Source organism: uncultured Dysgonomonas sp. (genome assembly GCF_900079725.1).
Classification (GTDB): Bacteria; Bacteroidota; Bacteroidia; order Bacteroidales; family Dysgonomonadaceae; genus Dysgonomonas.
Window position 1 is genome coordinate 4,869,441 of record NZ_LT599032.1, and the last position, 57,671, is coordinate 4,927,111.

Below are 57,671 nucleotides of genomic sequence, written 5' to 3' on the forward strand. Positions count from 1 at the left end.
GATAAACACCGGGCAAATGTGCGGGGCAAGGCGCTCGACTTATGCAAATGGAATGGTGGCGAGCTGAACTGGAATTTCGGTACAGGAGAAAATCCGAATTACCAAAGAACCCAAGAGAACTGCCGTATGTCTGTTCTTCATAATTATTTACCTGTCGTAAGTACAAATTGGAATCACGAAGGGCTTTTATTTGAAGAAGAAGCCTTTGTTACCTCATCGGAAAATAGCACGTTATCTCCTTTCAATTCGGGAAGAGACGAGTTTAGCCCTACAGTTCTGATGGTAAAATTGCGTATTTCCAATCCTTCCTTGAACTCGAAACAATCACATATATGGTTGCAGGGAAATGGAGCATTGACAGAAATCTCTTCCGAGAATGGCTTTATTTATGATAAAATCGATGGGGAAAAATACCTGCGCAGTTATACCCAAAATACTGTAGGCGAAAGATTAAAAACATCCCTGTTCAGTGATAAGAATGTGCACGGAATTCATTACGATTTTGAATTGGGAGCAGGTATATCTGAGACTTTCTATTTTTATTTTCCTTTTATCGGAAATCTTACTTCTGCTGATATGGCACTCTTTACAACGCTGGATTATAGCAAAGAAAGAGCCCGTGTCGTTGATTACTGGCGCGATTTGGTTGCGGAGAATACCGTATTTAATGTACCGGAGGAGGTTTTCAATCGGATGTCTAAATCGGTTATCCCGCATATTCGTATGAGTGTGATAAAAGACCCCGAAAGTGGATTGTATGTGGTTCCGGCTGCCTCATTTAATTATCCTGTGTACGCCAATGAATCTATTTTTCAGACAGTCCTTCTCGACCGTCTGGGCGATAGCGAAACAGTCAGGCATTATTTGGAAACGTTTTTGCAGTTACAAGGAAGCAGTAAATTACCGGGTGCTTATACGGGTAATCAGGAAGCGGTATTCCATGGAGTAAAAATTTCCGAAACGAATGACTATACAGCTTTGGGATATAATATGAATCATGGCACAGTTTTGTGGGGGCTAGCCCATTATTATACACATTCGAAAGATAAGGCGTGGCTAGAAAAAGCAGCGCCACAACTGATGAAAGCTGCCGACTGGATTATAGAACAGCGAAAGCAAACTCAAATAGATAATGGCAATGGAAATCCGGTATTGCATTATGGATTATTGCCGGCCGGAATGTTGGAAGATTGTTACGAATGGCGTTATTGGTATGCCACCAATGCTTATTCTTACTTAGGATTGAAGTCTCTGGCAGAGGCTTTTAGTGAAGCTGGTTTGCCACAGGCAGAACATTATCTCAAAGAAGCTGAATCATATTGTGACGATATCCGCAAAAGTTTGCAATGGGCTATGGAGCTAAGCCCTGTGGTACGGCTGCGTAATAATATCTGTGTTCCTTATGTTCCAGTACACCCTTATCAGCGTTTTCGTTATTTCGGAGCAAAAAAATCGAAATATTATGACAGGTATCAAAAAGGTATTTATCCTACATTACGGTTGTCATCTACGCGGGAAGTGTTGTATGGTCCTGTAACACTGTTGAAGACAGGGATTATAGATGCGAAATCAACTATGGCAGATTGGATTCTGAATGACTGGGAAGATAATCTGACTCTCTCTACTTCTATGAATCTGAATACACATGGCTGGGTAGATGACGAGTATTGGTTTAGCCGGGGAGGAATGGTTTTCCAGGCATGTCTGCAAAACCCGATAAGCGCCTATCTTGACCGTCATGAGACGAAAGCGGCGATTCGTAGCCTCTATAATAATTTTACGTCCTTATTCTATCCTGATGTAGTCGCTTTTTCGGAAGAATATCGTATGTGGAAACATGGAAGCGGTCCGTTTTATAAAACGCCGGATGAAGCCCGTTTTGTTAGTCAGGTTATCGATTTACTGATTGAAGAGAAAGATGATGAAATCTGGCTGGGAAACGGTATTCCACAACAATGGCTGGAAGCGGGTAAAAGAGTCGAGCTAAACAAGGTTCATACCCGATATGGCGAAGTTAGCTATTCATTGTCTTATAGTAAAGACTCCCACAGCATCGAAGCAGAGATTTTAAAGCCTGATAATAATACACGTATTTTACTTTTCGTTCGTGCACCGTTCGAAAAAGCGATTCAATCCGTAATTGTAAATAATCAGGTTTGGACGGAATGGGATGCAGACAAGCAAATGATAGTATTGCCTCAAGGGGAGAAATCAATTCAGCTTATTGTAAATTATAAGATAGGTCTTCCTTCTGTACCATTGAGAACTGATACTTGGAAAGGAATAACAGAATGAAGAACTAAAAAACTATTTGATGGTATATTATTTTATATAAATAATTATCTTTGCCGTTAATAGAGTAAAACCACTTAGTTCATTTAATATCCACTCATTTCCATGTGATGGAAATCAAAATCGGAGACAATCAATGAGTTCAAATCAGGAAAATGCTTCCCGATGGCTGGGTAAGAAGATTGCCGAAGCAAAAAGTGCGTATATTTCAGCCTCGATGCTTACTGTTTTAAGCGCGGGATGTTTTGTTGTTTTTTGCTGGTACTTATCAGAATTTGCAGCGTCGTGGCTCAATGACGGACTGCTTTTGCCCAACGCATTGTTATATGCATCCCTATTCCTCTTGGGTAGATATATTTTTGCCCATTTTGCATCCCTATTCAATTACAAAGCAGGAAATATAATTGTTTCTAAAATTAAAAAGAGGCTATATCCTATATTGTTAAATAACAATAAGTTTGATTCTATATCGAGTACACTGTTCGTTACTCGGATAAGCGACGATCTAAAACCCTTTTATGCTTTTTTTATCCCATATCTGATGGCTTCGCTCATAGTGAGCGGAATGCTTTTGGTTATTTGTTTCTGGATGGAAAAGTGGGTTGGTATTGCACTCTTGGTTTCGTTAGTAATCATTCCTATGCAGATGATTATCATAGGTGTAGGAGCAGAAGCTCTTCACAAAAAACACATCAATCTTTTCCTCAAATATTCAGCAGTCTTTTATAATCGCCTTCAGACTATTGCCGAAATCGTTAATTTGGATAACTTCAAACCGCAATACCTGTTTCTATCGAAAAAGAGTAAGGAGTTAAATAAAGCGACTACCAACGTGATGCGTGTTGCCATCCTTTCGTCGGCTGTGCTGGAGCTTTTTGTTACGATCTGTATTGCTGTTATTGCTATTTATTTAGGAATGAGCTTGCTCGGGATTATGGCAGGCCCCAATTACGGGAAAGGTTATGATTTTCGTACTGCATTGTTCCTGCTTACTCTGTCGCCCTATTTTTTCTTCTATTTGAGAAAATTTGTGAGTGCCTATCACGACCGGAACAAAGCCTTGGCCTCGGCAAAGCTACTGTTACCGATTCTGAATGAGGATATTGATGCATCATTAACAGAAACCAATGACGTGTTTAATATTCTTGATATAGAGCGTCTTAGCTTTGCTTATCCCGATTCTCCGGTAAAAGTTCTTCATGATATCAATTTGAAATTACCTGCAAAAGGGCTGATATTGGTAAAAGGTATTTCAGGGTCTGGTAAATCTACTCTGTTGAAGATTTGTTCCGGAAGCCTGTCCTCTCAGGATGGGCTGGTTTCAGTAAACGGGAAAGACAATAGGTGGTCACAGCAATGGTTGAAAGCAAATTCGTCATATATGAACCAATTTCCTTTTATTTTCGACGGAACACTTCGATACAATGTTTTTCTCGAGAAAGAGGCTGATAAATATAGCCAATACCCAGAGTTCTTAGATAAAATTTTGACTAAAAAGGAAGAGGGTTGGCAAACCGTATTGAGCCACAACGGGAAACAACTTTCGGGTGGTGAAAAACAATTAGTTACGCTTGCCCGGATGATGTTGCACCCGAAGCCGATAGCCATTCTGGATGAACCTACGGCTAACCTGGACACTGGTACTGTTGAAATCATTCTTCCGCAAATAATGAAATTGGCAGAAAATAGACTGGTTATAATCGCATCACACGAAAAGATGTTTGAGGCTGTTGCCAATACAATTATAAACTTAAATTGGGGGGAACAGATGAGCCATGAATAAATTTATCATAAAATATATATTACAGCCTCTGGCAGGCAGATGGTTGAGAGGTTTTCTTCTGTTATTGCTTTGGACAGTGGCGTTTATAGCTCTTCCTGCTATTTCGGGCTGGTTTTTGGCGATATGTAGTGTTGTATTTATTACAGCAAGTACTACATTCTCTTATCTGGTGCCGTCTGCTATTATACGTTTAATGGCTCTTCTACGCACAGTGCTGAGGTATTTCGAGCGATTGGAAAACCATAAAACCACACTAGATGCCCAGCAAAGCCTACAGTTGAAAATATTCCAGTCTGTAGCTAAATTTCCCTATTTCAAAAAGCAATTCAATAATAACTCGGCTTTACTCGAAAACAGTACCCATGGTGTCGATCAAATATTGAACCATATTCTTTTGTGGATATTACCATTCTTTGCACTAATTCTTTCGTTGAGTATCTATTTCTTTTTCCTTATTGTATTCTCACAGGTAATAGCCTTGGAATTTTTGATTTCATCTGCCATTCTTTTGTTTATTATACCCCAATTAATTTTCCGAAAAAACAGAAAACTTTATGGAGAATTGAAGGTGCATCGGGAGGAGAATAATCAGGCTCTTATACAAAGTTTCAGAGGGCGTATAGAAATTTCGAAATATAGTCTGGAAGGGAAAGCTATAGGGCAATATGAACAAAGATTGCTGCGGCTCGAACAATTGGAAGACCAACTGCAGACTAATTCATTTTGGCTACAGTTGATAGCCGGTCTTGGGTTTAGCTATATTGCCACATTTTTGCTCTGGAGTTCACGCGATTATGGTATAGATGCTCCAATGGCAATTGGAATTTTCTTCGGTATTATGGCACAGGCCGAATTGGCAGAAATGCTTTTCTCCGGAAAATCGGAAAAAAGTTCGGTCGCACATCAGATTAAAGATGTTAACTCGATTATTACGCAAGGGGAACAGCCTGTTGCAACAGTGGAAGTTAATTCCGTACTCGAAAATTTAAGTTTAGAGAACCTAAGTGCAAAAATACCTGAAACATCGGTACATACAACAGAAGTATCACTGGAGATAAAAAGAGGGGAGTGGATTGCTCTTTTTGGAGAAACGGGAAAAGGAAAAACGACTTTGTTGAATAGCCTCTTCTATCCTGAATACCGCCGCAGTGGCTTGTTGAGATGGAATCGCTATGGAGAATTATCTCATTTACCTGTACCGGAATGTATTTACGTTACCCAGAAAGCTTATTTATTAACTGGAACCTTGCGCGAAAATTTTGAAGGATATTCTGACGAAGCTATCGAGCAAGTGCTGGATACGGTAGATTTGGCAAGCTGGCGTTTGTCGCTTCCTGATGGTCTGGGGAGCTGGTTAGGAGAAAATGGTGAAACGTTAAGTGGTGGGCAACGGAAAAAGTTGCTGCTGGCACAGGCTCTGCTGAAAACACCTCAGCTGTTGGTTGTAGATGAACCTACGGCTGGTATAAGTTCTGAAAACGCAATTGCCATCTTTCGAAATATCAAAGACCAATATCCTGATATTACTATTTTGATGGCTACCCATCTGCTGGATTTTGAATGTGTGGTAGATAAAATTGTAAGGATTTGATAGAATATTGTAAAAATAGAAAAGAACCTAAAACAAAGATAGCTTCGTTTTAGGTTCTTCATCAATATCTTTTACTATTTTATAGTTACAATATATATGATTCCTTTTTGAGTCTCAAAGGTATTTAAATAATATTTTCCGTCAAAAGTTTGTTTTGCTATATTCCCATTAATCTCTACGGGTACAGATGTTCTGAGCGTACATTTTTTATCCATGTTTGATTTTATGACAGCCTTTTCCAGCACATTATTTTTCCATTTGATATCTATCTCAAAATTGCCTCTGGCTTTAATTCCCTTTATCTCCCCCTCGGTCCATGCATCAGGCAGCGCAGGCAACAGATGAATTTCGTTCAGATGGCTTTGCAGTAACATTTCAATAAATCCGGCAGTAGCACCGAAGTTTCCATCGATTTGAAATGGAGGGTGGGCATCGAAGAAGTTCGGGTAAGTCCCCCCGGTGTTACTACCACCTTCTTCCACATATTTCATAATTTCGCGGATCATTTTATAAGCATGATTACCATCCAGTAATCTGGCTGCAAAATTTATTTTCCATCCTTTACTCCATCCGGTGCCCTCATCACCCCTTATCTCGAATGTCCGCTGGCAGGCATCCGCCAAATCGGGAGTGATAAGCGGGGAAATCTGACGTCCCGGATGCAAACCGAACAAATGAGAAATATGGCGATGATGAGGATCCTGGTCTTTATAATCCTTACTCCACTCCTGTAATTGTCCCTGCGAACCTATCTTATAAGGCAATAGCTTATCCCGTTTTTTGATGAGCAGTTCTCTGAACTTTTTATCAAAGTTCAAATCCACAGAAGCCTCTATCAGATTGGTAAACAAATCGCGGATAATCGCTATATCCATCGTAGCCCCTTCAGTAACCGAATAATGCTTCCCATCAGCAGCAATAAAAGCCGCCTCGGGAGAAGTCGAAGGAGAGGTAATCAGATATCCGTCTTTCTCAATGAGCCAGTCCAGACAGAATAAGGCCGCCTCTTTCATTACCGGATATGCCTTGCTTCTGAGAAAATCTTTATCCCCCGTAAACCGATAATGTTCCCAAAGATGCAGACACAGCCAGTTTCCACCCATATACCAATTCGCCCAATTAGGATCCCCATCCCCCCTGTCTCCCACCGCATTACTCAGTCCCCATATATCCGTATTATGGTGGGCAACCCAACCTTTCGCCCTATAATACTCCAGAGCAGTAACTTTACCTGTTTTAGAAATATTCTGTATAAATTGCAGTAAAGGCATATGCATTTCCGAAAGATTTGCAATTTCGGCCGGCCAGTAATTCATTTGAGTATTTATGTTGATCGTATAATTAGAACTCCAAGGCGGGCGGAACTCCTTGTTCCATAGCCCCTGCAAATTAGCCGCGGATCCACCCGGGCGAGACGCCGATATCAGCAGATAACGTCCGTATTGAAAAAACAAAGCTTCCAGTTCAGGATCATAATTACCATACGAATAAAGTTTGAGTCTCATATCCGAAGGAAGCTTACGATTAACATCCCCTGTTACGGACGTATTCGGCAAACAGAACGATACCCGGTTGAAATATTTCTGATAATCATTAATATGATCAGTTTTCATGTCGTCATACCCTTTATCCAGTACATGTGCGATATACGATTCGGATATGCGCTTCTCATCCTTACCTTCCCTATCCGGACATTTGTCAAACCCATTGAAGCTAGTGGCCGCCGAGAGGATAATAGTAACCGAAGTCGCATCCTTTATCATCATCCCCTTATCATCAGCAATAATTTGCCCGTCTTGCGACCTGGCTTGCACCACACTCTGGAACCTCATGCCATTGCAACCCGCAGTATCGGTTTGCTCTATCGGATTCCTACCCGGTTTATTATAATAATTGGGATCTACGCGGGCCGGAGCCTTTCCCCTGAGAACGATCCGGTTCTTTCCGTCAGAGGATAGTGTACTCGCCAATTGGCTATTGAGCGATACCTCCAAATTGATTGCTCCGGGTTTACTTGCAGTAATATGTACAATCAATACACTATCAGGAGCCGAAGTAAATACCTCACGGATATATTTTACCCCATTTACATCGAACTCAGTAGTTGCTATCGCCTTTACCATATCCAATGTACGCCGGTAATTCTTTATCCGCCTGTTCTCCTGATAAGTCTGTTTTATATGAAGATCCCCTAAAGGTAAGAAGCTTTCCCCGTAATATCCCTGCATCTTTTTACAGAGTTCGTTTGCCAGTTTATAATCACCTTTAGCCAGAGCCTCTCTGATGGGCTGTAAGTGTTTATATGCTTCAGGGTTTACACTTTTCTTTTGCGGGCCGCCGGACCATAATGTACCCTCATTTAGTTGAATAAGCTCATTGTCAACACCCCCGAAGATCATAGCTCCGATAAAGCCATTCCCTACCGGGAGGGCTTCAGTCCATTTGTCGGCAGGCTTGTCATACCATAGCTGAAGCTTATCCTGGGCATATGCACCTACACTAATAAATAAAGAAAGAATAACAAAACAGAATCTACTTTTCATTTAATATTATATTGTAATTATTAAAAACGATCGGTTACTTATTGTATAACTAGAAGACTTATCGGCAATAGAAATATTCTTTTATGGCGAAGTTTATAATTAATTTTCCATCTCTAAGTAAAATTAATCCTTTTCCGGCATCAGACAATGCGTAAGTAGCGAAACTTAATGTTTTTCTTTCCTTTTTTTGCGATCTACAAATCTTTATATAACTTGCCATCGTTTTTTTGTTAGGTTAACCGGATAAATTAAAAGTATCGCCTCGTATTTATTTGGATAATGATCTTACTGCTTATAAGGTTTGTTCGCTGGCTAAACAAAATTGTATTTCACCGAAAAGTATATCTCATTTCAGTCTCTTGATTTGAAATAGCTTCTGTAGAGAAGATTTATTTAATAAAAAAAGTCCCTATGTTTGATATTATAAAAGAAACAACACCATTACAAAGCGAAGATCTCTTTGCTCTTTTCAGATATGGACAGGCTAAATTTGATTATCCGTTACATATTCATTCCGAGTTTGAGATCAATATGGTTTGTAATACCAGTGGCAAAAGAGTTATTGGTGATTCGATAGAACCTTTTGGAGAACTTGATGTAATTTTGGTCGGGCCTAATTTACCTCATCTATGGAAGGCTCCCACTACAGAAGCCACTACTGTTATAACCATCTATTTTCACGACCTGATCGTAAATTCCTTTTTATTAAACAAAAAAATGTTTACCCCTATCAAGGAAATGTTGATGCGGTCGAATCGAGGGTTAGATTTCTCTTATGAGACAAAAGCACGGATCAAGGACCGCTTATTCCTTCTGAGCCAATCTCATGGGTTTAATACGGGTCTCGATTTCTTTTCTATTCTTTACGAATTGGCAACTTCCCCCGGACAACGTACCTTGGCAAGTCCATCTTATGATGTTAACAGCATTAAAGTTGAATCTAAAAGTCGCCGTATTTCTGATATTTGTAAATATATAGAAGACAACTATAAGGAAAACATCTCTATGAAAGATATTGCAAAGAGAATAAATATGTCCGAATCAGCTTTTAGCCACTTCTTTAAAAAGCGTACCAGTAGAAGTTTCGTAGAATATGTGAACGAAGTTCGTATAGGGAAAGCCACTAAAATGCTGATGGAGACAACACACAGCGTGTCCGAAATAAGTTATCTGTGCGGATTTAATAATCTATCGAATTTCAATAAGATGTTTAAAAAAATAACACAGCAAACTCCAACGGAATATCGTATTTCGCTACATCAGATGATAAAACGGAATTTTTAGAAAGATTTAAGTTTGCTCAACTGAAAATAGTCCAAATAGCTACTACCATTAATAATAAGATGGCAGACCAAAACAGGTAGCTCTTATAATAGCATTTTTTCAGATCGTTAATATCTTTCATAAAAGACGACATTGTAAATACCAAGCCATCGGTCTTTTCCTTTGGTGCTGCGGATGAGAAACGGCTGACTAGATATATTATAGATGAGCTTACAATAAAAACAAGCGGTACTACCAATAAAAAATGTATATCACCTACAATAGAAGTCTTGAAAAATAATAAGAGGATAGCAATAATACTTCCCGCTATAAGTCCTGAAAAAGCTCCGTTGGCATTAATCCGCTTATTAAATATACCTAAGAGAAAAACCGCGACTATTGGCGGCGAAAGGTAAGAGAGCATTTCCTGATAATACTTCAATAATGATCCGAATTTACCTATCTGTGGGGCCCATATGGTGGCGATAATAATTACAACTAAAGATGTGATTTTCCCAACAATAACCAGTTTTTTCGAATCTGCTGTTTTATTAAAATGATTGTAAAAATCCATCGTGAAAAGTGTTGATGTAGCATTAAGAATAGATCCTATAGCCGACAATAATGCAGCCAACATTGCAACTAATATAACGGCAAAGAATCCTGTTGGTAGCAATTTGACAATCATTGTCGGATAAACTAAATCCGGATTAGTCAAATCCGGAAATATATATTTAGCCATTATACCTGACATTGTTATTACGAACATAATAATCATTGTTAACAAACCGGTAAGCATAAGGCCCTTTCTCCCTTCATCTACACTTTTTGCACTCAACACCCTCTGTACCATAGATTGATTATTGGCCCAATAGTATATTCCCAATATAGGCATTCCTACAATCAATCCGAGCCAAGGTGTAGATAGGTCGTCTAACGGACGTATGAGGTTTAACATCTGATCTTTAGAGTTATATAATTCTGCCAGATATTCATTTCCTTGCTGAAAACAAAAAATAGCAAGTATCAATGCTCCTATAATCAATATAACCGCCTGGATCAGCTCTGTTTTTATAACAGAAGATAAGCCTCCGGGAATAGTATATGATGCCGCAATAGCAGCAAAAACAATAATAATCAGCTGCATGTCGGCAGACGGATATATTAGTTTTATAATAAGTGCTCCGGCGTATAAGGCTCCGGCAGCATCAAGAAAAATATTACCGAGAATACATATTGCCGAAAAATAAAAACGGGATCTTTTGTCAAAACGTTTTTCAAGAAATTCGGGGATAGTATATATCTTAGACTTAATATATAGAGGCAACAGGAAAACTGCAAAAAGAATCATAACAATCACTCCTACCAAGTTGTAGTTATACACTGATATACCCGTGTGGTATGCATCTCCCGATTGTCCGATCAGTGTTGTACTTGATATACTTGCAGTAAATAAAGAAAAACCGACTATCCACCAAGGTGTGGAGCGGGCGGCTAAAAAGTATGACTGGGAATCGGAGTTTTTTCCATTTCTTAATCCCCACCAGATAAAAAAAGCGATCGATAAAAATATTATGATAATATCAATTAAGGCAAAGGATAGCATATTGTATCAGATTTATTCAGAGACAAAGCTAAATATTTTTTTTATATCAAATTTCCTTTCGTTCGAAATTATAAGATGATACATTTAAGTATCAATGCTATGTTTATCTTGTATAAATTGTAAGATTACTACCTCGGTATTTGGCGTAGTTTATTTATATACAGATTGTTATTTCGGATATCTGACCTTCAGTATCTTATTTATTAGTCTTTGCTATCTGAATAAAAGTTATAGAGTGATTCAAAAAAACATTAGCAATTCATATTAAATCATCATGTTTGAGTGTGATATTTAATCTTTTGTTTATCAGTGTTTTATTGACTGTTTTCAATAAAATGACTCAAATGATACTAATATATGAGCAAAAAAGCATCAGTTATTAACATATTTGATGTATACTTTTACGACATGAACAAATAACATTAATAATGAAAAGAATAAAATGTCTATATTTTTTACTTATTGTAACCAACATGTATATAAATGCCAGTATTAGTGGAACTGATATCTTTACTAAAGATAAAGAATATCAAAATACAGAGAATAGAATAAAAGAAATTCTTATAAGAATGACTTTAGACGAGAAAATAGGGCAGATGACCCAAATTAACCTTGATGTTATAGGGAAAGGCAAGGATATATACACAAGCTTTCTACCATACGAATTTGATGAAGATATGTTTGAATCCGTAATGGGAAAATACAAAGTTGGCTCTATTCTAAATACAGCTTCGGTAACAGCAATGTCATTAGATGACTGGGAAAGAATTATCGCCCGCTTGCAGAAAAAAGCAATTAAGGAGACCGGAATCCCCATTATATACGGCATTGATGCCATACATGGAGCTACTTATACAATAGGTGCAACACTTCTCCCTCAAGCTATAACTATGGGTGCGACATTTAACCGTCAGCTTGTATATGAGAGTGCTAAAATATGTGCTTATGAAACTAAAGCAAGCAATATCCCGTGGAATTTTTCCCCTATACTTGATTTAGGGCGCGACCCCAGATGGCCCCGCCAATGGGAAACTTATGGTGAAGATTCTTATCTGATATCTGAAATGGGTAAAGAGATGACGCGAGGTTATCAGGGAGAAGGCTCTGATATAGGAAAGGATCATGTCGCAGCATGTCTGAAGCATTACTTAGGATACAGTGTTCCGGCTTCGGGAAAAGACAGGACGCCTGCAATTATATCGGAGCATGAACTAAGAGAAAAGCATTTTTATCCATTTGCCCAATCTATAAAAGAAGGAGCTTTATCCGTTATGCTTAATTCGGCTACAATCAATGGCGTGCCTGTTCACGCAAATAAGACATTCGTTACACAATGGCTTAAAGAAGAACTAAACTGGGATGGAGTTGTAGTTACTGACTGGGCGGATATCGATAATATTTGGCTTAGGGACAAAGTCGCCGAAACCAGAAAAGATGCTATCAGAATGTCTATCAATGCAGGAGTGGATATGGCAATGGTACCCAATGACTGTTCCTATTGTGATTTGCTCCGGGAATTAGTAAATGAAGGTTTGGTCTCTGAAGAACGGATTGATGATGCTGTTGCGCGCATATTAAGATTAAAATTCCGTTTGGATCTTTTCGAAAAACCGTATTGGTCTCATACAGAATATCCTGATTTTAGCAGTACAAAATTCAAACAGACATCTTATGATGCAGCTTCGGAAGGTATCACTTTGTTGAAAAATAAAAATAATATTTTACCATTACACAGGGATACCAAAATACTAGTATGTGGTCCTAATGCCAATTCTATGCGTACCCTTAACGGTGGATGGTCTTATTCGTGGCAGGGGAATAAGGTCGACTCGCTTATGCCTGATGGTACAACCATACTGAAAGGGATATGTGATAGGTTTGGAGAAAAAAATATAAAATATGTACCCGGAGTTACATATAGTATGAACGGAAAATATTGGGAAGAAAATGAACCAGACATCGAAGCAGCAGTAAAGGCCGCATCAGATATAGATTATATAATATTATGTTTGGGTGAAAATTCTTATTGTGAAACACCGGGAAATCTGGACGACCTTTATCTTTCCGAAAATCAACAACAACTGGTCAAAGCATTGTCTAAAACAGGAAAACCGATTATCCTTATCCTCAACGAAGGCCGGCCTCGTATTATATCAAAAATAGAACCTTTGGCCGAAGCGGTTATACAAACATTCCTACCCGGCTCGGAGGGAGGCAAGGCTTTAGCTGATATTCTTATAGGAGAAGTTAATCCGAGTGGAAAACTTCCGTATACTTATCCTAAATATCCGAATGCTCTTACAACATATGATCATAAACCGGCCGAAAGTATGGATAAAATGCAAGGAGTATATGATTATGATGCCATTGTCTCGGTACAATGGGCCTTTGGTTATGGATTGAGCTATACAACATACGAATATTCCAATCTGAGAATAGATAAAACTTCTTTCGGTGCAGATGATGTAATCCGTATAAACATAGATGTCAAGAATACAGGACAAATGGGAGGTAAAGAGTCTGTTTTGCTGTTTGTCAATGATATGGTGGCAAGTATCACTCCGGATGTAAGACGTTTAAGAAAGTTCGATAAGGTATCGCTTAATCCGGGGGAAATAAAAACTGTTTCTTTTTCCTTATTAGCCAAAGAATTAGCTTTTGTTAATCTGAGTGGAAAATATATGATAGAGGCCGGAGACTTTAATGTACAGATCGGCTCTTTAGCAAAAACTATTAAATGCACAGAAAATCATGAATATAAATAATAATTGATAGAACCTTAAAAATGCTATGATGAAAAAAAAATTAAGTTATTTTAATCGCTACTGCTTAATTTTGTTATTGCTACTATCATCAGCAATACATGCCCAAAATAATGCAGTAAGAGGTGTCGTAAAAACAACATCGGGAGAAACTCTTATCGGAGTTTCGGTTGTCATAAAAGGCACAGGAACAGGATCTATAACTGATGAAAACGGAAATTTTTCCATCCAGGCTTCACGTCGGGATACATTGGCGGTCACATATGTTGGTTACATACCCCAAAGTATACCTGTAAAAAGTGAGTATATGGAAATCGTACTTGAAGAAAACACAATAGTACTGGATAATATTGTGGTAATAGGTTACGGTAGTGTAAAGAAGAGTGATCTTACAGGTTCTGTTGCCACTGTAAAAATGGATGATCTGAAAGATATTCCGGCCAATTCTATTGAGAACTTGTTGCAAGGCCGTTCTGCCGGATTACAGGTCATTAATACTTCCCAGGATCCGGGGGCCGGAGCAACGGTACGTATACGTGGAGGAAGTTCGTTACGCGGGTCTAATTCACCACTGCTTGTAGTAGATGGGTTCCCTTTGGGAGATGCAGGTAATCTCAAACAGATAAATACAGCCGATATTACATCGATCGAGGTATTAAAGGATGCTTCAGCATCTTCCATTTATGGTTCCCGGGGAGCCAACGGTGTTATTATAGTAACCACCAAAAAAGCAAAAAAAGGTGTTACAACGGTAAATGTTAAGCAACAAGTTGTAATATCTCAGTTTGCCTCTGAATTTATACAATGGACTAATCCTGCCTTAATGGCACAGCTGGATAATGAGGCAAAGATAAATGGAGGAATAGCTCCTTTATATATCGGAGCCGTCAATTCTACTGGAATTTATTATCCATCAGTAAAGGAAATTGAAGATGGTACATGGCCTTTTTATACAGATTGGACGAAAGAAGTTTTTCGTAATACACCCATGCAGTCCATAACCTCAGCATCCGTTAATAGTTCAAGTGAAAAAACATCCTATAATCTTAGTGCAAGTTATCTCGATCAGGATGGTGTATTTATCAAAGATGATTATGGAAAGGGAACAGCCAGCCTGAATCTAAAACATGAATTTAGTAAAAGTTTTAGTATCAGTACGATAAATAATATGTCGAAAGACTGGAGGAATAATAATACCGGACTGTCCTACTGGCGTAATCCTTTGTGGCCGGTATATAATGATGATGGGAGCTATTTTCTTGCAGGCAATGCGGATTACGATCATCCGATAGCCTGGACAAATCATAAAAAGAACAAATCGGAGGGAACAGATTTTATTTCGTCATGGATATTCGACTGGCAAATATATAAAGACCTGAACATAAAGTCACATATAAATTATAAATATGGAGAATCTTTATCAGACAGATTCGATCCCGATAAATATACCGAGAACGGGACAAACAATAAAGGTGCTGCATATATTGATAACTGGAAGGGTAATAATTATACAGTCGAAACTTATCTTACCTATGACAAAGAGTTCCTAAAAAAACATAAGTTGAATGCAATGCTTGGACACTCTTATGAATATACCATTGCCCGCACTTCAAACCTGGAATCATATGATTTCAAAAACGGCGCACTGGCTAATGAGAATATGGGAGCCGGAAACCCCGAATTAAACAGGCATCGTAACGGGCAAACCAAGACGAAACTACTTTCGTATATGGGACGTCTCAACTATACATATAACGATCGGTATCTGCTGACACTGACTATGCGCGCCGATGGTTCGTCCAAGTTCAGTGAAAATCATAAATGGGCTTATTTCCCATCAGGAGCAATAAGCTGGAAAATGCATCACGAGGATTTTATTAAGAATCTGAACATATTTGATGAACTTAAGTGGAGATTTAGCTATGGTATTTCAGGCAATCAGGGTATTTCTCCATATCAGACCCTAAGTCGTTATGGGATCGAGAACTTCTATAACGAAGGTACATGGAATACAGCCATAGGGCCGGGGTATGTAATTGGTTATACCGGAGTAGGTGGACGATATAAAGCTTGGGGAGGAATTCCTAATAAAGATTTGAAATGGGAAACCACTTCTCAATATAATATCGGGGTAGATATGGCATTTCTCAATCATAGGTTAAGGGTAACTGCCGATTATTATGATAAGCGGACAAAAGATTTGCTGCGTGAACGATATTTACCGTTGAGTTCAGGATATGACAGAATGTGGGTAAACGATGGAGAAATCGGAAATAAAGGGATAGAAGTAACTATAGATGCCGATATTATAGATACAAAAGACTGGGGATTTTCGGGTACATTTATTTTCTCAAAAAATAAAAATAAAGTTATTAGCCTAGGAAATGCTGTCAGTGCAGGTCTCAGCACAGACTATCTTACCGGAATACAGTATGAATATTATGGAAACGGAGTTGATCCTTTCCGAGAGACATCACCTAACATCTTGGCGGTAGGTCTGCCTGTGAATGTGTTTTATGGTTATAAAGTAAACGGCATATTGCAATCAGATAAAGAAGGTGCGGCAGCAGGGTTAATCGGAGCAGAGGCCAAAGCCGGAGAATATCATTATCTGGATCTGAGTCAGGACGGAGTCTTTGACACAAATGACAGGACAATTATAGGCGACCCTAATCCCGATTTTATGGCTAGTTTGAATCTAAGGTTCAGGTATAAACAATTCGATGCAAGTGTATTTTTCAATGGAGTATTTGGGAACGATGTATTGTGGAGCGGAATGTATAATTCGGCAAAATATGTACCATTGAGATGGACGCCGGATAATCCAACAAACACATACCCGAGTGCCCGTCAGGGAAGACTTTATTATGCATCAGACTGGTTTGTAAAAGATGGGTCGTTCCTGAGAATACAAAATCTGAATCTGGGATACAATTTTAGTTCATCAAAGATTAAATGGCTGAAAAATGTACGGTTATACCTCAATGCAGAAAACTTATACACATTCACCAAGTTTGAAGGATATGATCCTGAAGTAGGCTTAGATGGCCGTTATTCCGGTGGATATCCCAAACTGAGAAAATATACTATCGGTCTTGACATTACATTCTAAAAAGAACCATCATGAAAACAAAAATATTATCATTAATTATAGTCTGTTTTGGATTTATCGGCTGTGACCTGACAGAGGAACCATATGGATTTTATTCAGAAGATAATTTCTATAAAACAGCCGATGATGCACAAACTGCATTATTCTATGCTTATAACGCCTTTACATACAACGAATATGTGCGGGCTATATTCTATATCAATGAACTAGCGACCGAGACTTGCGATGTAAAAGGAGAAGAAGGATTTGGCTCACAGGAGATAAATCGCTGGGATTATTCTTTATTTAAAGAAAATGAGCAGCTGGAACTCTATTTTAAGTATTGCTATCTAGCTATTAACCGCGCCAATGCAGTTATCGAAAATGTACAGGAGAGCCCTATAAACGAGGATGTTAAAAAGCGGATTATGGGGGAGGCATACTTCCTCAGGGCCTGGAACTACTATAATCTGGCTCAGACATTTGGCCTTGTGCCACTTCAGAAAGAGATGATAAAAACAGCAGAGCAAACGACTCCGTTTATGGCAAACAGCATGGATGAATTGTATAATTTCATAATAGAAGATTGCAAAATAGCTGAAGAAAAATTGAATATTAACAGATCGGTGGGATGTGCAGATAAAATTGCAGCTCAGTCATTACTGGCAAAAGCCTATCTTTCGATAGCTTCATCGAAAGAAAGTAATGTTCCGTATTATAAAGGCATGGCAAGAGATGTCGCACAAATGTATGATAGTGCGTCATATTGGGCACATAAAGTATTGTATGATCAGACTGAATATAGACTCGATCCTGATCTTTTGAACATCTACAATACCCGGAATCCGGACGGATTGGAGCATATATTTATTATGTCTATGGACAAATCGGGTATAGAAGAGGGTAATTTTTCTTCCATTGATAAGATGTTCATACCTTATAAAAACGGGACAAGCCTCTGGTTTAAAAACCCTGACGGAACTTTTACCAAATCTACAAATATGGGTTGGGGGGTATTTACTACAACAAATCATTTTGCCAATACTTATGCTAATAACGATTTGCGAAAGACAGTGTTGATGAGCAAGCTTTATTATATAAAAGAGGACGGATCGGCCTGGGAAGATAATGACACATATATTACCCGGAAATTTATAGATCCTGATTTTGTAGGAGTGAAGTCAAGCACGCGTCCTTTTCTTATTCGCTTCTCTGATATAGCATTGGCTTATGCAGAAGCTCAAGGGCCTACATCCGAGGGCTATACATGGCTAAATAAGATACGGTCGAGAGCCGGTCTGGATGACGCGCCCGAGTCGATGAATGTTAAGGCTTTCCGAGATTATGTAGTTGATGAGAGAGCGTTTGAATTGGCGTTTGAAGGAAAACGTCTTCACGATCTACGCAGGAAAGCCATTGTTACGGCAAAAGATCCGAGAGCAGCGGCATCAGGTATAACCGAAGACCAGGCTGCGTTTTATCCGATACCTCAAAAAGAAATTGATTTGAATCCCAATATACCTAAAAACTAATAGTCATGAAGCTACTTAAAATATTGATATTTATATTTATACCATTCTTGCTCTTTTCATGTAAAGAGGATATAATGAAAGATATAGAAGACGGCAGTTGGAATAATGAACGCAGCATTGTCAGTATAAGTTTCGAACATCAGGTTGGAACTGCAACTATAAAACGTGACAAGAATAATGATGGAATCGTTTCCTTTATGTTCAATGAGAGTGCAGGCAATAAATCGTCTGTAAAGATTAAAGATATCGAACTTTCTTATGGAGCAACAGCAGATACTCACCCCGGAGATATTCTGAATTTTGATAATGCAACAAATAGTGCTCAAATAACTGTTACTGCCGAATCGGGGCAAAAACGTACATGGGAAATAACTTATATTCCATTTTCTGATGAACTAATAGGAACATGGAAAATAACAACATTGTCTGTTTATGGTGGTGCATGGCCTGAATATGGCGGAGCAGGATACTATAATGATATTGCCGAAAGAAGTTGGAACTGGGAATATGGCGGAAGCGGCCCTGTAGCCGAATACGATAATACACTGACTTTTACATTAGAGGGTATTACTGAGGCAGGTGACACTTACGGGAAACTGATAAATGATGCAGGGGCAGATGGAAAATATGCTAATTTCATATTTATCGATGATCCCGACGGAGCAAGAACTCCTATCGACATCAATTACAATTACCGAAAGATTCCGAAAGGTGAAAGCACATGGAAACGCAATTCGCAGCAGGGAACAATAACTTTTACCGCTGCAGATAACAGTACTGCAACAGGACGTTTTGTCGGATCGGGTCAAGAAGTACTTGATGATTATGGAAACTCTATGACGGTAACAGATAAAGCCTTTACTTTCGAATATCAACCTACATACATATGGATAGACATATACAAAGACAGGGAGAGACTAGTTGAAAACCTTAAAAGATTCTGGATACAGGTAAAAAAGATTGATTAATTAAAATGAAAGACATAATGAAAAAGAAAATCAACAATATACTAATCATGCTTCTTTTGTCAGTACTAGTGAGTGCATGTGAAGATATAGATGTAAAAACAACAACAAATATCAATAACGATATTGTTATAACCACCAACCAGTCTAAGGCTTCTCCTTTCGTTGGCATAGGGCCACAGTGGGGAGGATATGACAATGTCCAGAAATGGATCGGGGCAGAAACATTGAATAATGATGACTGGAACAAATTATTTAAGCGTGTGGAATTTCTTCGTCCGGGGCTCATCCGTATTATGGCTTCTCAGGGATGGAATTACATGGTGGATGGAGCCTATGATCCTCAAAAGAGTGCAGGTATTCTTTTCAAAATATTGGATTTCTGCCAAAACCAAAAGATAAGTGTTATGTTTGGAGAATGGGGCGAACGAGCATTGGATGGACAACAAGTTGACACTGGCTGGCTCGACAATGCCACAGATTTTTTAGATTACCTGATTAATACAAAAGGATATACCTGTATAAAATATTACAATATGTGTAACGAGCCGGCAGGAGATTGGTCTTCTATCGGCGGGAATTATGATCTGTGGCAAAGAACCTATGTGGAAATATTGGCACGTTTGGAAACAAAGGGGTTAAATTCTAAAGTCACTGTTATTGCTCCTGATGTTGCCATTTGGAACGATACAAGTCTTTCCGATTGGATTACGCGTCCAATTCAGTATTTTGGAGACAAGATAGGCGCCTTCGATATACATTCTTATCCTACCGATGACCAGGTGAAAGGCGGAAACTATAAAAAAGTAATTGCCGCTTACCGGGATCTTGTTCCGGATAATAAAGACATGATAATGGGGGAACTTGGCTTCAAGTACAACGCCAATTCCGATTTGGGTAAGGAAAATCTGGAAAGAATCGCCAATGACAAATTTGCAGGAGATGATTCTCAGATGATGGTCTATGATGCCTTTTATGGAGTAGATGTTGCAGATGCCATTATTCAGAATATGGATGCCGGATACAATGGAGTCATTTTATGGAATATGGATGATGCGATGTATGACGATGGCACAGATAAGCTAAAGCGCTGGGGCTTTTGGAATATACTGGGTGAGGAAAAATTTGAAAGTGTGAAAGATGAGGAGATTCGTCCGTGGTTTTATCCGATATCTTTAATGTGCCGCTATTTTCCACAAGGAGCAACAATCTTTAAAGCCCAATTGCCCAATAAAAAGGGAATACAGGCAATTGCAGCTATGAAGGATGGGAAATATACGATAGCTATAGCTAATTCTCATGCAGTAAGTTATGATTTGAACCTCAAGATGGATGCCGGTCTAACTCTATCAAACGCTAATTGCTATAGTTATGTGGCTGGAGATGGAGCCGAATTTGAAGGAAAGACAGATACAGATGGTTTTGCTGTACCATATACTAAAGAAACAATCGACTTCAGTAAAGGAAAAACATTTCCGCTGACAATGAAAGGATATTCTTTTGTTCTGATTACAAATATGGATTAAAATAACTTATGCGGAACTTTTAAGCAGGGGAGGGGAGGCTAATAGTTCTCCTCCCCTAATATCACAATACTATAATTTAAAAAAATCTATTTACTATGAATATATACAAATCCTTAAGTCTCCTTATACTTATATTTATGCTATTCTCATGTAAAGATGATATAATTGATAAAGGAAATTCAGATAAAAATATTATAAACATAACATTTGAGAACCAGATAGGAAATCCAATTTTTTCAGATAACAGCAATGTTATTAAGATAATGTTTAATCAGTTTACAGAAGGTAAATCGAAAATAAAATTAAAAAATCTGGAACTCGCTGCTGGAGTATTTGCTAACATATCTGTAGGAGATGAGATCAGTATTGGTGATGAATCCAATAGCACATCGTTAGAGGTTACTTCTGAATCGGGAATAAAGCAAACCTGGATTGTCAATTTTGTGCCTTTTTCGGAGGAACTTGTCGGTACATGGCGTATAACAACACTTTCGGTATATGGCGGAGCATGGCCCGAATATAACAGCTCGGCTGCTTATAGTAGTATGACAGACAGAAGTTGGAACTGGAAGACTGACGGTACAGGCCCTGTTGCCGAATATGATAACACGTTGACATTTACACTGGAAGGTATAAGCGAATCGGGTGATCCATACGGAAAAGTAATAAACAGTGCCGGTGCAGATGGTAAATTTGCTGACTTCATCTTTATGGACAATCCTAATGAAGCTGCCTCTCCTATCGATGTTAACTACCATTACAGGAAAATCCCACGCGGAGAAAGTAGTTGGAAGCGGAATATAGCAAATGGGACAATAACTTTTACCGCTGCAGATCAAAGTACAACTATAGGGTTCTTTGTTGGCCCGGGAACAGAGATTCTTGATCAGAATTCCAGTATTACCATTTCAGACCGGGCTTTTACATTCGATTTACAACCGACATATATATGGCTCGATATTTATAAAGACAGAGAACGCTTTGTCGAAAATGCAAAAAAATATTGGATACAAGTAACAAAAACAACTGGTTCTGTTGACTTAGAAGATGATATTGTAGTTACAACAGCCAGATCTAAAGCATCACCATTTGTTGGTATTGGCCCACAATGGGGAGGTTATGATAATGTTGAAAAATGGACTGGATCACCATCGTTAAGTAATGATGATTGGAATAAACTATTCCAACGTGTTCAGTTCTTGCGTCCTGGTCTTGTGCGTATTATGACTTCACAGGGGTGGAACTATATGGTAGATGGGGTGTATAATCCACAAAAGAGTGCCGGAATACTTTTCAAAATATTGGATTTCTGTGAAGCTCAGGGTATAAGTGTCATGTATGGTGAATGGGGCGAAGCTGCTCTTCCGGGACAGCAGGTGGATACGGCATGGCTCAACAGGGCTACAGATTTTCTGGGCTATCTCATCAATACCAAAGGGTATACTTGCCTCAAGTATTATAATATGTGTAACGAACCTGCTGGCAGTTGGTCATCTATAGGGAACGATTATGGACTGTGGCAAAGAACGTATCAAACGATGTTTTCTTTCCTCGAAGCCAAAGGATTGAGTTCGAAAATAGACATTATAGCACCGGATGTAGCTGTATGGAACGATACTAGCTTGAGTTACTGGCTTACTTGGGCAATGGATCATTTCGGCAGCAAAATAGATGCTTATGATATACATACTTATCCGACCGATGAGCAAGTAAAAGGAGGAAGCTATAAGAATGTAATTGCTGCATATCGTAATTTAGTGCCTGAAAATCAGCATATGATTATGGGCGAACTCGGGTACAAATACGACCCTAATACTTATCTGGGACAACAGAATCTGCAGCGGATTGCCAACGATCCTCATGCAAGTGATGATTCTAATATGATGATATATGACGCATTTTACGGGGCGGATATGGCTGATGCTGTTATTCAGAATATGGATGCCGGATATAATGGAATAATATTGTGGAATATGGATGATGCCATGTATGATAATGGAGATAACAAACTTAAACGCTGGGGATTCTGGAATATTCTTGGAGATGAAAGGTTCGGAGGTTTGGCAGACGAAGCCATAAGGCCTTGGTTTTACCCAATGTCTTTACTTTGCCGTTACTTTCCGCAAGGATCGACTATATATAAAACCCAAGTGCCCGATAAACAGGGTTTGCATGCTATAGGTGGTATGAAAAACGGAAAGTATACAATCGCAATAGCCAATTCCCATACCGAAACATATTCTGTAAATCTCAAAATGGATGCAGGTATAATATTAACCAATGCAAAATGGTATAAGTATGAAGCAGGGAGCGGCTCACAATTTACAGGACCAACAGACAATAATGGTTTTGCTGTAGCATATAATCAGCAAACGACGGATTTCAGCAATAACAGGTCTGTCCAATTAACCATACCTGCAAAATCGTTTTTACTGATTACGGACTTCGAATATTAGTAGGATTAATATATTCTTCTTCAGAATAAGAATAAAAGTTTTGTAAGTTTTATTATTTTTCACTTAATGATAAAAAATGAATAATATCAATAATGTATTTAGAAAAACCCTGACCGCTCTACTTATAATTTGTTTGTTATCCTGTTCGGATGATAATGTAAGTGCAGAAACCGGGAAGAATGAAGATTTTGTGAGCAAATCGATTGTAGAAGTTTATAATAATCTGCAATCCAGTATGGTGCTCCAACAAAACAGTAAATTTATAATATCAGGAAAGGGTACCCCTTATCAGCCCATCAGAATAAATTGCAGTTGGGAAGGGACAACCCAATATTACACTTTTAAGGTATCGGCAAATGGTTCCTGGTCGCAGCAAATAGCTATACCCTCAGGGAATTTTGATAAGCAGACGATCATTGTAGAAGGAAAAGAAAAAGTTATTTTTTCAGATATATTGATTGGTGAAGTATGGCTTTGTTCGGGGCAGTCTAACATGTGGTATCCACTGAAAGACATTGAGAATGGGCCTAATGAAGTAAAAGATGCAGCTAATTATCCGAACATTCGTTTTCTGAATATGGCACAAGTGCAATCAAATCAGCCTGTAGATAACTATACGGCCCGATGGCAGGTTTGTTCGCCGTCATCTGCAGAATGGTTTAGTGGCGTAGGCTATTTCTTCGGAAAGAAATTGTTGCAAGAATTAAAAGTACCTATAGGTCTCATTAATGCCAGTTGGGGAGACACAACAGCTGAAGTATGGGCCGAGAGGAATGCTGTATTAAGTAATCCGCTGGTAAAAGAAGATGCCCTTAAAAACGATGAAAGGCCGAGAGCAGATCCAAATTCACCATATAAAATAGGTTCGGCATATAATGCGATGATATATCCTGTCAGGTCTATCCCGGTAGCAGGAGTTATATGGTACCAGGGCGAAGCTAATATGGACTATCTGGATTACTATCCTCATTTATTATCTGTTTTGGCGAATAGCTGGCGACAGTTATGGAATGTTACGGCAGACAATATGCCTTTTTATATATCTCAGATCTGCCCATATAAAAGAGAATTTGACTATATCACTAATTATGCAAATCCGGCGACACGGTTTGCTCAACAAAAAGCTTCTACCTCAATACCAAATAGTGGCGTTATCTGCAACGATGATATTGCAGACCTAAACGATATTCATCCTAAGAACAAACAAGATGTAGGGCTACGGTTTGCTTTTCTGGCTTTAGCAGATAAATATAAAAAGGCAGAGTTTGCAAATAAGAAAAGCCCTGTTTTTAATAAATATACTATTCAAGACGGAAAGATTTTAGTTGAGTTTAAATATGCAGATGAAGGTTTAAAAACAAGGGACGGAGCAGAGCCTGCAATGTTTGAAATCGCTGGGGCAGACAGGGTATTTTATCCTGCAAGTGCTGTTTTGAACGGAAACAAAGTGGAGTTGGTATCTCCTATGGTTGCAAGTCCTGTAGCAGCACGTTTAGGGTGGAGTTATACAAAGACAACAAATCTGATAAGTAAATTTGGACTACCAGTCAGTGTTTTTAAAACTTACGACTGGAAAGATGAGGCGGAAGAAGTCTTTAATTGATAATAGGTGAAACAGGTATGAACTGCCGGGGAAGAGGGCAGAATAAGTTGATATACCCTTTTCCCTGAGCAGTTTTTATTCTTAAAATATGTATGTTATTCAGTCTGGTATTTGAAATAACCAATTAAAAGCAGAAATTGATGAAGATAAAAAGGGAAATGAAAGTAATAATTTTGATTATGAGTACCATATTCAGTCTAAGTAGCATCCATGCATCTTCTGTACAGACAGAGATTAAGTGCGGCTGGAAGTTTAAGCAGGCAAGATTAAATAACTGGTATCCGGCTACTGTGCCGGGAGTAGTTCATACCGATCTAATAAACAACGGTATATTAGATGATCCTTTTTTTCGTCTTAATGAAAGAGGGGCGCAATGGGTCGATAAGGAAGATTGGATTTATGAAACGAAATTCGATCTGGATGATGAAACCTTCAATAAGGAAAATATTGATTTATATTTTAAAGGATTGGATACTTATGCGGACATTTATTTGAATGAAAATAAAATATTGGAAACCAATAATATGTTTCGGGAGTGGCGTATAGATGTTAAAAATATAATAAAGCAAAAAGACAATCATCTCAGGATTTATTTTCATTCACCGATTAAGGTTGATTTACCAAAGTGGGAGGCTTTACCTTTTCGTTACGAGGCAGCAAACGACCAATCGGAAAACGGTGGACTTTTCGATAAGAAAGTAAGTGTTTTTGCTCGTAAAGCCGGTTATCACTATGGCTGGGATTGGGGACCGAGATTGGTAACTTCAGGTATCTGGCGTCCGGTCTTTGTAGAAGCATGGGATGGACTTCGTATCGACAATGTTCATTATATACAAAGAAATGTATCATCGAAAAATGCCGATATCGAAACCGTGTTGGAAATAATAGGGGATAAAGAAATTGTTTCAGCTAAAGTGAAAATAACAGATGAGCAATCGGGCAAAATATTAGCCTCGACAGTTATAGATATACACAAAGGACTGAATAAGGTAAGGGTCGGTTTCTCTATGAAGAATCCTGAACTATGGTGGTCGAATGGATTAGGTGAGCCACATTTGTACACATTTAAAGCAAGTATTGAGGTTAACAATACCACGATTGACCGTAAAAGCGAAAAAATAGGAATACGATCTGTGAAATTGGTAAGGCAGCCGGATAAATTTGGTAAAAGTTTCTATTTTGAACTGAATGGCATCCCTGTTTTTTCGAAAGGGGCAAATTATATTCCCTGTGATATTTTTCTTCCGAGGGTAACAAGGGAGATTTACAAGAAAACAATACTGGATGCAGTAGATGCTAATATGAACATGCTGAGAGTATGGGGTGGAGGAATATATGAAGATGATTATTTCTATGAATTATGTGATAAATATGGCATTATGGTTTGGCAGGATTTCATGTTTGCATGTAGCCTGTATCCGGCAGAAGGCGAACTGTTGGAAAATATAAAACAAGAAGCAATCGACAATGTAAAAAGATTAAGGAATCATCCCTCCATTGCTATCTGGTGCGGAAATAACGAATGTCTCGATGCTTGGGAAATATGGGGATGGAAACGGAATTATACCACTAAGGATCCTAGGATTGCAGATAAAATATGGAAACAATTTTATGATCAGTATTTTATAGTCTTACCCGAGGTTGTAAAAGAATATGACCCTATGGCAAGCTATACACCATCTTCTCCTTTTACCGATATAGATGGACGCAGGGATCATACAGACGGAGATATGCACTATTGGGATACATGGCAAAAGGGACTTCCTATCAGTACATACAATAATGAGAAAAGTCGTTATTTCAGTGAGTATGGATTCCAGTCTTTCCCCGAATGGGCTACAGTTCTGTCCTATGCCCCAGAGGAAAAGGATTGGAATATAACATCTGAGGTGATGATGTCTCATCAGAGAGGAGGTAGTAGTGCGAACCTGATAATAGAGAAATGTCTGACCAATGAGTATGGAACGCCAAAAGATTTCCAATCGTTTCTCTATCTCAGTCAGTTGTTACAGGGAGATGCTATGAAAATAGCCATGGAGGCTCATCGTAGAGATATGGGATATTGTATGGGAACCCTATTCTGGCAGCATAACGATTGCTGGCCGGTAGCTTCGTGGGCTAGCCGTGATTATTACGGACGTTGGAAAGCTCAGCATTATTTTACACGTGAAGCATTCCGGGATATACTTGTTTCGCCGATAGCAAATGGAGAAAAGCTGGAAATATATGCTGTTTCGGACAGACTTAAGAATACGGCAGGAAAACTTTATATTTCTGTTTTGACTTTGGATGGAAAGGTTATTTCCGAAATAAATAAGTCCTTGAATATATCTGCTAATGCAAGTACAATGGTTTATTCGGAAACAATTGATAAACTGATTAAAAATATAGCAAGAAAAGATGTGGTAATTGTGGCAGAGTTTATTGATAATAATAACAGACGATACACTAATAATTATTTTCTGTTGAACCAAAAGGAAATTAATCTGCCAAAAGCAAATATTATATCTGACGTGCGGGTAGTAGATAAAGGATTTGAAATCACATTAAACTGTGATAAGTTTGCAAGAGCGGTATATTTGTCAGTTGATGGATTGGATAATTTCTTCGGAGACAATTATTTTGATTTGCTTCCTAATAAGGAGAAATCGATCAAAGTTCAATCCGGACTATCACTTGCTGACTTCAAAAAACAACTGAAGATTGTTTCTTTTACAGATGCATTTCAATAATTTATCCTCAAAGCAATATTATCTATTCATTTAGGTCGTATTATTTAGTATCAATTGGGTATCAGAGTCGCTAAAAATGGAATCCGCTGGTTGTCGCAACCCGCGGGATTCCATAAGCACGAATTCTACAAAACTACGCAATAGATCTCTACGACCTAAACTTATATAAACTTGATAGTATGCTTGCTTGTTATTCGTCGTCTACGACACAGCGAACAGAAAAGCCAAGTTGGCGTAGGAGTTTATAATTTGGTGTTATAAAATTGTTGTTAGCAAAGGTCATACCATAGCTATCTGTCCCATCCGCGGACGAAGACCAATACATTCCATTTGTACCGATTTGAACCAGACTAGGGTCCCGGTATCCCGAAGCCGGAAAAAATGGTGAGCCTATACCCGCCTTATTATATCCCCGGTCGAAAATTTGAATACCAAAAGGTTCTGCAGAGGTGTAGCTTACAAATGGCCCAACAATTGTATAACTGGATACATCATTAAACTCGTTCGAAGTAGGCATACGCCATTTTTTACCCTGAGGTGCCCAGCCTTTTTGCGTCAGGTATCGGCAAATGTCACCGACACCGGTCGCTTCATTCGTTATTTCGTATAAATATGCACGGTCGAGATTTGTTTTTCCGGAAGGAAAGTTGCTGTTTACATTGGCAGTTGCATAAGGGATACCGGACCATGCAATATTTGATGTTGTTCCGCCAGCAGGAGGAAATAGCTCTGTTGCTAAAGAATAGACACCTACAGGTGAAATGCCGTATAAGCTTCCTGCCTGAAAATATACACCCTGATAAGTCTTGTGAGTAGTAACCCCTACATCGTCAAAGGTCAAATGTCCTAAAGTGGAATCGTAATAAATATTGCTTCCTGCCCAGCCCTTATGAGCTTTAGGATAATATTCATTGATTATATTCAAGACAAGGGTTACATCATTGAATTTCTTCGGAGAGTCGGGACTTTCAAAAACAACGTTTATCTGTCCAGCCATACTTACTACATTACTCACAACTCTGAAACTAACCGGAGTGCCTGTTCCCGTATTGGTACTACCAACAGTTCCCACCTTTAGATTATCAGACGCCTGCAGATTCAAAAGCGAGCCGCTTCCTGTTGTTATATTCTCAGTGATGGATTTGATTCGCCAGTCTGCATTGCTTCTCACATTAAAGGTATAAGTATTTCCGTTAGTCCAGTACGAAGAGTTGACGTTGCTGAATACAAGATTATATGCTGATTGCCGTAAGAAGACACTTTCAGTCATATTATTGGTTCCGTTGGATACCGTAAAGTCTATTTTTGATACTTTTACCAGAAATGGGTCTGTTAGAAGTTCGGCATCAGTAATAGCAGTGGGCTGGACGGTGAATACTTTTTCGCCCAAAGGATCACTTATGACCGACTGCAAGCCGGAGGAAGGTAAACCTGAAGATCCGTCTAATGAAAGGCCTGCATTACCTATGACATAGTTATTTGCGGTAACAGAAGAGGTTACAGGACTCCATTTCATCTTGAATTGCTGGGTTGCAGGTAATGTATTTATGGATGCCGCAAATATCAATTCATTAATGCTCTTGGTCCCGGCTACATTCTTTATGCTCAAAGCAAGCGACATGTTGATGTTTTGTGTCACCTTGACTATATAGGTAAGGCGTCCGGCCTTCAGATGTATAAAACCAATACGGACTGTACTGCTAGTATTTTCAGTCAGGCTAAGTTTTACATTAGTAGTAACGCCTGTGGCTCCTGACGAAATCGCACTTCCGGATGTGGATAACAATCCCAGCCAGCTGATGTTATTCCCTTCGGTATCTACTATTTTATCAACATTCCAGCCGGAAGGGTTATCTGTACTCACCGCGAGGCTGTTGCCTTCGCTGGTAGCTATATGAATATCGCGAGGTAACGTAAATTCACTCTGGGATACTCCTAGCATATACTGTCCGTCAAAGACGACATCGGAGAGTTGTGCATCATTCCATTCAATAACTTCTGCTTTTATATTCACCGGCCGGGAATTGAAGGCGTCTGTTGGTGTAGCCAGCCCGGAACCGCTTATTTCAGAAATATTTACTTTATAGTGGTGATTTCGTAGTAACGCCAAGTAGGTGGTAGTGCCTGAAGACGTCAGGGTAAAATCGATCCTGTAATATGTAGGTTGGCTATCGCCCGTATAAGTTCCACCCATAACCAGGCAGGTATTGTCCTGTAATGAAGATGAACTTCCGGCTGATGCCTCGAAGGTATAAATCTCTCCTATACTCGAAACACCGGGTGTTGTAATGGCATCCCCTTCATATACCAGCGGATTTTGTGCCGGATTAGCCGGTTTCTGAGCCGAGATCGGGATTGATGCTGCTGTTACTTTATTTTGCAATGCATTCCAGTTTGAATCAGCAGGAGCAACCCTGCCTTTGTTATTATAGTTATAGAGGCGTATACTTTCCAGTGTAAATTTGCTTGTGGCATCGGTATGAATAAGCGCTACATCTATCTTGGAGACCATACGAGCCAGATTTACCGGATTACTGGCAGGAGTGCTGTTATTGACCGTGAGCGATGTTATCTCCCCCCACATCGGTATGGGGATGTATCCTGTGGATGCTGGGTCGGTATTCCATTTACCTGAGTTTTCCAGCAACAATTTTTCCAAGACTGAAGATTTAGCCTCTCCATTACTGATACTACCCAAAGCATTAGCCAGGCTTTGGCGGGCATTAGCCAGAATCACTATATTGTAGGTTCCTTCCGGAATCTTTACTGTGAAAGTCTTGATCTTGCTGTCTGTCGGGTTTGTATTTATAACATTGCTATATAAAGGTTGATAAGTATATTTACCATCTGTGTCGAATAACAAAATTTCTATACTTTGCACATTATCTTCATCTTCTTCGTCCATAGAGGACTTAAGTCCGGATGAACCCGGAACTATCACAGAGAACAGCATTTCCGTATCATTAATATTTCCAACCTGTACATCTTCTGTATCGCGGCAAGCGGAGCAAAAGAAGATTAGAAATATACCCCAAACGGGTATAGTCCGGTATATAATTGATTTGATGATTACTCTCATATTTTATCGCTTATAATGCATTGTATAATTCTTTTCATTTCTATTTTTCAGATTACTGCTACTGCTCGGCAACACATCGTACCGAAAAGCCTCCGGCGCGATAGGTAGGGTATTGCACGGCCACAGTGCTACTGGTAAAACTGAGATAATTTGCACTTGTGCCTGAATTTGTAGCCGTCCAATATATTCCGGTACTGCCAACATTAGTCAGATTTCCATTCGAATCTACGCGATAACCTGCTGCGGGGTACCATCCTCCGTAACCTGTCCAGGTCATTCCATTACTGCCCCATACTGCCTCATTCTGTTCCATTGGAAAGTTTGTGAGGAGCCATATTCCCTGCTGAGGTACACGCCAGCCTATAGGGCATGGATCGTAAACCGTTTTGGATGCAGGCCCCCAGAGGGCATCGCTCCTGACGCCACTATTGCTATACCAATCGCGAGGATCTGTAGCCAGATAATAGAATGTGAAAGGGTTAGCTATAGCATTGCTGAGATTATTTGCTACAGATACTTGTGCCTTGGTAACAGATATTGTCCCTGAGGCAGTGTATAATGTAGGTTCATCGGTTCCTGTCAATGTAGAAGAACTCGGGAACGGGTCTTTGCGTCCCCATTGGTACAGCAAGCCTTTTGTTGCCGCCGCACTAGGTGTGTTGCCTATGGCTCCGAGGTTACGGTCCATAAATTTACCTGTACCTAAAGCTACCGGTGTATAGTCGGTCACCCATATATGCCAGGACCAGAGGGTTGTGTTAGACGCATTCTTGATCTCTACAACCGCATTTCCTGAAGTGCTTCCCTGTTTAACAAGAAGATAAGCTGATGATCCCGTTCCGATAATGTGGATCTGGCTTATATTTGAATTGGACGCTATCCTGTTTGCATTGTCTGTCCAGAGGAGTCTTGCTGTGAAGTTCTCCGATGCACCCAATTGAGTCCCTATTCCGGAGTCGTTTGCCCGGCTTACAGGGATAAGTATTCCTGTTCCTCCCGGACTCACAATATAGGAGTTCGATTTAGGTTGGATGACACCGGCATAGCATGGTAATGTAATATCTGTATCGGCAAAACGACCTTGCGGGCTTTTGATTGTAAATACAATGTCTCTGTAGTAAAGTGCTGGATTGGCGGCATCGTTGATTATGTTGAAATATACCCTGGTACCGCTTGTATTGGCTCCTCCGGAAGTGGTCACTAAGGATTGTACCACATTATCCGGGTTACTTTTGACCTCAACGGTGAAGTTTGTATTGGACGTGACTGTGAAATATTTCTGAGTTCCATCCATCAGGTAATATACATCTTTTTGCGTAGAGATATTATATCTGACTTGTCTGAGAAAAATACTTGTGGTTAAGAAGGTATATGGGTCGCCTATTCTGAAATCGACAACAGAGACCTTCTCCATGAAAGGATTTGCTGTAATCTCAGCCGTTGTAATAGCTGTAGGCCGTATAGTAAATGTTTTCTCTCCCGAAGGTTCATTCAGAAGAGCGAGTATACCTGATCCCGGCTGGTCTGAAGATCCATCGAATGAAAAACCCATACCATAAATGTCGCTACGGCTTGCTGTGACACTTAATGTGACAGGGTTCCATTTGAGTTTGAACTGTTGCGCCGCAGGCTGAATGTCGGCAGATGATGCGAAAACCAATTCCGATATCGCCTTGCCTGACATATCGGTAACCTTTAAATTCAGGTTGATTTCAGTTTTTTGCAGAACTTGCACCGTATGGGTAAGGCGTCCTGCGCTTAGATGAATATATGCTGTACGATCTGATCCTCCGGTGTTTTCGGACATATTGAGCTTTAGGTCTGTAACGCTACCCGAAACACCTGTGGATACGGCAGCTCCCAGAGTGGATACGACGCTGAGCCAGGTTACATTGTTACCGGAGACATCCGTTATTTTGTCTATCTTCCATCCGGAAGGATAATCAGTTGTTACACAAAACGCATTATCAGAGCTTGAGGTTGTATGAGCATCGCGCGTAAGTGTGATTGAACTCTGCGATACTCCCAGCATATATTGTCCGTCGAAGACGATATCACCTATCTTTGCATTATCCCACATGATCACATTTGCTTCTATATTTACCGGGCGGGAGCTGAATGCTTCAGCAGGTGTGGGTAATCCTCGGCCGCTAACTTTTGTTATGTTTACTTTGTAATAATGGTTTCTAAGGAGGGGTAGGTAAGTGGTAACGGATGATGACGTGCGGGCAAAATCCACACGGTAGTATGTTGGTTGGCTGTCTCCTGTATATGTGCCGCCTATCACCATGCATGTGGCATTTTGCATCGATGACGGATCAGCCTTGATAGCCTCGAATGTATATATTTCTCCTGATGATGCCGTATGTGCTGTAGTAATAGCCGTACCGTCATATAATAACGGGCCTGGAGTAAGAATAGATCCGGAAGGTATACTGGCTCCGGTCACAATGCTTTGTGACTGGTCCCAATTACCAGAAAGTGGAACTATATATCCTTTATTGTTATAATTATATAGGCGTATGCTTTCTAAGGAGAAATTAGCCGAGGCATCTATATTGGTTAGTGCAACATCGATTTTAGATACCATACGGACCAGATTTACAGATGTACTGGACGGTAATGCTGCATTTACGGAAATAGAAGGTATTTCGCCAAACATCGGAATAGGTATATATCCTGTGGACACCGGATCGGCATTCCATTTATTGTTATTGGTGATAACCAGCTTTTCGAGAACCGATGCTTTGGAATCTCCTTCATGGATACTGCTCACGATTCCTGATACCGCTTGTCGCGCGTTAGCGAGTATCATCATATTGTATGTACCTTCGGGAACCTTTATGGTGAAGGTCTTGATGTTGCTGTCATCAGGATCGGTATTGATTACATTGCTGTACACCGGTTGATAAGTATATTCCCCATTGCTATCGAACAATAGTACTTCGATGCTTCTGACTTCATTCTCGTTACTTTCTGTCAGAGCCTTGGTTTTAGGGGCTGATGCTCCCGGAACTTTTACGGAAAAGGTTACTTCTTTTGTTTCTGAACCGGGAGATGGTACTTCGTCATTATCCTGACAGGAATTTAATAGTACTCCCGATAAAATGCATAAAGTAATGATGATCGTTTGTCCGGTATGCATATTTATAATTCTCATACTCTATTTTGTTTCTGTGTTTTGCGCTGTGATGTATACAGACCGGAAAGAAAACGCGTAATTCTCCAGCCTGATATTTTTATAATTCCGGGTCTACTGGTATTTGTCCCCATTCGGGAATACTTATTTCGACAGAGGCCTCTTTATATTCAACCAGTATAGGTACTACAGCCTCTTCTATACCTTCTACTGTTATATTATTCTCTCTCATAAAATCTTTGAGATTGATTGCAGTAAGAGTGCTGCCGTCGGAACTTTTCTTAATCTTTATTTCTATCGGATTATCATCTTTGAAACGGGGTGTATAAAATGTTATAGCAGCGACTGTTTCTCCTGATATGTATTCAAAAGCAGTTGTATTAAGATAGCGCACAGCATTGCCGAAAGTTTGCATCTCGAAATTATATCCACTGGTAACTCCGTTCATCTCTACTATTGGCGGGAGTAGGTTTCCTTGAGGGTTTTTATCTACAAGTCCTTTCACATAGACCTGTACTTTTACGAATGCATTATGAAAATCCAGTATCCGTTCTATTACAGTCTCGGATACCGTTATAGCTTTTAATGACGGGGATAATATGGTGTGATCCAGGGCATAATACAATGTGTCGCCATTTGTTGCAGTAGTTCCGCTCCTGAGGGCAGTATGAGATACAAAAGCATCTTTCATCATGCTGTTTGTACTTAATGGACTGATAAATGTTTTTTCGGAAGCGTTTCCCCAGCAGACAATCCGGTAACTACCCGGATCAAGGTCCAGTGTAATTCCAGCAAAAGAGGTCAACGCGGCTAGGTCTGCACTCTGAGTCATCACATACTGTCCGTCATCTTTGAAGACGAATACATCCACTCTTTTTATCTTTTCGATAAAAAGTTCTTCGGGTTCATCGCTTACATAACGGAACTTCAGTATAAAATTATTTTCAATATCGACAGGGCATTCACCGGAACTATCATCGACGCACCCGCTGAATATCAGAACGATAAATAATACGATAAATAAATGGAACACTCTCATATGTTAAGCCTTTAGATTCTAACTAAACCGCATCCCTTTGTGATACATCTGGTTTTATATCCGTTCTCTGTATTTGGCGGATTTTGTATAGCGACCCTTCGGGGAAAGTATAATTGGTTTTCCCCGAAGAATGCTGTATCAATTTAAAGTTCAGGTGTAACACCTACTACTGTCCAGGAAACCAGATTGACTGTTACTTCTATATCTATCAGGCTCAAATTTGGTATTGGAGACAGGTCGGTATCATTGAATGTCAATGCTCCTGCTGCAATCTTGTATATCTTCCCCGATTCAATACTTGTCAGAGAAGCTCCACCGGAAACGGCTTTGAACCCTTTGACTGTGATAAACTGCGGAGCAGTATAAATAGATCCATCACTTGTTACGATATCACTCAGGCGTATGATTATACGAGGAACTGCACTTCCTGTAGATGAGGCAAATAAATTATATGCCCATACTGTACCCGTACCTGCAGGCTTAGCCACTTTTGTAGAGGCAGAGAGTGCCGGATCGTAGAAATCATAGATGGCAGGTTTCAGTCCGGCCGGATATTCACTGGTTTCATCATTAAATGCTGCCGCCACGGCTCCGTTTTCCACGAAATCGGTACCGGTCACACTTCCTTTTACTAAAGCCTGTGAAAAATAATTATCGATGAAAATACCATCTACTTTAAAATCTGTAATAACACCGTTGGAAGTAATATCCGTCAGTTCGATACGTGCCACAGTAGGCTTAAGGTCAACCTCACAGGTATAGGCTGTAGCTGGTGATACGGGATCTACCAGTAGACCGCTTCCGTACAGGTTTACGTCTTCAATATCATCTTGCGATTCCACTTGCAATGCAACTTCTTGTACTGTAGAAATGTTGCCTGAAGTAGGAAGACCGGAAGTATTGCCTATAACATAGACCATCTCTGTATTTCCGGGCAGATTGGTTATTGATGCTCCGTTATGAGCTTCTGTCATATTAATATTCGTAGCACTTGTAGTGGAAGAGGTTAATGTATAATGCTTTAATATGGCACCTGACGCATTTACGAAATATAAATCTCCCGACTGAAGGACTACATCGGTTCCATTACTCACAGGAGTACTTACTGAATGAGGTGTGACAGTACTCTTGCCAAGTTTGAGAAACACACTTTTGGGGTTTGCATTATCTACGGGTTCTGTATCCTCACTGTTAGAGCAACCGCTAAAGCCAAGTAATAGGACTATGGCTAATAATGCCAGATAGCTGAATTTTTTTTTCATACGCTGTTGGTTTTTTAAATTGATTCAATGTGATTGATTTGACTTATAAATGAATTATTTACCTTTAAATATCTCAGTAAAGCTTTTTTATTTTTTACGCTGTAATTCCCTTTTATTATATACAGCCTGTTCGTTACCAGAGGAAATGGCTTTGTCGAAACAACGGATTGCTTCTTCCCGATTACCTTCCAACATATAGATTATGCCCATGTTATTGTACAATAGGTTGCTTGAGGCAGCCTGCTCCAAAAGGCGTCTCGCAGCATCTAAGTCTCTGTTTTTAATCAAGACTGCAGCGGCATTGTTGATCGCTGCCGTATCGTCGGGAAAGTAAAAAGGAATAGTTTCTGTGAACAATCGATTATATTCGGGGCTGGTCTCTCCATAGCTCATAGCCAGATTGTAAAGCTCTGTATGAGATAAATTTTCAGGATTACTTTTTTCCAATATTTTGATTTCATCCCCATTATAATCCTTGATAGAATAACAGATTTGATATTCTACACGTCTTAGCTGTGGAAACAACTCCTTTTGTATTATATGATATGGTTTTCCGCTATCTAGTTGTTTCAATGCAGTCTCACGTTCATCATCTCTTTCTATGGACATGATATTCAGAATATCTTCCTTGTTAATCAATTCTTTAGATTCTATAAGCGCAGTCAGTCCGGTCCAGTCTTCTGGGGTTGTATCTGTTTTCAATAAGCTATCCGGAATGTTAAACATTGATCTTATATGATTTTTCAGAGCCAATGCTCTTTTCTGGGCTAAAGTTTCATTTACACCATATCTACCTTCCGGAGAAGCATAGCCATGTATATATACTGCTTCCAGAGAAATATTTTTATTATTAACCAGATCGCGCAATATTCTTTCCATTTCGGATATCCCTGTATCGTTGTTTCTGTATGTAGGAAGTATATCAGAATGTCCTATCTTAAAAAATACAGAATTACTTTTCTGCACACAATGATGCTTATTCTCTTTTTTAGGCGTGATAAAGCTAACTTGGGGTGAAATTATATATGTTTTCTGACTTGCCTGAATAACAGGACTTACCGTAATATCTGATGTAAGTGTATGTTTGCCCCTGTAGTGTAGAGATTCTAGCTTTACAAGTATACGGGCAGAATCGACTTTTTGCAGATAGGGTATTTGTACATTGAAGTATATTGCAGAATCATTTTGTAATTCAGGATTAATAATGTAGGATGGTAATTCTCTTTTATAGTTGTTGGCCCATCGCCGGAGTATTTGTTGTTTATTCTTCCCGGCAATGATTACAGGTTCTAAAGGGTAGTGGTTGTCTCTCATCATTAATACGGGGCTAATATATATTGCTTGACTATTGATTATGGAATCCGGGTTCGGATTTATCCGGTAGCTCACCTGTAAACTGTCGTTTATCTCCCTGATTGTGAGGTTTCTCAGATAAGTGTTTTGACCAATATTATATAAAGGCGTAAATTGTAAAAGGATTACAAACAGAATGGTATAATATTTTGTCCGATTCATAATATTATTTGATATGTTATTATTTAAGAATGTAAATAAGTGAGAGGCCAGCTTTGGTTGGGCCCAAATAATTTTTATTTCCGGTACCTAGCTCCCGTCCGCATTTTTCACATTCATATCGTGTGTAATCGAAATACACATATCCTATACCGAGGGTTGCCTCTAGATTCCAACGGGGAGAAAGAATCCACTGATAGCCATAAGATATGCCAAAACCGTAAGCATCACCCTGATAACGGTAGTCTTTTAATGCTCCGAAAGGTAAATTCCCTGCATTGTAGTGGCTATAAAGAAGGTGGGCACCTATAAAATGAGAGTTTAACGGTTCGTTAATCCAATAGCGTAACTCCGGCTGTATAAGGACATGCTTGAATTTCCTGTTGTTTGAGAATGTCCAGGGATTGTAATTGAACGATATATCCAAACTCAGATATTCCGATAAGCGATATTCAACGCCCACATTCAAGGTTGTTGTCAGATCATAAATCAGATTGGATTTGAGCCCCAGTAGAGGCATTGCCTCCTTGCCAGATGGTAATCCGTTTTTTTTAGATATAGTTTGGCCATTGCCTGGCAAAAACATCCCACAGATAAACAGTGTGAGAAATATTATTCTTTTGGTCATCGGATATTATTGAGTAGTTGTTTTATTGATTTTATAAAATCAATTTGACTTAGAGTATTTGTTATTTGTACAATTGTCTTCTTATGTTATTATAAAGTCTTTATTTATAAATTTTCGGATAGTATACTCTCTTTAAGGATGAGTTAACACAAGCTTTATTTTTTTTATTCAGAGGGCTTTATTAGCTATGTGTATTCATACATAGCAGAATATGTTTTTCTTATTTTTTATTCTTTTCTGTTAAATTTGCCTGATTAATTTTTTTTGTCTTAGTATAAATGAAGGTAAAATCTCTCTATTATTATGTATTAACAAGTCTTAAAATGTTGTCTTCTGGTTTCTGATTCACAAAAATAAATTTTAGATAATTAAGAAATATCATATATTTTTTCCTTTTTTTGTTACTTTTTTTCCTTTTTTATCATATCCTCATCAGTTCTTATTTGTTTACGTATATATCCGGGGGCTAAACCGAATTTTGATTTGCAGAATTTATGGAAGTGAGACAGGGACGAAAACCCATGATCAAAACTAATTTGTTTTATACTTTTCCTGCTCCGGCGTATTTCATGATAGATTTCTGCAGCCTTGCGTAATGTAATCCAGTGAGATGCCGGTACTCCGAAGGTTTTACGGAAGTGTTTTTCGAAACCAGAACGGCTATAGCAGGACAAACCGGCCAGTTCATTGATAGATTTTACCTTTCTGTAGTTCTGATATATGAAATCGGAAAAATCCTTATCTCGTGAGGCTAAATTTTTAAAAAAGAGACTTCTTTCTCCGTGAGTATAACAAATAGACATCAGGTAGAAAAGCTCCCTTGTCTTTATGCAAATATATAAAGTATGGTCCTTAAAGTTCATGTTAAGGAACCATCTTAATGAATCGACATAAGCTGAGATAATCGGGGTAAACTCCAGAATAGTCAATTTATTTTCTGATAATTGGGATTGGTTGAGGTCAGAATGATTACAGCGGCTTAGGATTAAGCCTGGTTTCAGACATATGACAGATACTCCTTCTATGGTATTTATCAGGCAACGCGTACCTATAGATATGAATATCATTTGACCCGAGCTGAGACTTTCGTCGGTATATCCGGGCAGCGAACATCTCAGACTACCATTAATTACCAGTAGGATCTTATTCTCTCTGGCTATAAATTCAAAGTCTTGTTCTTCTTTCAGATTCCATACATCAAGAGATACAGAAATTTCATCAATATCTTTAATATACATTTCAGATGTAAGATCTGGTGTTTTAGTTTTCATTGGTATAAGGATATTAAGTTAATTAAGGTACGTGAATAATAATACTCAATAAACTTTCAACCAATAATCATTTTTTATGTTCACTTATAGTGAATAATTTTATATTTATATACTATTTTTCAGTCCCGATATACTTATATGTAGCCCTGTTAACTGGAAAAAGGATGGGCGTACGATAGAGATCCCTGAAGCATTTGAGTTAATTACCTGTTATATGATTCGTTTAATAATCAAATATTTACTATTTTTATTGGAAATTAAACAAAGCTACCAGCCTTAATGTGAAAGTTTATGTAGAAATAAATTATACTCCTGAATTTCTGAAAATTGTTTGGACAGAACATCTATAAATCGAATCCGGAAAATATGAGAATCAAAGTATATTATCTTCCACTTTTATTACTTCTATTGATGAATAGCAATTTAATAGCTCAACAGCGAACATATTATATAGAGGATGGCTTCCTGCTTGCCAATCTGGAGGATAATACCAATATATATCTGATAGAGGTTACATGTGAAGATATTCAATCAATCAAAGATGCTGAATCGGCTCAATATGTGCAATTTTCATATCGTTATAAGTCTGTTCATGGAGCTTCTGAAAAATATCGAGATATCAAAGCCGAATTGATAAAAGAAGCTGACGGCAGGTTTAAGATAATGGAAAAGATTATGGATGAAGTGAAAGACCATGTTTCTTTTGCAGGCTATTTCGAGGATACGACGTTATATGCAGTTAAAGTTTTTGACTATTTGCAAGAACAGATAAAAAATGATATAGACGAACCGGTTTCTATATTTCAGATTTCTGATAAGCCCCAAGTTATGTTGGGGAGCTTCATGCCTGATTTTACGATTGGAAGAATGGGAATATCCAATACATTCAATAAAATAGGTTATGAAGTGATATCCGGAGGGGTTGTCGGTACATATCATTCATATGTGGAAATAAAGGACATTGATTATGATACTATACAATTGGCCTTTATAGGAAGTACTGTATCAATTGAGCCTAGGAACAGGAATCTTTCCGAAATCATACCTTTAAAAAGAGATTACTCTATATGGATAAATAAAGATGTCATATATAGTCAGTCTGGAGTAACCACTGCCTTTAAGGAGTATAAACATAGGGGTAGTTACTTTTTCGAGAAAGAAGATGGGCTATACTTATATCCGGAAATGAATAATAAAATATTTCCGGAGTCGCTAAAGGTTGCTGATATTCCTTCGACAGAGCATATTATACAAAATGTCTTTGCAGACAAGGATGGATTTTGGCATTCATACCATCCGCTAATAAATAATAATGTATCTCTTGTTCGTATTATTGATAAAGTACGCAGACCAGCCACACCTCTTAGATTCTATAAATATGGATTTTCATATAATGGAAAGGTTTATCTGGTATGGCATCAGAATACTATTCCGATAGAAACTGATCTTGATGCCCGAAACACTCATATTGTCGACGGAGGCTTAGGAGACGGGATAAAATCATGGGTATGGAACCGGGCGATGCTAAGGTTCGATAGAGTACCATATTTTACAGATATGCATATAGCAAACACTTATTCTTTAAGCGATGATAGTACAATATATATCAATCTGCCGCCGAAGGTTAATGCTCGCATTTATGATGGACCTCTAGCCATTGTTGAAGGGAAGACTATGCTTCGAACTCCCCGTGGCTTTATCCCTGTTCAGGTTATCTTTTATGATACTGAATCAAAATCAACAGACGCATTCGTGCCTTCAAAATTTAAAAATCTTAACAGGGAATATTATCAGTACGGAAATAAACTTTATTCTGTTTATGAGAATAAACCTATAGACACTTTTCCAAATCCGTCAGAGGTTCGTGTATTACAAACTATAAGAAATTCCTACATTATTGATGATAATCGTTTCTACACAGGTAATTATTCAGATAGAAATGATGTAGATATAAAAAAACTTGGCGTTATTGTTGATGATTCTGGGAATCCAAGTGCATATTTGACTGATGGCAAGAAGCTGATTTATGACCTCTATACATTGGACGGTATAGATATTAAAAGCTTGAAGATGGTTGACTCATCCATCTTGGTTGATAAGAATAATCTTTATATTATGGGACAGATTATACCTTTGAAAGAAATGTTTGTTCCTATATCAATAATAAATAAGCGTAGTATTCGTATAAAAAGATAATTATAGAATAACCTTGGCTATCTAATTGAGGTGTATTTTAATTTACCAACCGATAATCGCTCGGAGAACTACCTACTATTTTTTTAAACATACGACTAAAATGATGCGGGTACTTAAACCCTAATTCGTAAGCTATTTCATTCACCGTTTTATCAGGATTGTATAGTTTGTCCTTTGCTTCTTCTATAACTTTCAATTGTATATACTCTTGTGCAGATTTACCTGTTTCTTTCTTTATTAGATCGCCAAAATAATTAGCAGACAAATGAAGTTCATCAGCAAAGTATTGAACCGAAGGTAGACCAATCGTCTGAGGTTTATCGGATTCAAAATAATTGTTGAGTAACATTTCGAAATTACTTAATGCATCTTTATTTACATTTTCGCGGGTAATGAACTGACGATCATAGAAGCGCATGCAATGATTAAGGAAAACTTCAATATTAGCTGTGATTATTGATTTACTATGCTTATCAATAGAGTGTCTCAATTCCTCTCTTATCTCCTTAAAACAATTCACTATAATTTGTCTCTCTCGCTCCGACATATGCAGGGACTCATTTGCTTCGTATGAAAAAAACGAATAGTCTTTCATCTTTTGAGCGAGAGGAGTTCCCCGGAGCAAGTCCGGGTGGAAACAAAGTCCCCAACCTTTCATCCTGAACACTTCACCAGTATCGTCTTTGCCTGCCACCTGTCCCGGGGCTATAAAAACGAGAGTTCCTTCCTGATAGTCATATGTGTGACGCCCATAAATTAAATCGCCACATTTCACATCTTTCAGGAAAATGAAGTAGAACCCGTATCTTTTACGCGCATGCCTGTATTCCTTTCCTACTTTGGTAAAATCAATAGAATTGATCAAGGGATGTAATGTTTCAACTCCAAGAAATGTATTATAGTCGTGTACTGTGTCAAAATTTAATATCTCACTCATAAACTCTGATTTTATTTAAAACAAAAATAAGTCTTTTAAATTGAAAAATACTTAATCATGTATCAAATCAGTAATAATGGTATAAGAAACCGTAATTTGTGTATGTGGTTGATATTCTACATTATGTCAATCAGTAATAATGGTAGAAGAATCAGTAATCTGTCTATTTACAAGAGAGATTATTGAACGTAAGTTTGTAATATGAAAATTATAAACTTTTAAATAGGAAAAATATGGATCAAAAAAGTAAAAGCTTAACTATTGCTTTCATGGCTTTGAGTATTCTGTCCTTGTTTTCGGCTTGCAGGCAGCGCTATAAAGATGAAGGGAACGGGCTGCTGATAATAAAAGAACAGGGAAGTTTTGCCATAGGAGGCTCAGTTTTAACCAATCCGGGGACATTCAATCCTTATACCAGAACCAGTGAAGGCCAGACTTATCACGGTGACCATGCATATGTTTTTTATCAAATACCCGATAAGGCCCGTAAACTACCCTTAGTGTTCTGGCATGGTATCGGACAATTCTCAAAGACATGGGAAACTACACCAGATGGGAGGGAAGGCTTTCAGAATATTTTTCTCAGACGAAATTTTAGTGTATACCTTATCAATCAGCCAAGAAGGGGTAATGCAGGACGTAGTACGGTAGAAGCAACTATAAAACCCACACCTGATGAACAGGAATGGTTTGGTACATTCCGATTAGGTATCTGGCCCGATTATTTTGAAGGTGTGCAGTTTGATAAGAGTGAAGAAACGCTTAACCAGTATTTCCGGCAAATCACACCTAATATCGGAGGGTTCGATACAGATGTAATTACTTCTGCAACTACCGAACTTTTCAATAAAATAGGCGATGGAATACTTGTTACTCATTCTCATGCGGGTGGTTTTGGCTGGCTGACAGCTATTAATAACAATAAAGTAAAAGCTATAGCATCATATGAGCCGGGCAGCGGCTTTGTATTTCCTGAAGAAGAAATGCCGGAACCCATTCCAAGTTCAGCGGGAGCGTTAGTCGCCAATAGTGTATCTATGCAGGACTTTCTGAAACTGACTAAAATTCCTGTTGTCATTTACTATGGTGATTTCATTCCCGAAGAGCCATCCGACAATCCCGGAGCCGACGGTTGGCGTGCCCGTCTCGAAATGGCAAGAAAATGGCGGGATGTTGTAAATAAATACGGAGGTGATGTTACAGTCATACTTCTCCCCGAAATAGGGATTTATGGTAATACTCATTTCCCATTCTCTGACCTGAATAATATAGAGATAGCCGATTTGCTTTCCGGCTGGCTCAAAGAAAAAGGACTCGATAAATAAAAAATATAATTATGAGATATTTCGTTTTAGCTCTGTTAATAATGTTAGTAATATGTCCTGTATCGGCATGTTCAAGTAATAATGATAATATAGAGGAGACACCTGAAATAAGAGATCGTAAGATTCTTATTGCTTATTTCAGTTGGGGAGGTACTACACAGCAGGTAGCTGAGAATATAGCCAAACATACCGGAGGCACACTGTTCAGAATAGAAACTGTAGAACCTTATCCATCCGAATATGTACCATGTACCGAAGTGGCAAAAGTGGAACGTGACGAAGGAATTCGTCCTGATTTGAAAACCATAGTAGAAAACCTGGATCAATACGATACTATTTTTATTGGCTGTCCTGTTTGGTGGCATACCGCGCCTATGGCTATCTGGTCATTTCTAGAAAGTGAGAATTATGATTTCAAAGGGAAAACGATCATCCCATTCTGTACATATGCTGCTACCTACAGGGATGAGACTTTGGCTAAAATAGTAGAACTTACTCCTGATTCTGAGCATCTGAAAGGTTTTGGAACAACCAATAAAAATGCCGATGTGACAGATTGGTTAAAAGAGATAGGTATCATTTCAAATCAATAACAATATACATATGGAAAGGAAAATAATAAAAAACAACAATGTGAAATTTTTAATTCTTGCATTAGGTATGATACTTGGAATTCAGGGAGTTTTTGCACAACAACAAATAACCAGTGAAGAGAAAACGAAGCAAGAACTTATAAACCTGTCTAAGACTAAATGGCAATGGATGGCGAAGATAAATGTGGACTCATTGAACGATCTATTTCATCAGGAAGCAGTCTTTGTTCACATGGGTGGAGTAATGAGCAAAGAGCAGGAACTGAACACTATCAAAAGCGGCGGAATTCATTATAAGCATGCAGAGATACAGGAAACATCGGTACGTTTTGTTGGTAATACGGCTGTAATTTTAGATAAGATACGTTTGACTGCTGTTGTTGGAGGTAATGAAGTGGTAAATCCTTTTATCGTTACGGAAGTATATGTGCTTGTGGATGGTAAGTGGAAGCTGGGCTCACTCTCTTTCACCAGATTATTAAACGGATAAAGGTAGAAAAATAAAAGAATTCAGATATGAAGAATATAAAATTATATATAATAATTACCATATTACTGGGGATATTCGGTAATATAAATGCACAGAATGATATGTTAAGCAAAAAGCAAGAAAAAATAGTGACTATCTCTGCTTTTACAGCCAGAGGAGAACTGGAAAAGTTGAAACCTGAATTGGTTGCCGGTCTTGAAGCCGGACTTACTGTAAACGAAATAAAAGAAATGTTGGTACACCTGTATGCTTATAGCGGATTTCCCAGAAGCCTGAGAGGATTACAAACCTTCATGGCCACACTGGACGAACGTAAAGCCGCAGGAATAAATGACAATTGGGGACGTGAGGCATCGCCTATTACTGATGCCCGCGACAAGTATGAAAGAGGTAAAGAAGTCCTCGCTGAACTATCTGGTGTTACACCATCAGAAGGACGTACCACCGCAGGTTACGCCGGTTTCAGCCCCGAAATAGAAACCTTTCTTAAAGAGCATCTCTTTGCCGATATATTTGAGCGTGATGTATTGACCTATGCGCAACGCGAAATGGTGACTGTGTCGATATTAATGGGGATTGGTGGCGTGGAGCCGATGTTAAACTCACATATTAATCTTTCTCTGAACGTAGGAATAACACCGGTCCAGCTTAGGCAGATGATAGGCATTATTGAGGTAAATGTGAGCAAAGAGAATGCCGGGGCCGCCAAATTTGTATTGAGTGATGTATTACAAAAAAGGGGACTAAACGCTGAGAATAAAACTCCGGAAATGGCAAACGGGGTGAAAATAGAGAAAGTATCTTTCCATAACAGGTTTTACAACAATGTAGCAGGCAACCTGTACTTTCCGCCAAACTATGATGCAGACAAGAAGTATGCTGCTATCGTGGTCGGCCATCCTTTTGGTGGGGTAAAAGAACAAACATCCGGCTTACACGCACAAAAAATGGCTGAGCTTGGATATATTACACTTGCTTTTGATGCTACTCATTATGGTGAAAGTGGCGGTTATCCGCGCTATATAGAGTCACCCGAAGCACGGGTAGAAGATTTCAGTGCAGCAGTGGATTTTCTCAGTAATCATAAGAATGTAAATGCAGATGCTATCGGTGTTATTGGTATTTGTGGTGGTGGCGGCTATTCGGTGAGTGCAGCACAGATAGATCATCGGATAAAAGCGATAGCAACCATCAGTATGTACGACATGGGACGTGCCCGCCGCCAGGGATTAGGCGATGCTATTACTTATGAGCAGCGTATGAAAACATTGGATGAAATCGGCGAACAACGTACAAAAGAGTTTGCAGGTGCAGCAAGAAAAGATATTGCAGCTATTCCTACTCAACTCGGTCCGAATGATACAGAGAATACCCGCGAGTTTTTTGACTATTATCGTACATCAAGAGGTGGACACCCTAATTCAACTACAAGTTATTCATATACCAGTCTCGCACCAATGATGAACTTCTTCCCTTTTGCACAGATTGAAACGATCTCCCCACGACCACTATTGTTCATCGTAGGCGAACATGCCATATCAGCTTATTTCAGCGAAGACGCTTATAGCAAAGCTGCTGAACCTAAAGAGCTGTTTGTGGTACCGGGAGCTTCACATGTGGATTTGTACGATAGGGAGGAATATCAGGCTATATCATTACCTAAACTAAATTCTTTCTTTAAACAATACCTTAAATAATAAAAACAAAAAGAGTATGAAAACAATAAACAGAAATGGTTTTGCCTTATTGGCTGTTGTTATATTTTTATTCACAGCATGTAATAATTCAACAAATAAAAACGAAATGAAAACATCGATAAACAAAGAATCCAATTATATATTTCCAAAAGGAGATAAGATAAATAACGATTATTTCAGTGGTACGGCATGGTTGCAAATGCTGGTAACAGACAAAGAGAAATTCGATATGACAATTGGAAATGTAATCTTTGAACCGGGCGTCAGAAACAATTGGCATTCTCATCCCGGTGGACAGATACTACTCTGTACAAAAGGAAAAGGTTATTATCAGGAAAAAGGAAAGCCTATCCAGTTACTCAATGTAGGCGATGTGGTAGAGATCCATGCAGATGTCGTTCATTGGCATGGTGCAACTCCTGATAGTGAGTTTGAACATATTGCGATTAGTCCGCAATCCCATAAAGGTGCTGTGGTTTGGATGCAGCCGGTATCGGACGAAGAATATAACAGTTACGATAAACAATAAAAGGAGTAATGATGAAAACAGTAAAATTAAATAATGGAGTAGAAATGCCGGTTTTAGGATTCGGTGTTTATCAGGTAAAACCGGAGGAAACGGAACGTGTAGTCACTGAAGCCTTACAAGTAGGATATCGTTCCATCGATACCGCAGCAGCATATTATAACGAAGAAGCCGTTGGCCGGGCAATTAACAGAAGTGGTATACACCGTGAAGACCTCTTTATTACGACCAAACTTTGGATAAGCGACGCCGGTTATGAAAGTGCGAAGGCTGCATTTTCTGAATCTTTGGAAAAACTTGGATTAGATTATCTCGACCTTTATTTGATACATCAGCCATATAATGATGTACATGGAGCATGGCGGGCAATGGAAGAGCTATATAAGGAAGGTAAAGTTCGTGCCATTGGAGTTAGTAACTTTCAACCTGACAGATTGATGGATTTGATAATCCATAATGAAGTTGTACCTGCTGTAAATCAGGTGGAGACTCATGTTTTCAACCAGCAAGCAGACAATCAGAAGTTTATGAAAGAAAATGGTGTGCAGATTGAATCATGGGGGCCATTTGCCGAAGGATTAAATAATATGTTTTCTAATGAGATACTTACTTCCATTGCAGAGAAATATAATAGATCAGTTGCTCAGATCGTTCTTCGATGGCTTATCCAAAGGGATGTAGTTGTTATTCCTAAGTCGGTTCGTAAAGACCGGATGATTGAAAATTTTGATGTGTTCGGCTTTGATTTGAGTAATGAAGATATGGAACAAATCAAAACATTGGATACAGTAAAAAGCCTTTTCTTCGATCATCGCGATCCTGCAATGGTAAAAATGTTAGGTTCGATGTCTAAATAAAGGTAAATATACTTTCAAATAATAAAAATGGGTAAGTTTATACTACTAACTTACCCATTTTTTATGCTAAAAGAATTATGCTCTATATCTAGCCTGTCTTATATGTATATTTTGGCTTTATCGTTGGATCTCAAATGTAATAGTTACGTCGCTTGCTCCAAGTGCACTTTGTAGCCCCGACGGATTATCAATACTTCCTATTCGGGTGTAACTGTATGATGTTGAGAAGTTTTTGTAAAATAATACCAATGTGCTTGAACCATATAGCATTAAATCTCCGTTTCGGATAGTTCCTGGATTGGAGGAATTGGTAGGTAATGGGTTTGGCAAATTGTAATATTTTTCATTGTTATTCAACTCAGACATATTTATAGTAATTGGAAGTAACTTTTTGAAGGTGCTGGTCGTCTCATTATCTTCTAAGACAGCTATAAATTCAACAGAATCAATCAAAAGCTTTATACTTCTATTATTTTCATCTCCGTTTTGTCTCGTATTTTCATAGTTGATCTCCGGTGTATACAGATTGCCCGTATCATTGGAGTTACATGCTGAAAGATTTGTTATCATCATAATAGATACTAATGCGGTAGCTATCTTTTTCATAAGGAGTTTGTTTTTATTTTTCTTATCTCTCTTGCCGGATTACCACCTACTATCATATTATCAGGTACATCTTTAGTTACGACAGCTCCAGCGGCAACGATCGCATTTTCTCCGATCGTAACCCCCGGTAATATAATTGCTGCTGCGCCTATCCAGGCATTAAGCTTTATAAGGATAGGTTTTGTATAGACATTGTGCCTTAATTCGGGCTCTTCAGCATGATTTTCAGTAATTATGTTTACATTTGGCCCGATAAAAACACCGTCTTCCAAAGTGATGCCTCCTCTGTCCATAAACATACATCCACTATTGACAAATACTTTTTTACCCAAGCGGATAAATTGACCGAAATCGGTATAAAATGGTGGTACAATCCATGTTGTTTCGTCCAATTGCTGTCCGGTTAGTTCACTGATAATATCACGGGTTTGTTCTTTAGTATGGTAGGACGCATTTAGTAAGCCTGTGATACGCATTCCTCTAAGAAGAGCCTCATATAATCTAGGATATTCGGGGTCATTTTCAAGGATTAAATCCCCTCGTTTCATTCTTTCAAATATATCCATCTTATAATTATTTTAAGTTTTCTGAGAAAAAAGAATCTAGTTTGTCGAACGGAATAATCTCGGGACGGTCGTACAGATCCACATGGTTTGCTCCGGGAATAATCATCAACTCTTTGTTATCTCCTTTCAATTTTTTGAAAGTATCTTCACTGAAATAGCGGGAATGGGCGTTCTCTCCGTGAATTAAGAGTACAGCACTTCGAATTTCGTCGCTATACGATAGCAAAGGCATATTGATGAAAGAAAGAGACGACGTTATATTCCAACCACCGTTCGAGTTGAGTGAACGTTTGTGGTAACCTCGATTCGTTTTGTAGTAAGAATAGTAATCTTTCACAAACTGAGGAGCATCGTCCGGCAGCGGGTCTATGACACCTCCGGCAAGAGTGTTTGTGCCATTTTGGATATCAATTGTTCGCTGAGCATTGAGCTGTTGACGCAATTTATACCGTTTGTCGGCATCCATCGAATCGAAATAACCGTTGGCATTTACGCGGCTCATATCATACATTGTCGAGGCTACAGTCGCCTTGATGCGGGTGTCTATAGCTGCAGCGTTGACAGCCATACCACCCCATCCGCAAATACCAAGAATCCCGATACGTTCAGGATCTACATTGTTGAGAGTGGAGAGAAAATCGACTGCTGCACAAAAATCTTCCGTATTGATGTCAGGCGAAGCTACATAACGAGGTTCGCCACCGCTCTCGCCGGTGTACGAAGGGTCGAAGGCAATGGTAAGGAATCCGCGTTCGGCCAAAGCCTGGGCATAGAGACCGGACGCTTGTTCTTTTACTGCCCCAAACGGGCCACTTACAGCGATGGCTGCCAAATTTCCGGTAGCATCTTTTGGTATATACATATCGGCAGCGAGCATGATACCGTATCGGTTGCGGAATGTTACTTTACTGTGATTCACTTTGTCACTTTTGGGAAATACTTTATCCCACTCTTGAGTTAAGTTCAGATCTTCATCCATAGTTATACAGGTATTAATATTTTTTGTTTCATATATTTTTCCGTCGGAGTTTGCCGCAAATAAATTTCCCGTGATGCAAAAACATATAATTAGTGCCATCATTGAATTTTTAATCCTCTTTTTCATATCATTATTTTTTATTATTTATAGTAGTCGGATGTCGTCATTTATGTATAATGCAAAATTATGATAGTTATTCCAAGGTATTTTCGCTCAACGGCTCAATGATTTTTGCTGTAAGGCTCATCCTGTTTTTTATATCTGTTTATTGCCTGTCTTCAAATTTATATAGAATGAAACAGTCTCTTGTATGATAGGATTGCGTACAGTAACGATAAATATAGTCCTAATCATACTTATTATAGCTTTGGGATTATAGTTGCTTTACAAACTCTTTGATTCAGGAGGGAAAGATAACCACAACAGAAATACGAGCCGCTGTAATCGTTACGGTTTTTGTCATTCTTGATATCCGTAACGATTCCATAACGAATGACCGTTCAATATCGGCATTCTGATGACTGATTATGTCTAAAGGAGAGAATAAAAAAACTCTCTAAGAATTTATCTTAGAGAGTTTTGTCTTGTTTTATCAGAAATAAGTCGCTTATTTGCTGATCTTTAAGTGATCCCGAAGCGATTCGAACGCTTGACCCACAGCTTAGAAGGCTGTTGCTCTATCCAGCTGAGCTACGGGACCATCCTTTTTGCTTTTAGCGAGTGCAAAGATAGTATATTTTGGTTAAAACAAAAGACTTTTATCGAAAAGTTTTCACAATAGAATATGATTGGTTGATACAAAAGATTGTAAATATATTGCCTGTATCGATAACATTTACTACTTTTACTCCGAACAATAAAACCACTTCGATGAGAATGTAAAAAACTTTTACCATACACAGGTTTATTTCTCAATTGTTTAATTGACTATGCAGTATATTTTTAATATCTGTCTCTCAGTCATTTTTTATACCAACATGTAATTCTTAAATCAGCAAAGCAAATTTAATGCATCTATCCGGTCTGTAAGACGGATAATCATTTCTGGCACTCTGTTCGGGCGGCAATTATGCCGTATCCGGGGTTCCGAGTTTTTAATATTTTAAAATTATATCTATCATGTGTATTTCCGTACAACAATTAACATATACACATCCTGATAAAGAAGTTCTTTTTCAGGGTGTCAGTTTTTCATTAACTAAAGGGCAGAAAATAGCCCTGATAGGAGATAACGGCTCTGGCAAATCGACTTTAATGCATTTGCTGAAAGGAGATTTAATACCTTCATCGGGCGAAATAATCTGTTCGTCTGAGCCATACTATATACCACAGCACTTTGGGCAGTATAACCTGATGACAGTGGCTCAGGCGTTGCGAATAGACAGTAAGTTAAGAGCTTTGCATGCAATTCTCAATAATGATGCCTCCCCTCAAAACTTTGCTTTGCTTAATGATGACTGGACAATAGAAGAACGCTCCCAAGCTGCATTATCCCAGTGGGGAATGGAACATATCCCGTTTACAGCATCTTTGGATAGCCTCAGCGGAGGTGAAAAAACAAGGTTGTTTCTTGCAGGTATAGACATACATGAGCCGGGGCTTATCCTGTTCGATGAACCAACAAATCACCTCGATTATCACTATCGTGGAAAATTATATGATTTCATCACTTCATCCCGCAAGGCAATGGTTATCATCAGCCACGACAGGGCTCTTCTGAACTTATTGCCGGAAACCTATGAGCTGAGAAAAGATGGAATTACTTATTATGCCGGAAATTACGAGTTCTATAAAATCCAAAAAGAGCAGGAGGTACTATCTTTGCAGGTAAAGCTGGAAGAACAGGAAAAAGAACTGCGCCTTGTACGTAAAACAGCAAGGGAAATAGCGGAACGAAATCAGAAACGGGATATTCGTAATAAAAAAAATGTTGAACAGAAAGGAATAGCCCGTATCGTGGTCAACACATTACGAAATAAAGCAGAAAACAGTACAGCGAAGCAGAAAGGCACACATGAACAGAAGATGGGATCTTTAAGAGAGAATATCAACGATATACGAAAGTCTATGCCTGATATGAAAGCGATGAAAACAGATTTCAGTGAATCAGGCCTGCATGCGGGAAAAATACTGGTTTCGGCAAAAGATATAAATTTCAGCTACAATGATAATCCTTTGTGGAAGGATTCACTAAATTTCCAGATAAAGAGCGGTGAGCGAATATTGCTTCGAGGTAGTAACGGATCGGGTAAGACTACTTTATTGAAACTAATCACAGGACAATTGCTACCTCAGCAGGGTGTATTGGAACTGGCCGATTTCACTCACGTGTATCTCGATCAGGAATATTCTATCATCAATAACGGGCTGACGGTTTATGAACAAATACAGCAATTTAGTACAGGATTGCAGGAACATGAAATAAAAACAATACTCAACCGCTTTCTTTTTCCTTACCAGTCCTGGGATAAAGAGTGCGCTCTTCTCAGTGGCGGTGAAAAAATGAAACTTGCTCTCAGTTGCCTGATGGTATCCTCCAATACACCCGATATATTTATTCTGGACGAACCGACAAACAACATCGATATCCGGAATATCGAGATACTTACTGCAACAGTTCGGGATTTTGGAGGAACAGTATTGCTCGTATCGCACGACATCTATTTTATAAACCAGATGGATATCGATTATGAAATAGAGCTTTGATGGATTAAATAATAATGTAAATTTTAATGTTAATTATCTTCACCGTTCATGTAAAAAGAATAATCCCCGATGGGCCTGTGAGCAAAAATAATTGAGCTTCACAGCAAAAATAAATTAATTTATCTTCTTTATTTTTGGATAATAAAAATAGTTTTATCAATCCACAAGATTGAGCTTGTGAGCAAAAGAATAGTTATATTTGTAAAAACAAAAGATGATATGGAACAGAGAGTTAGAGTGGAAACGCTAGATTATTCCGGCATATTTCTGTCATGCTATACCAACGACAATACCACATGTGTACATGCAACAAAAGACCATACGCTGCTTTATCTCTATTCGGGCGAGCATGTGATCGATGATAATGGACAACAAACCATTATTCGTCCGGGAGAATGTGCCTTTATTCGTCGTGACCACCGTATCACGATGTATAAAAATCACACTGAAAAAGAGCAATATAAGGGGATTTCCCTAACTTTCCGTCGTAACCTGCTTCGCGAATTCTACAATAAACTGCATAAAAGCGAAATACCAAAATCGGTATCCGAACTTCACGAAAGTGTATTCAGAATCAAATCCAGGCCCGATATTACAAGCCTTTTTCAATCGCTCACTCCTTATTTCGATTCCAAAATCAAACCCAGCGATGAAGTGGCAAAGCTGAAGTTGCAGGAAGGAATATATTGTCTGCTCAATACCAGTAAGGAATTCTTTCCTGTACTGTTCGACTTTACCGAACCCTGGAAGATTGATATTATCGAGTTTATGAACGAAAATTACATGTATGAGCTTTCTATGGAAGAAATAGCATCTTATACTGGCCGTAGCCTGGCAACCTTTAAAAGGGATTTCACAAAAATCAGTGATGTACCGCCCCAGAAATGGCTTATACAAAAAAGGCTGCAGGTTGCTTACGAAAAACTCAAAAATGAGGATAAAAAAGTAAGTGACGTGTATGTTGAGGTAGGTTTCAAAAACCTGTCTCACTTCTATTCAGCTTTCAAAAAACAATTTGGATATTCCCCAAAGAGATAAAAGGATACCTGAGCTTTTCAGCAAATAAATCTGAGCCTTTCAGCAAAAAAAGTGTAAAGTTCTTCTTTTACTTTTGCCTCAAACCAAGTAATACTGAGTATCGTTATATATAAAAATAAAGACTATGAGTACAAAACAAGTAAAAGCATTTGGAACAGAGGCTGCTGTAGAGCCTTTAAAAGATTTAAATATAGAGCGTAGGGAAGTTGCGTCCAACGATGTAGAAATAGAAATCCTGTATTGTGGTATTTGCCATTCCGATTTACATAGCATTCATAACGATTGGGGCAGCACTATATATCCGATAGTCCCCGGGCATGAGATAGTTGGCAGGATTACGAAAACAGGTAATAACGTAACTAAATTCAAGGTCGGAGATTTGGCAGGTGTCGGCTGTATTGTAGATAGTTGCCGCGAATGTGAACATTGCCATGAAGGAGAAGAGCAATTCTGCGAAAAAGGATGGACTGTTGTATTCAATTCACCCGACAGTAAGCATGGTGGAGTCACTTATGGCGGATTTTCTGAAAGTATTGTTGTAGACGAAAACTACGTTGTACATGTACCCAATACCTTAGATTTACCGAGCGCTGCCCCTATCCTCTGTGCCGGCATCACGGTTTATTCCCCGCTGAAGCACTGGAATGCCGGACCTGACAAGAATATCGGAATAATAGGCATAGGTGGTCTGGGGCATATGGCCATAAAGATTGCCAAGGCAATGGGTGCTTATGTGACGGTCTTTACCACATCGCAATCGAAAGCTGACGATGCAAAACGTTTGGGGGCAGATGCTGTAGTTCTTTCTTCCAATGCCGAACAAATGAATAAATGTCCGAAACAGGATATGATATTGGATACCGTTTCTGCAAAACATGATGTCAATGCTTATCTCAACTTACTGAAAACAGATGGTTCTTTAGTAATAGTAGGATTACCTAACGAACCACTGGAAATAGGTGCCTTTAATGTGGTAAATGGAAGGAAAAGTTTCTCCGGTTCCAATATTGGAGGTATAGCTGAGACACAAGAGGTATTGGACTTCTGTGCAAAGCACAATATCAAAGCCGATATAGAGCTTATCAATGTACAGGATGTTAATACAGCCTTTGATAGGCTGGAGAAAGGGCAGGTAAAATATCGCTTCGTAATTGATATGGCTTCTTTAAAGAATTAGAAAGATTGATTAGTCCTAAATAATCGTTACAGGCTTATACAACAAACATATTCGTATTATCAGACTGCGGCAAGATTAGTGTTGCAGTCTGATAATACGAATTTTTCACAATGGTGGACGATTTGTAAACTTATCTACTCCAAAGCGGATTTATTCTACATGCTATGAGCCAATCTTATCTATTATTATTTTTTGTTCTTCAAAAAAAAGTTTTCGTCTGGACGAACCGCTTTTGGAAATCAAGGTCGCAAAATGTTTCATATTATCAAATGACCTTCGATGTGTTTTTATAACTTCCATATTTCTGGACAATCTATAGTTCATGCCTAACATCTTGATAAAGGCTATATTATACAGACCATCTTCGAATAGTCCGAAAGATGCATCTACACGAATTTCACTTAAATAAAAGTCGACGAGATAACCTGTTTTGTATTTTCCGGAAGCGGCAATCGATTTAAAATCGTTTGCTAAACTGTAAAGTTCTCCCTTTACTTGTCTTATATCGTCTTCATCCAGCAATTCCAATTCATGAAGGTATTGAACTTGTTCCAAATAGTATGTAAAAGGATTGTTAGAAAGGATATATGTACTATTTATATTCTGTACTAGAGCTGTAATATTGGATAATGTATTCAACAGATCCGAAGAAATTAGAGTTTCCGAAAACTTTCCATACTTATCATATATATCACCTTTTTCATAGAGTGATATATAGTAGCTCAATTTAAGCAAATTCGGATAAGATGTCAAAAGAGATACGGGTAAACTACCCGTTGCAACATAGAAATGAGCAGATTCTTTATTTTGAAAGCGGGCTATATGTCCAATCCAATGATTCAGGATTTCTGTATAAGCGTCTTCTGAAAGAGCAAACGTAGGGGTATTTGTGCCATATAAAGCATAATCGGTAGCTCCTAATCCAACTTCATCCAATGATATCTGAAGATTTTGAGCAATCATTACTGCTTCAGAATAAGTGAACAAAACCTCACCTCTAAGACGCCTGTAGATAGCCTCTTTGCTTAGAGGTAAAATACCCGACAATGTATCTATCACAGATCCCATTGCCAGTCTGTTTTTTATAGCCTCAATAAATTCTGAATTAATTTTATCTATTTTCATCTCTTTATAAATGCGCGTTTATATAATAAATATCAAAGAGTTAGTTCTGTATAAAGAATCTATATTATACATATTCTAGTGTAAATGTTTTATATACAGGAATGGCTGATTTGTTATTTTCAGGATGTAAACTTAGTAATTTTTCATATAGTTCATTCTTTTTTATATTAAATTGTCATTTTCTCTTTATAAGCTGCCTAATATTTCTAAATACATTTTGTTATAGATTTTAGTTGCGAAAATCGAAACGAATGAATTGTATATGCGGAATTCGTTTTGTTATTAACGGAATCAGAAATAGATTTTTATTATAATATTCTGAACTCATCTCTACCTTTGCATCGAAATTTTGGAGATAATAGATTTAACAAAGCCTCATATTTTTTTCTATATACAAGACACTGTTATTAAGAGATATTCCAACCTTAATACAAACTTTTTTATTAAATACTTATATGCTTCACAAGTAATCAATAACAACAGCGAAGATTATAGATTGTAGATAAATAAAAATAAAACAAACTCAGACTTATAAAATAAACGCGAACATGAAACAATTCCGCTTTAATAAGAGACAACAACTTCAACTCTTGCTTACCTTGCTATTATTAGCTTTGCCTTCGATAACAACAGCTCTCCGTGCACAGGTGACTATAGGATCAGGAAAATCTCCGGTAACAGGATCTTTATTAGACCTGAAAGAATATGACCTTACAGATCCGGATTCCGACAACGGGACAACAGCCACTAAGGGCTTTAATCTACCGCGTGTAAGACTGGTTGATTTGGATAAGTTGTTCCCCATGTTTGATAATCTGAAAGATCCTAATACCTATAATAATGGAGGTACAGACTATCCTAAGACTGTGGAGGATAATAAACATATCGGATTAATGGTTTATAATCTAACCGAAGATTCCAATAAGGGTTTTACAGAAGGACTTTATTATTGGAACGGTGTGAAGTGGGTAATACCGACAGGCAGGGACCCTGAGTCTAGGTTTTTTTATATGCCCTCATTTATTCTGGACACTTCTGATCCTCATAACAGTAATAAAACGATTGACCTGTATGATGCTTATCAAAAGCAGTTCACTGCGATACCGGCTAATAGAAGAAATCCACTTTCGAAACCCAATATACCAGTATATGATGCAGATAAGTTAGACTACTACATA

The 57,671-nt window shown here is 38.6% G+C and carries 37 protein-coding genes and 1 tRNA gene (2 of these 38 cut by a window edge); 23 read left to right on the forward strand and 15 right to left on the reverse strand.

The window, feature by feature from the left end; translation table 11 throughout:
• From QZL88_RS19695 to QZL88_RS19705, 3 genes are all read left to right on the forward strand, one after another.
• Positions 1–2,295: the 3' portion of a hypothetical protein gene (locus tag QZL88_RS19695; protein ID WP_296944351.1), read on the forward strand. Its footprint begins 1,155 nt before the window's first position; the window shows 2,295 of its 3,450 coding nt (coding positions 1,156–3,450); the start codon falls outside the window, past its left edge; the stop codon is at positions 2,293–2,295.
• Positions 2,296–2,428: 133 nt separating this feature from the next.
• On the forward strand, positions 2,429–4,075 hold the full coding sequence (locus QZL88_RS19700; protein WP_296944353.1) for an ATP-binding cassette domain-containing protein: 1,647 nt from the start codon (positions 2,429–2,431) through the stop codon (positions 4,073–4,075).
• Positions 4,068–5,666 carry an ATP-binding cassette domain-containing protein gene (locus QZL88_RS19705; protein ID WP_296944356.1) on the forward strand — a complete coding sequence of 533 codons (1,599 nt, stop codon included), beginning with the start codon at positions 4,068–4,070 and terminating at the stop codon, positions 5,664–5,666. The genes QZL88_RS19700 and QZL88_RS19705 overlap by 8 nt, the downstream gene beginning before the upstream one ends.
• Positions 5,667–5,740: 74 nt before the next feature.
• Here the strand turns inward: QZL88_RS19705 and QZL88_RS19710 are convergent, their stop codons facing one another.
• Positions 5,741–8,209, reverse strand: coding sequence for a glycoside hydrolase family 95 protein (locus QZL88_RS19710; RefSeq protein WP_296944359.1), 2,469 nt, complete (start codon positions 8,207–8,209; stop codon positions 5,741–5,743).
• A 411-nt stretch (positions 8,210–8,620) separates the two neighbouring features.
• Between QZL88_RS19710 and QZL88_RS19715 the strand changes: the two genes are divergently transcribed.
• Positions 8,621–9,493, forward strand: a complete 873-nt coding sequence (locus QZL88_RS19715; protein WP_296944362.1) for an AraC family transcriptional regulator — start codon at positions 8,621–8,623, stop codon at positions 9,491–9,493.
• Between the two features lie 16 nt (positions 9,494–9,509).
• On the opposite strand, the gene QZL88_RS19720 is transcribed toward QZL88_RS19715, so the two are convergent.
• Positions 9,510–11,078, reverse strand: coding sequence for a sodium/solute symporter (locus tag QZL88_RS19720; RefSeq protein ID WP_296944365.1), 1,569 nt, complete (start codon positions 11,076–11,078; stop codon positions 9,510–9,512).
• A gap of 428 nt (positions 11,079–11,506) precedes the next feature.
• Between QZL88_RS19720 and QZL88_RS19725 the strand changes: the two genes are divergently transcribed.
• The 8 genes from QZL88_RS19725 (at position 11,507) to QZL88_RS19760 (ending at position 27,745) form a co-directional block, all read left to right on the forward strand.
• Complete coding sequence (locus tag QZL88_RS19725) at positions 11,507–13,843, forward strand: glycoside hydrolase family 3 N-terminal domain-containing protein (RefSeq protein WP_296944368.1); 2,337 nt, start codon at positions 11,507–11,509, stop codon at positions 13,841–13,843.
• 25 nt (positions 13,844–13,868) lie between these two features.
• A complete protein-coding gene (locus tag QZL88_RS19730) occupies positions 13,869–16,952 on the forward strand; it encodes a TonB-dependent receptor (RefSeq protein ID WP_296944371.1) in 3,084 nt (1,027 codons plus the stop codon).
• 11 nt (positions 16,953–16,963) lie between these two features.
• Positions 16,964–18,463: a RagB/SusD family nutrient uptake outer membrane protein gene (locus QZL88_RS19735; protein ID WP_296944373.1), complete on the forward strand. Its 1,500-nt coding sequence runs from the start codon at positions 16,964–16,966 to the stop codon at positions 18,461–18,463.
• A gap of 5 nt (positions 18,464–18,468) precedes the next feature.
• The gene (locus QZL88_RS19740; RefSeq protein ID WP_296944375.1) at positions 18,469–19,431 is read left to right on the forward strand and encodes a hypothetical protein; all 963 of its coding nucleotides are present in this window, start codon (positions 18,469–18,471) and stop codon (positions 19,429–19,431) included.
• 17 nt (positions 19,432–19,448) lie between these two features.
• Positions 19,449–20,954, forward strand: coding sequence for a hypothetical protein (locus tag QZL88_RS19745; protein WP_296944378.1), 1,506 nt, complete (start codon positions 19,449–19,451; stop codon positions 20,952–20,954).
• A gap of 95 nt (positions 20,955–21,049) precedes the next feature.
• A complete protein-coding gene (locus tag QZL88_RS19750) occupies positions 21,050–23,410 on the forward strand; it encodes a hypothetical protein (RefSeq protein ID WP_296944381.1) in 2,361 nt (786 codons plus the stop codon).
• A 76-nt stretch (positions 23,411–23,486) separates the two neighbouring features.
• Positions 23,487–25,013 carry a sialate O-acetylesterase gene (locus QZL88_RS19755; protein WP_296944384.1) on the forward strand — a complete coding sequence of 509 codons (1,527 nt, stop codon included), beginning with the start codon at positions 23,487–23,489 and terminating at the stop codon, positions 25,011–25,013.
• A 140-nt stretch (positions 25,014–25,153) separates the two neighbouring features.
• Complete coding sequence (locus tag QZL88_RS19760) at positions 25,154–27,745, forward strand: glycoside hydrolase family 2 protein (protein WP_363927845.1); 2,592 nt, start codon at positions 25,154–25,156, stop codon at positions 27,743–27,745.
• A gap of 190 nt (positions 27,746–27,935) precedes the next feature.
• Here QZL88_RS19760 and QZL88_RS19765 read toward each other — a convergent pair whose 3' ends face one another.
• The 7 genes from QZL88_RS19765 to QZL88_RS19795 all read right to left on the reverse strand — a co-directional run bounded on the left by QZL88_RS19765 (position 27,936) and on the right by QZL88_RS19795 (position 39,675).
• Positions 27,936–30,824 carry a fimbrial protein gene (locus QZL88_RS19765; protein ID WP_296944391.1) on the reverse strand — a complete coding sequence of 963 codons (2,889 nt, stop codon included), beginning with the start codon at positions 30,822–30,824 and terminating at the stop codon, positions 27,936–27,938.
• 58 nt (positions 30,825–30,882) lie between these two features.
• Complete coding sequence (locus QZL88_RS19770) at positions 30,883–33,984, reverse strand: fimbrial protein (RefSeq protein ID WP_296944394.1); 3,102 nt, start codon at positions 33,982–33,984, stop codon at positions 30,883–30,885.
• Between the two features lie 79 nt (positions 33,985–34,063).
• Positions 34,064–35,002: a FimB/Mfa2 family fimbrial subunit gene (locus QZL88_RS19775; protein WP_296944397.1), complete on the reverse strand. Its 939-nt coding sequence runs from the start codon at positions 35,000–35,002 to the stop codon at positions 34,064–34,066.
• 143 nt (positions 35,003–35,145) lie between these two features.
• The gene (locus QZL88_RS19780) at positions 35,146–36,264 is read right to left on the reverse strand and encodes a hypothetical protein (protein WP_296944399.1); all 1,119 of its coding nucleotides are present in this window, start codon (positions 36,262–36,264) and stop codon (positions 35,146–35,148) included.
• A gap of 87 nt (positions 36,265–36,351) precedes the next feature.
• Positions 36,352–37,779, reverse strand: coding sequence for a tetratricopeptide repeat protein (locus QZL88_RS19785; RefSeq protein WP_296944401.1), 1,428 nt, complete (start codon positions 37,777–37,779; stop codon positions 36,352–36,354).
• 19 nt (positions 37,780–37,798) lie between these two features.
• Entirely contained in the window at positions 37,799–38,404 is a 606-nt protein-coding gene (locus QZL88_RS19790; RefSeq protein ID WP_296944403.1) for a DUF3575 domain-containing protein, read from the reverse strand.
• Positions 38,405–38,805: 401 nt separating this feature from the next.
• Positions 38,806–39,675 (reverse strand): AraC family transcriptional regulator, encoded by an 870-nt coding sequence (locus QZL88_RS19795; protein WP_296944404.1) that lies wholly within the window; start codon positions 39,673–39,675, stop codon positions 38,806–38,808.
• A gap of 366 nt (positions 39,676–40,041) precedes the next feature.
• Here QZL88_RS19795 and QZL88_RS19800 point away from each other — a divergent pair, with 366 nt between their 5' ends.
• Positions 40,042–41,871: a DKNYY domain-containing protein gene (locus QZL88_RS19800; protein WP_296944405.1), complete on the forward strand. Its 1,830-nt coding sequence runs from the start codon at positions 40,042–40,044 to the stop codon at positions 41,869–41,871.
• 37 nt (positions 41,872–41,908) lie between these two features.
• On the opposite strand, the gene QZL88_RS19805 is transcribed toward QZL88_RS19800, so the two are convergent.
• Entirely contained in the window at positions 41,909–42,808 is a 900-nt protein-coding gene (locus QZL88_RS19805; RefSeq protein WP_296944406.1) for a helix-turn-helix domain-containing protein, read from the reverse strand.
• 233 nt (positions 42,809–43,041) lie between these two features.
• Here QZL88_RS19805 and QZL88_RS19810 point away from each other — a divergent pair, with 233 nt between their 5' ends.
• From QZL88_RS19810 to QZL88_RS19835, 6 genes are read left to right on the forward strand one after another with little or no spacing between them, the layout of a single operon-like run.
• A complete protein-coding gene (locus QZL88_RS19810; RefSeq protein WP_296944407.1) occupies positions 43,042–44,133 on the forward strand; it encodes an alpha/beta fold hydrolase in 1,092 nt (363 codons plus the stop codon).
• 41 nt (positions 44,134–44,174) lie between these two features.
• Positions 44,175–44,726 (forward strand): flavodoxin, encoded by a 552-nt coding sequence (locus tag QZL88_RS19815; protein WP_296944409.1) that lies wholly within the window; start codon positions 44,175–44,177, stop codon positions 44,724–44,726.
• 10 nt (positions 44,727–44,736) lie between these two features.
• Positions 44,737–45,216 (forward strand): nuclear transport factor 2 family protein, encoded by a 480-nt coding sequence (locus tag QZL88_RS19820; protein ID WP_296944410.1) that lies wholly within the window; start codon positions 44,737–44,739, stop codon positions 45,214–45,216.
• A 26-nt stretch (positions 45,217–45,242) separates the two neighbouring features.
• Entirely contained in the window at positions 45,243–46,913 is a 1,671-nt protein-coding gene (locus tag QZL88_RS19825; protein ID WP_296944411.1) for a carboxymuconolactone decarboxylase family protein, read from the forward strand.
• A gap of 16 nt (positions 46,914–46,929) precedes the next feature.
• Positions 46,930–47,442 (forward strand): cupin domain-containing protein, encoded by a 513-nt coding sequence (locus tag QZL88_RS19830; protein WP_296944413.1) that lies wholly within the window; start codon positions 46,930–46,932, stop codon positions 47,440–47,442.
• 11 nt (positions 47,443–47,453) lie between these two features.
• Entirely contained in the window at positions 47,454–48,296 is an 843-nt protein-coding gene (locus QZL88_RS19835; protein ID WP_296945148.1) for an aldo/keto reductase, read from the forward strand.
• Between the two features lie 117 nt (positions 48,297–48,413).
• Here the strand turns inward: QZL88_RS19835 and QZL88_RS19840 are convergent, their stop codons facing one another.
• The 4 genes from QZL88_RS19840 to QZL88_RS19855 form a co-directional block, all read right to left on the reverse strand.
• Positions 48,414–48,902, reverse strand: coding sequence for a cyclophilin-like fold protein (locus QZL88_RS19840; RefSeq protein ID WP_296944415.1), 489 nt, complete (start codon positions 48,900–48,902; stop codon positions 48,414–48,416).
• Positions 48,899–49,468, reverse strand: a complete 570-nt coding sequence (locus tag QZL88_RS19845; RefSeq protein WP_296944417.1) for a sugar O-acetyltransferase — start codon at positions 49,466–49,468, stop codon at positions 48,899–48,901. Before QZL88_RS19845 ends, QZL88_RS19840 begins: the two co-directional genes overlap by 4 nt.
• 7 nt (positions 49,469–49,475) lie before the next feature.
• Complete coding sequence (locus QZL88_RS19850; protein WP_296944420.1) at positions 49,476–50,573, reverse strand: alpha/beta hydrolase; 1,098 nt, start codon at positions 50,571–50,573, stop codon at positions 49,476–49,478.
• 500 nt (positions 50,574–51,073) lie between these two features.
• A tRNA-Arg gene (locus QZL88_RS19855) sits at positions 51,074–51,147 on the reverse strand.
• Between the two features lie 419 nt (positions 51,148–51,566).
• Here QZL88_RS19855 and QZL88_RS19860 point away from each other — a divergent pair.
• From QZL88_RS19860 to QZL88_RS19870, 3 genes are all read left to right on the forward strand, one after another.
• Positions 51,567–53,153, forward strand: a complete 1,587-nt coding sequence (locus QZL88_RS19860) for an ABC-F family ATP-binding cassette domain-containing protein (protein WP_296944422.1) — start codon at positions 51,567–51,569, stop codon at positions 53,151–53,153.
• 219 nt (positions 53,154–53,372) lie between these two features.
• On the forward strand, positions 53,373–54,191 hold the full coding sequence (locus tag QZL88_RS19865; RefSeq protein ID WP_296944424.1) for an AraC family transcriptional regulator: 819 nt from the start codon (positions 53,373–53,375) through the stop codon (positions 54,189–54,191).
• 124 nt (positions 54,192–54,315) lie between these two features.
• Positions 54,316–55,368: an NAD(P)-dependent alcohol dehydrogenase gene (locus QZL88_RS19870; RefSeq protein ID WP_296944426.1), complete on the forward strand. Its 1,053-nt coding sequence runs from the start codon at positions 54,316–54,318 to the stop codon at positions 55,366–55,368.
• 162 nt (positions 55,369–55,530) lie between these two features.
• Here QZL88_RS19870 and QZL88_RS19875 read toward each other — a convergent pair whose 3' ends face one another.
• A complete protein-coding gene (locus QZL88_RS19875; protein ID WP_296944428.1) occupies positions 55,531–56,493 on the reverse strand; it encodes a hypothetical protein in 963 nt (320 codons plus the stop codon).
• Positions 56,494–57,041: 548 nt separating this feature from the next.
• Here QZL88_RS19875 and QZL88_RS19880 point away from each other — a divergent pair.
• Positions 57,042–57,671, forward strand: partial view of a hypothetical protein gene (locus QZL88_RS19880; RefSeq protein ID WP_296944431.1) — the 5' portion only. It continues 123 nt past the right edge of the window; 630 of the gene's 753 nt are visible here — the first part of the coding sequence; it begins with the start codon at positions 57,042–57,044; its stop codon lies off the right edge, out of view.

Bases quoted from the DNA above. Each gene is read 5' to 3' on its own strand.
- QZL88_RS19755 (WP_296944384.1), top strand. From the start codon at position 23,487: ATGAATAATATCAATAATGTATTTAGAAAAACCCTGACCGCTCTACTT.
- QZL88_RS19765 (WP_296944391.1), bottom strand. From the start codon at position 30,824: ATGAGAGTAATCATCAAATCAATTATATACCGGACTATACCCGTTTGG.
- QZL88_RS19835 (WP_296945148.1), top strand. From the start codon at position 47,454: ATGAAAACAGTAAAATTAAATAATGGAGTAGAAATGCCGGTTTTAGGA.
- QZL88_RS19770 (WP_296944394.1), bottom strand. From the start codon at position 33,984: ATGAGAATTATAAATATGCATACCGGACAAACGATCATCATTACTTTA.
- QZL88_RS19815 (WP_296944409.1), top strand. From the start codon at position 44,175: ATGTTAGTAATATGTCCTGTATCGGCATGTTCAAGTAATAATGATAAT.
- QZL88_RS19860 (WP_296944422.1), top strand. From the start codon at position 51,567: ATGTGTATTTCCGTACAACAATTAACATATACACATCCTGATAAAGAA.
- QZL88_RS19720 (WP_296944365.1), bottom strand. From the start codon at position 11,078: ATGCTATCCTTTGCCTTAATTGATATTATCATAATATTTTTATCGATC.
- QZL88_RS19865 (WP_296944424.1), top strand. From the start codon at position 53,373: ATGGAACAGAGAGTTAGAGTGGAAACGCTAGATTATTCCGGCATATTT.
- QZL88_RS19780 (WP_296944399.1), bottom strand. From the start codon at position 36,264: ATGAAAAAAAAATTCAGCTATCTGGCATTATTAGCCATAGTCCTATTA.
- QZL88_RS19700 (WP_296944353.1), top strand. From the start codon at position 2,429: ATGAGTTCAAATCAGGAAAATGCTTCCCGATGGCTGGGTAAGAAGATT.
- QZL88_RS19775 (WP_296944397.1), bottom strand. From the start codon at position 35,002: ATGAGAGTGTTCCATTTATTTATCGTATTATTTATCGTTCTGATATTC.
- QZL88_RS19705 (WP_296944356.1), top strand. From the start codon at position 4,068: ATGAATAAATTTATCATAAAATATATATTACAGCCTCTGGCAGGCAGA.
- QZL88_RS19830 (WP_296944413.1), top strand. From the start codon at position 46,930: ATGAAAACAATAAACAGAAATGGTTTTGCCTTATTGGCTGTTGTTATA.
- QZL88_RS19730 (WP_296944371.1), top strand. From the start codon at position 13,869: ATGATGAAAAAAAAATTAAGTTATTTTAATCGCTACTGCTTAATTTTG.
- QZL88_RS19715 (WP_296944362.1), top strand. From the start codon at position 8,621: ATGTTTGATATTATAAAAGAAACAACACCATTACAAAGCGAAGATCTC.
- QZL88_RS19725 (WP_296944368.1), top strand. From the start codon at position 11,507: ATGAAAAGAATAAAATGTCTATATTTTTTACTTATTGTAACCAACATG.
- QZL88_RS19795 (WP_296944404.1), bottom strand. From the start codon at position 39,675: ATGAAAACTAAAACACCAGATCTTACATCTGAAATGTATATTAAAGAT.
- QZL88_RS19805 (WP_296944406.1), bottom strand. From the start codon at position 42,808: ATGAGTGAGATATTAAATTTTGACACAGTACACGACTATAATACATTT.
- QZL88_RS19735 (WP_296944373.1), top strand. From the start codon at position 16,964: ATGAAAACAAAAATATTATCATTAATTATAGTCTGTTTTGGATTTATC.
- QZL88_RS19840 (WP_296944415.1), bottom strand. From the start codon at position 48,902: ATGAAAAAGATAGCTACCGCATTAGTATCTATTATGATGATAACAAAT.
- QZL88_RS19710 (WP_296944359.1), bottom strand. From the start codon at position 8,209: ATGAAAAGTAGATTCTGTTTTGTTATTCTTTCTTTATTTATTAGTGTA.
- QZL88_RS19740 (WP_296944375.1), top strand. From the start codon at position 18,469: ATGAAGCTACTTAAAATATTGATATTTATATTTATACCATTCTTGCTC.
- QZL88_RS19845 (WP_296944417.1), bottom strand. From the start codon at position 49,468: ATGGATATATTTGAAAGAATGAAACGAGGGGATTTAATCCTTGAAAAT.
- QZL88_RS19875 (WP_296944428.1), bottom strand. From the start codon at position 56,493: ATGAAAATAGATAAAATTAATTCAGAATTTATTGAGGCTATAAAAAAC.
- QZL88_RS19800 (WP_296944405.1), top strand. From the start codon at position 40,042: ATGAGAATCAAAGTATATTATCTTCCACTTTTATTACTTCTATTGATG.
- QZL88_RS19785 (WP_296944401.1), bottom strand. From the start codon at position 37,779: ATGAATCGGACAAAATATTATACCATTCTGTTTGTAATCCTTTTACAA.
- QZL88_RS19810 (WP_296944407.1), top strand. From the start codon at position 43,042: ATGGATCAAAAAAGTAAAAGCTTAACTATTGCTTTCATGGCTTTGAGT.
- QZL88_RS19850 (WP_296944420.1), bottom strand. From the start codon at position 50,573: ATGAAAAAGAGGATTAAAAATTCAATGATGGCACTAATTATATGTTTT.
- QZL88_RS19825 (WP_296944411.1), top strand. From the start codon at position 45,243: ATGAAGAATATAAAATTATATATAATAATTACCATATTACTGGGGATA.
- QZL88_RS19760 (WP_363927845.1), top strand. From the start codon at position 25,154: ATGAAGATAAAAAGGGAAATGAAAGTAATAATTTTGATTATGAGTACC.
- QZL88_RS19745 (WP_296944378.1), top strand. From the start codon at position 19,449: ATGAAAAAGAAAATCAACAATATACTAATCATGCTTCTTTTGTCAGTA.
- QZL88_RS19790 (WP_296944403.1), bottom strand. From the start codon at position 38,404: ATGACCAAAAGAATAATATTTCTCACACTGTTTATCTGTGGGATGTTT.
- QZL88_RS19870 (WP_296944426.1), top strand. From the start codon at position 54,316: ATGAGTACAAAACAAGTAAAAGCATTTGGAACAGAGGCTGCTGTAGAG.
- QZL88_RS19750 (WP_296944381.1), top strand. From the start codon at position 21,050: ATGAATATATACAAATCCTTAAGTCTCCTTATACTTATATTTATGCTA.
- QZL88_RS19820 (WP_296944410.1), top strand. From the start codon at position 44,737: ATGGAAAGGAAAATAATAAAAAACAACAATGTGAAATTTTTAATTCTT.